At 71.7% G+C, this 40,501-nt stretch carries 41 protein-coding genes and 2 pseudogenes; 33 read left to right on the top strand and 10 right to left on the bottom strand.

Annotated elements, in window-relative coordinates; translation table 11 throughout:
• The first annotated feature begins 432 nt into the window (after positions 1 to 432).
• From AB0B76_RS05085 to AB0B76_RS05145, 13 genes and pseudogenes are all read left to right on the top strand, one after another.
• Positions 433 to 1,083, top strand: coding sequence for a DUF402 domain-containing protein (locus AB0B76_RS05085; protein ID WP_360369519.1), 651 nt, complete (start codon positions 433 to 435; stop codon positions 1,081 to 1,083).
• Positions 1,084 to 1,192: 109 nt separating this feature from the next.
• Positions 1,193 to 1,816, top strand: coding sequence for a DUF402 domain-containing protein (locus AB0B76_RS05090; protein WP_360370219.1), 624 nt, complete (start codon positions 1,193 to 1,195; stop codon positions 1,814 to 1,816).
• 318 nt (positions 1,817 to 2,134) lie between these two features.
• Positions 2,135 to 2,596, top strand: a complete 462-nt coding sequence (gene rpsP, locus AB0B76_RS05095) for a 30S ribosomal protein S16 (protein ID WP_360369522.1) — start codon at positions 2,135 to 2,137, stop codon at positions 2,594 to 2,596.
• Complete coding sequence (locus AB0B76_RS05100) at positions 2,571 to 2,828, top strand: RNA-binding protein (RefSeq protein WP_360369525.1); 258 nt, start codon at positions 2,571 to 2,573, stop codon at positions 2,826 to 2,828. The genes rpsP and AB0B76_RS05100 overlap by 26 nt, the downstream gene beginning before the upstream one ends.
• A 7-nt stretch (positions 2,829 to 2,835) precedes the next feature.
• Entirely contained in the window at positions 2,836 to 3,384 is a 549-nt protein-coding gene (gene rimM, locus AB0B76_RS05105) for a ribosome maturation factor RimM (RefSeq protein WP_360370222.1), read from the top strand.
• A complete protein-coding gene (trmD, locus tag AB0B76_RS05110; RefSeq protein ID WP_360369528.1) occupies positions 3,381 to 4,085 on the top strand; it encodes a tRNA (guanosine(37)-N1)-methyltransferase TrmD in 705 nt (234 codons plus the stop codon). Before rimM ends, trmD begins: the two co-directional genes overlap by 4 nt.
• A 130-nt stretch (positions 4,086 to 4,215) precedes the next feature.
• A complete protein-coding gene (gene rplS, locus AB0B76_RS05115) occupies positions 4,216 to 4,575 on the top strand; it encodes a 50S ribosomal protein L19 (RefSeq protein ID WP_350621052.1) in 360 nt (119 codons plus the stop codon).
• A gap of 831 nt (positions 4,576 to 5,406) precedes the next feature.
• Positions 5,407 to 6,255, top strand: a pseudogene (gene lepB / locus AB0B76_RS05120) (signal peptidase I); the annotation flags it as partial.
• A gap of 21 nt (positions 6,256 to 6,276) precedes the next feature.
• Positions 6,277 to 6,918, top strand: a complete 642-nt coding sequence (gene lepB, locus AB0B76_RS05125; protein WP_360369532.1) for a signal peptidase I — start codon at positions 6,277 to 6,279, stop codon at positions 6,916 to 6,918.
• Between the two features lie 21 nt (positions 6,919 to 6,939).
• Entirely contained in the window at positions 6,940 to 7,398 is a 459-nt protein-coding gene (locus AB0B76_RS05130) for an NUDIX domain-containing protein (RefSeq protein WP_360369535.1), read from the top strand.
• Positions 7,399 to 7,400: 2 nt separating this feature from the next.
• Positions 7,401 to 8,147, top strand: a complete 747-nt coding sequence (locus tag AB0B76_RS05135) for a ribonuclease HII (RefSeq protein WP_360369538.1) — start codon at positions 7,401 to 7,403, stop codon at positions 8,145 to 8,147.
• Entirely contained in the window at positions 8,144 to 8,464 is a 321-nt protein-coding gene (locus AB0B76_RS05140) for a DUF2469 domain-containing protein (RefSeq protein ID WP_033357832.1), read from the top strand. The genes AB0B76_RS05135 and AB0B76_RS05140 overlap by 4 nt, the downstream gene beginning before the upstream one ends.
• 385 nt (positions 8,465 to 8,849) lie before the next feature.
• Positions 8,850 to 9,296, top strand: coding sequence for a M23 family metallopeptidase (locus AB0B76_RS05145; RefSeq protein ID WP_360369541.1), 447 nt, complete (start codon positions 8,850 to 8,852; stop codon positions 9,294 to 9,296).
• Between the two features lie 517 nt (positions 9,297 to 9,813).
• Here the strand turns inward: AB0B76_RS05145 and AB0B76_RS05150 are convergent.
• The 4 genes from AB0B76_RS05150 to AB0B76_RS05165 form a co-directional block, all read right to left on the bottom strand.
• On the bottom strand, positions 9,814 to 10,977 hold the full coding sequence (locus AB0B76_RS05150) for an aminotransferase class V-fold PLP-dependent enzyme (RefSeq protein WP_360369544.1): 1,164 nt from the start codon (positions 10,975 to 10,977) through the stop codon (positions 9,814 to 9,816).
• Positions 10,978 to 11,115: 138 nt separating this feature from the next.
• Positions 11,116 to 12,027, bottom strand: a complete 912-nt coding sequence (locus tag AB0B76_RS05155) for a tyrosine recombinase XerC (RefSeq protein WP_360369547.1) — start codon at positions 12,025 to 12,027, stop codon at positions 11,116 to 11,118.
• 470 nt (positions 12,028 to 12,497) lie between these two features.
• Entirely contained in the window at positions 12,498 to 12,860 is a 363-nt protein-coding gene (locus AB0B76_RS05160) for a hypothetical protein (RefSeq protein ID WP_360369550.1), read from the bottom strand.
• Complete coding sequence (locus tag AB0B76_RS05165; RefSeq protein ID WP_360369553.1) at positions 12,857 to 13,135, bottom strand: ACT domain-containing protein; 279 nt, start codon at positions 13,133 to 13,135, stop codon at positions 12,857 to 12,859. Before AB0B76_RS05165 ends, AB0B76_RS05160 begins: the two co-directional genes overlap by 4 nt.
• 106 nt (positions 13,136 to 13,241) lie before the next feature.
• On the opposite strand from AB0B76_RS05165, the gene AB0B76_RS05170 reads away from it, so the two are divergent.
• The 4 genes from AB0B76_RS05170 (at position 13,242) to dprA (ending at position 17,380) form a co-directional block, all read left to right on the top strand.
• Positions 13,242 to 14,165 carry a helix-turn-helix domain-containing GNAT family N-acetyltransferase gene (locus AB0B76_RS05170; protein WP_360369556.1) on the top strand — a complete coding sequence of 308 codons (924 nt, stop codon included), beginning with the start codon at positions 13,242 to 13,244 and terminating at the stop codon, positions 14,163 to 14,165.
• Positions 14,166 to 14,310: 145 nt separating this feature from the next.
• Positions 14,311 to 14,664 (top strand): YraN family protein, encoded by a 354-nt coding sequence (locus AB0B76_RS05175; RefSeq protein ID WP_360369559.1) that lies wholly within the window; start codon positions 14,311 to 14,313, stop codon positions 14,662 to 14,664.
• Positions 14,664 to 16,178 (top strand): YifB family Mg chelatase-like AAA ATPase, encoded by a 1,515-nt coding sequence (locus AB0B76_RS05180; RefSeq protein WP_360369562.1) that lies wholly within the window; start codon positions 14,664 to 14,666, stop codon positions 16,176 to 16,178. Before AB0B76_RS05175 ends, AB0B76_RS05180 begins: the two co-directional genes overlap by 1 nt.
• Entirely contained in the window at positions 16,175 to 17,380 is a 1,206-nt protein-coding gene (gene dprA, locus AB0B76_RS05185; protein ID WP_360369565.1) for a DNA-processing protein DprA, read from the top strand. The genes AB0B76_RS05180 and dprA overlap by 4 nt, the downstream gene beginning before the upstream one ends.
• 5 nt (positions 17,381 to 17,385) lie before the next feature.
• On the opposite strand, the gene AB0B76_RS05190 is transcribed toward dprA, so the two are convergent.
• Complete coding sequence (locus AB0B76_RS05190; RefSeq protein ID WP_360369568.1) at positions 17,386 to 18,564, bottom strand: pyridoxal phosphate-dependent aminotransferase; 1,179 nt, start codon at positions 18,562 to 18,564, stop codon at positions 17,386 to 17,388.
• A gap of 822 nt (positions 18,565 to 19,386) precedes the next feature.
• Complete coding sequence (locus AB0B76_RS05195) at positions 19,387 to 19,617, bottom strand: hypothetical protein (RefSeq protein ID WP_360369571.1); 231 nt, start codon at positions 19,615 to 19,617, stop codon at positions 19,387 to 19,389.
• Positions 19,618 to 20,074: 457 nt separating this feature from the next.
• Here AB0B76_RS05195 and AB0B76_RS05200 point away from each other — a divergent pair, with 457 nt between their 5' ends.
• The 5 genes from AB0B76_RS05200 (at position 20,075) to frr (ending at position 24,500) form a co-directional block, all read left to right on the top strand.
• Positions 20,075 to 20,371 (top strand): hypothetical protein, encoded by a 297-nt coding sequence (locus AB0B76_RS05200; RefSeq protein WP_360369574.1) that lies wholly within the window; start codon positions 20,075 to 20,077, stop codon positions 20,369 to 20,371.
• Between the two features lie 903 nt (positions 20,372 to 21,274).
• Positions 21,275 to 22,216: a 30S ribosomal protein S2 gene (gene rpsB, locus AB0B76_RS05205; protein WP_360369577.1), complete on the top strand. Its 942-nt coding sequence runs from the start codon at positions 21,275 to 21,277 to the stop codon at positions 22,214 to 22,216.
• Between the two features lie 21 nt (positions 22,217 to 22,237).
• The gene (tsf, locus tag AB0B76_RS05210) at positions 22,238 to 23,065 is read left to right on the top strand and encodes a translation elongation factor Ts (RefSeq protein ID WP_360369580.1); all 828 of its coding nucleotides are present in this window, start codon (positions 22,238 to 22,240) and stop codon (positions 23,063 to 23,065) included.
• Between the two features lie 89 nt (positions 23,066 to 23,154).
• Complete coding sequence (pyrH, locus tag AB0B76_RS05215; protein WP_360369583.1) at positions 23,155 to 23,946, top strand: UMP kinase; 792 nt, start codon at positions 23,155 to 23,157, stop codon at positions 23,944 to 23,946.
• Positions 23,943 to 24,500, top strand: a complete 558-nt coding sequence (gene frr / locus AB0B76_RS05220) for a ribosome recycling factor (RefSeq protein WP_360369586.1) — start codon at positions 23,943 to 23,945, stop codon at positions 24,498 to 24,500. The genes pyrH and frr overlap by 4 nt, the downstream gene beginning before the upstream one ends.
• 121 nt (positions 24,501 to 24,621) lie before the next feature.
• Here the strand turns inward: frr and AB0B76_RS05225 are convergent, their stop codons facing one another.
• Positions 24,622 to 25,215, bottom strand: a complete 594-nt coding sequence (locus AB0B76_RS05225) for a hypothetical protein (RefSeq protein ID WP_360370252.1) — start codon at positions 25,213 to 25,215, stop codon at positions 24,622 to 24,624.
• Here AB0B76_RS05225 and AB0B76_RS05230 point away from each other — a divergent pair.
• From AB0B76_RS05230 to AB0B76_RS05240, 3 genes and pseudogenes are all read left to right on the top strand, one after another.
• A pseudogene (locus tag AB0B76_RS05230) lies at positions 25,136 to 25,984 on the top strand (phosphatidate cytidylyltransferase); the annotation flags it as partial. The gene AB0B76_RS05225 and the pseudogene AB0B76_RS05230 overlap by 80 nt on opposite strands.
• An 81-nt stretch (positions 25,985 to 26,065) precedes the next feature.
• Positions 26,066 to 27,256: a 23S rRNA (adenine(2503)-C(2))-methyltransferase RlmN gene (gene rlmN, locus AB0B76_RS05235; protein WP_360369589.1), complete on the top strand. Its 1,191-nt coding sequence runs from the start codon at positions 26,066 to 26,068 to the stop codon at positions 27,254 to 27,256.
• A complete protein-coding gene (locus AB0B76_RS05240) occupies positions 27,253 to 28,566 on the top strand; it encodes a DivIVA domain-containing protein (RefSeq protein ID WP_360369592.1) in 1,314 nt (437 codons plus the stop codon). The genes rlmN and AB0B76_RS05240 overlap by 4 nt, the downstream gene beginning before the upstream one ends.
• Positions 28,567 to 28,685: 119 nt before the next feature.
• Here the strand turns inward: AB0B76_RS05240 and AB0B76_RS05245 are convergent, their stop codons facing one another.
• Complete coding sequence (locus AB0B76_RS05245) at positions 28,686 to 28,904, bottom strand: DUF2631 domain-containing protein (RefSeq protein WP_360369595.1); 219 nt, start codon at positions 28,902 to 28,904, stop codon at positions 28,686 to 28,688.
• 159 nt (positions 28,905 to 29,063) lie between these two features.
• Here AB0B76_RS05245 and AB0B76_RS05250 point away from each other — a divergent pair, with 159 nt between their 5' ends.
• Together AB0B76_RS05250 and AB0B76_RS05255 are read left to right on the top strand one after the other, a co-directional pair.
• Positions 29,064 to 30,671, top strand: coding sequence for a Rieske 2Fe-2S domain-containing protein (locus AB0B76_RS05250; protein WP_360370225.1), 1,608 nt, complete (start codon positions 29,064 to 29,066; stop codon positions 30,669 to 30,671).
• A gap of 3 nt (positions 30,672 to 30,674) precedes the next feature.
• Positions 30,675 to 31,379 carry a DUF2786 domain-containing protein gene (locus AB0B76_RS05255; RefSeq protein WP_360369598.1) on the top strand — a complete coding sequence of 235 codons (705 nt, stop codon included), beginning with the start codon at positions 30,675 to 30,677 and terminating at the stop codon, positions 31,377 to 31,379.
• Between the two features lie 57 nt (positions 31,380 to 31,436).
• On the opposite strand, the gene AB0B76_RS05260 is transcribed toward AB0B76_RS05255, so the two are convergent.
• Entirely contained in the window at positions 31,437 to 32,456 is a 1,020-nt protein-coding gene (locus AB0B76_RS05260; RefSeq protein WP_360369601.1) for a YihY/virulence factor BrkB family protein, read from the bottom strand.
• A gap of 214 nt (positions 32,457 to 32,670) precedes the next feature.
• On the opposite strand from AB0B76_RS05260, the gene aspS reads away from it, so the two are divergent.
• The 6 genes from aspS (at position 32,671) to AB0B76_RS05290 (ending at position 39,522) form a co-directional block, all read left to right on the top strand.
• Positions 32,671 to 33,900 (top strand): aspartate--tRNA(Asn) ligase, encoded by a 1,230-nt coding sequence (gene aspS, locus AB0B76_RS05265; protein WP_360369604.1) that lies wholly within the window; start codon positions 32,671 to 32,673, stop codon positions 33,898 to 33,900.
• Between the two features lie 305 nt (positions 33,901 to 34,205).
• Positions 34,206 to 35,402, top strand: a complete 1,197-nt coding sequence (gene dxr / locus AB0B76_RS05270) for a 1-deoxy-D-xylulose-5-phosphate reductoisomerase (RefSeq protein WP_360370228.1) — start codon at positions 34,206 to 34,208, stop codon at positions 35,400 to 35,402.
• A complete protein-coding gene (locus AB0B76_RS05275; RefSeq protein ID WP_360369607.1) occupies positions 35,399 to 36,700 on the top strand; it encodes a site-2 protease family protein in 1,302 nt (433 codons plus the stop codon). The genes dxr and AB0B76_RS05275 overlap by 4 nt, the downstream gene beginning before the upstream one ends.
• A 13-nt stretch (positions 36,701 to 36,713) precedes the next feature.
• Entirely contained in the window at positions 36,714 to 37,880 is a 1,167-nt protein-coding gene (ispG, locus tag AB0B76_RS05280) for a flavodoxin-dependent (E)-4-hydroxy-3-methylbut-2-enyl-diphosphate synthase (protein ID WP_360369610.1), read from the top strand.
• Positions 37,881 to 37,955: 75 nt separating this feature from the next.
• On the top strand, positions 37,956 to 38,795 hold the full coding sequence (locus AB0B76_RS05285; RefSeq protein WP_360369613.1) for a GNAT family N-acetyltransferase: 840 nt from the start codon (positions 37,956 to 37,958) through the stop codon (positions 38,793 to 38,795).
• Between the two features lie 43 nt (positions 38,796 to 38,838).
• A complete protein-coding gene (locus AB0B76_RS05290; protein WP_360369616.1) occupies positions 38,839 to 39,522 on the top strand; it encodes a hypothetical protein in 684 nt (227 codons plus the stop codon).
• Here AB0B76_RS05290 and AB0B76_RS05295 read toward each other — a convergent pair.
• Entirely contained in the window at positions 39,472 to 40,287 is an 816-nt protein-coding gene (locus tag AB0B76_RS05295) for a helix-turn-helix transcriptional regulator (protein ID WP_360369619.1), read from the bottom strand. The genes AB0B76_RS05290 and AB0B76_RS05295 overlap by 51 nt on opposite strands.
• Positions 40,288 to 40,501 lie beyond the last annotated feature (214 nt).

Here is a 40,501-nt window from a genome sequence, read left to right on the forward strand (position 1 = left end):
ATCCGCGCGCGGAGGCTGGACGTGGGTCGCCGCGTTCGTGAAAGGCGGGGCGTGGGCCGCCGTGTCCGCGATGGGCTGGTCGTGCGCTGGTGCGTCTGTGTGGCGGGATGCCGAGGCGTCGGCCGCCGCATCCGCGCGCGGAGGCTGGACGTGGGTCGCCGCGTTCGTGAAAGGCGGGGCGTGGGCCGCCGTGTCCGCGATGGGCTGGTCGTGCGCTGGTGCGTCCGCGTGGCGGGATGCCGAGGCGTCGGCCGCCGCATCCGCGCGCGGAAGGCTCGACGTGGACCGGCGTGTCCTCGCGGCGGATGCCGGGGCACCCGTCGGCCGGCGTGTCGGCGCGGCGGGAGGCCGGACGTGCGTCGGCGCGCGCGGTGAGCTGCCACGGCGATGTGCGGAGCGGGGCTCGGGAGCGCGGCCCGATACAATTGGCGCGTGCCGCTGCGTCCCGGAAGACCGATCCTGCACCGGCATTTCACCCGCGACACCCTGGTCTGGGCACCGTTGACGCGCGTGGTCTCCGATAACGAGCAGGGCACCCGCCTCTGGCTCGCCACCGGCAGTCCCGTGATCCGGCAGGTCAGTGAGGACGGCGCGGGGCCGCGCGGGATGCCGTTCGCGCAGTGGCTCGAGGAGCCGAAGAAGATCATCCAGGACGTGTACCGCGGGCCGAGCACGTTGAAGTTTCATCCGCGCGGGGCCGCGTACTCGGTGTGGTGGCTGTTCGATCCCGAGCTGCGCTTCCGCGCGTGGTACGTAAACCTCGAAGAGCCCTCGGTGACGTGGGACGACGGCGCGGTCGCGGGGATCGACCTCACCGACCAGGACCTCGACATGTGGGTCTGGCCCGACCGGCGATGGGGCTGGAAGGACGAGGACGAGCTCGAGGAGCGGCTGGCTTACCCGGACGCGTACTGGGTGAGCGACCCCGACGCCGTGTGGGCCCAAGGCCGCGCGGTCGTGCCCGCGATCGAGGCGGGGGAGTGGCCGTTCGACGGCACGTGGACCGACTTCCGGCCGCCGGACGAGTGGACCGTCCCGGAGCCCGTGACCGAGGGCTGGGACCGGCCCCGGCAGCGCGCGTGATCGCCTCGCCGCACGTCCGTGCGCGGGCAGGTGTCACCGGACCCCGCGCGACGCGCGGCTTATCTAGGGAGCACGGTTGAGCGTCGTCTTCACGCCCGGCCAGGTGGTTATGCATCGCAACGTTCGCCGTGGGCGGATCGGGTGGGTCCGGCCCGCGCGCGTCGTGTCCGACGACGAGCGCGGGCTGCTGCTGTGGGTCGCGCGGCACACGCCGGTCGTCAACGAGGTGTCCGGGGACGGGCGCGGGATGCGGACGATGCCGTTCACCGAGTACGTCACGCTCGGGACGTCGCTGAAGCACGGCACCTGGGGCGGGCCCGGCGTGCTCAAGCTGCACCGCCCCGGCGACCTCGCGCACTCGGTGTGGTGGTTCCGCAACGACGCGGGCGAGTTCACCGGGTGGTACGTCAACCTGGAGCGCCCGGCGATCCGCTGGAGCGACCCGGGCGGCGCGTCCGGGGTCGACGTGACCGACGAGGACCTGGACATCCTCGTCGCGCCCGACCGGAGCTGGGAGTGGAAGGACGAGGAGGAGTTCCTCGAGCGGCTCGCCCTCCCGGAGCACTACTGGGTGGCGGACGAGGCGGCGGTACGCGAGGAAGGCCTCCGCGTCGTCAAGGAGATCAAGGCCGGCGACTTCCCCTTCGACGGCACCTGGACGGACTTCAAGCCGCCGGCCGAGTGGGAGGTGCCCGGCCTCGAACCCGGCTGGGACCGCCCGCCGCTGCGCTGAGCGAGTCGGACCGACGCGTCCGCGCGTGTGGCTGTCCGAGTGCCGGGTGGCGGCGGAGGTGAAAAGCCGACCGCGTGGGTGGTACCGACGAAAAAGCGTGAAAAGGGAAAAAGTCCTCGCGAGGCAGGGGAGGATCGGCATTCACGGGGTCGTTTTTGCGCACGGTAGCGGGTCTGGCACAATGGTCTGCTGGTATCCGGTGTGCGTCGAGCCCTCTAACCCGGCGTAGTGCCAGTCCAACAGAGCAGCCGACGGCACCATCCCCACGGTGTCCGGGCGGTCGCTCGGCTTCCAACAGATCCAGGAGCGAGCAACCAAGTGGCCGTCAAGATCCGGCTCCTGCGGATGGGCAAGATCCGCAACCCGCAGTACCGCATCGTCATCGCCGACTCGCGCACCAAGCGTGATGGTCGGGCGATCGAGTTCGTCGGGCTGTACCACCCGAAGGAGGAGCCCTCGCGCATCGAGGTCAACTCCGACCGTGTCCAGCACTGGCTCTCCGTCGGCGCGCAGCCGAGCGAGGCCGTGCGGGCCATCCTGTCCAAGACCGGCGACTGGCAGAAGTTCAAGGGTCTGCCGGCCCCGGCCGAACCGCTGAAGGTCGCCGCCGCGGCGCCCGACCGCAAGGCCGCCTACGAGGCCGAGGCGCAGGCCGCCGCCGGTCTCGCCGACGCGCCGAAGGCGAAGAAGACCGCCGAACCGAAGAAGAAGGCCGAGGCCGAGGCTCCGGCTGCGCAGGCGGAGGAGCAGTCCGGTGCCGGCGCCGGCGCGGAGGCCTGACGTGCTGCGCCCGGCGCTCGAGCACCTGGTCAAGGGCATCGTCGACAATCCTGACGATGTCCGCGTGCGGATGGTCGACTCCCGTCGCGGTCAGCGGCTGGAGGTCCGGGTCAACCCGGAGGACCTCGGCACGGTGATCGGGCGCGGTGGTCGCACGGCCAAGGCGCTGCGGCAGGTCATCATGTCGATCGGCGGCCGCGGCGTGCGCGTCGAGATCGTCGACGCGTACTGACCGCATGCTGCTCGTCGTCGGTCAGATCTTCCGCGCGCACGGCGTCCGCGGCGAGGTCGTCGTAGACCTGCGCACGGACGCGCCGGCTGAGCGTTTCGCCGTCGGGTCGGTCCTCGCGACCGACTCGACGGCGGTGCGGCATCTGCAGACCGTGCCTCCGGGCGCGTGGCAGCCTCCGCCGACGCTCACCATCGAATCGGTACGCCCGCACCAGGGTCGCCTCCTGGTGGTTTTCGAGGGCATCTACGACCGCAACCTCGCCGAGGACATGCGCGGCGTCCTGCTGTGCGTGGACAGCGCCACGATCCCGGCCAGCGACGACCCGGACGAGTTCAACGACCACGAGCTGATCGGCCTCGACATCGTCGACGCCGCGGGGGAAAGCGTCGGCAAGCTGCTGCGCGTCGACCACGCGCCCGCGCACGACCTGCTCGTCGTGGAGCTCACCGACGGGCGTACCGGCCTCGTGCCGTTCGTGCGCGAGATCGTCCCCGAGGTCGACGTGCCCGGGCGGCGCATCGTGATCACCCCGCCGGAAGGCCTGTTCGACCTATGAGGGTCGACGTCGTCACGATCTTTCCGGAGTACCTCGCGCCGCTCGAGCTGTCCCTGATCGGCAAGGCGCGTGCGAACGGGACGCTGCGGCTGGCGGTACACGATCTGCGGAAATGGACGCATGACGTGCATCGCACCGTGGACGACACGCCGTACGGCGGCGGCCCCGGCATGGTGATGCGGCCCGAGCCGTGGGGCCAGGCCCTGGACGCGCTGGCCGGCCCCGAGACCCACCTGATCGTCCCGAGCCCGGCCGGCGCCCCGTTCACCCAGGCGACCGCGCGTGCTCTTGCGGGCGACGAGCACCTGATGTTCGCGTGCGGCCGGTACGAGGGCATCGACCAGCGCGTCTTCGACCACGCCGCCGCGCGGATGCGGGTGAGCGAGGTCTCCCTCGGCGACTACGTGCTCTTCGGCGGCGAGGTCGCGGTCCTCGTCGTGCTCGAGGCGATCACGCGGCTGCTCCCGGGCGTGCTGGGCAACGCCGACTCGCTGCTGGAGGAGTCGCACGCCGACGGCGTCCTGGAGGCGCCGATGTACACGAAGCCGCCGAGTTGGCGCGGCCTGGACGTGCCCGAGATCCTGCGCTCGGGTGATCACGGTCGCATCGCGCGGTGGCGGCGCGAGCAGGCGATCCAGCGCACCGCCGAGCGCCGCCCGGACCTCATCGCTGCGCTCGAACGGCGTGATCAAGGAGCCTGATTTCAGGTTCGGCACGTCGATGTGGCAAAGTAGTGAGGTTGCCGCGGCCTTACGCGTCCGGCAGCCATGATCACAAACCCTCGCGCGCCGCGGAGATCGGGCGTGCCTTGAGTGACGAGGAACAGCCGCGATGAACACGCTGGACGCGCTGGACGCACAGTCGCAGCGGACCGATATCCCGAGCTTCCGCGCCGGCGACACCGTCAAGGTGCACGCCCGGGTCGTCGAGGGCAACCGGTCCCGGGTCCAGGTCTTCCAGGGCGTCGTGATCCGTCGCCAGGGTGCCGGCCTGCGGGAGACCTTCTCCGTCCGGAAGGTGAGCTTCGGCGTCGGCGTCGAGCGCACCTACCCGGTCAACAGCCCGGCCGTCGACCGGATCGAGGTCGTGACGCGCGGCGACGTGCGCCGCGCGAAGCTCTACTACCTGCGCGACCTGCGGGGCAAGAAGGCCAAGATCAAGGAGAAGCGCGAGACCAAGGTCAGCAGCTGACCTTCTGCGTTTCGCCGGATCACCGACGGGGAGGGGCGCGGTGCGCACCCTCCCTGCGTCGTGTCCGGGATCGGGTCTTTCGGTCATCTGGAGCCGGTCTCCCCAAAGTGGTCTTGTGCATCTAGGCTGACGCCGATGGCAAGTGACCCCTACGGCCGCGATGGTTACGACGATCGTGCCGACGACCAGTACCCGCACGACCGCCGCCTGGACCAGGCGGACGGCCGGCGCGGGCAGCCGCCGCAACCCTTCGGCGGCGTCAGCTACCCAGGTCACGACTACTGGTCGACCCAGGGGCGCCCGGACGCCGAAGAGGGGCCGCGCGCCTATGACGGCGGCTGGAGCCGCGACGACCGCAACGCCTCCGGGCGCGGCGAGGCGCCGCCCGGCCGTGACGTGGTGCCCGGTCGTCGTGACGTGGTGCCCGGTCGCGATCCTGCGCCGGGCCGCGGTGGCTACCAGCGCGACGACGAATGGGGCGCGACCGGCACCGGCCGGGGCGACTGGGGTCGCGAGCCGGAGCGCGGCTGGAGCCGCGACAGTGACCGCGGCGGGAGCCGCGACGACTGGAACCGCGAGCGCTCCTGGGACGACGACCCGTACGGCTCCCGGCGCGGCCAGTGGGACCGCGACGAGCCGCCGATGGTGCGCGACCGCGCGTTCGAGCGCGAGAACGGCTATGACGCGGCCGGATACGACGATTCGCGGGAACGTCGCGAGCGAGAGCGCGCGGATCGGTACGAACGCAGCTATGACCGTGGCGAGCGCTCCACGGGCTCGGGTTCCCGCCCGCGCCGTGAGGCGTCCAGCGAGGACGACTCCGTCTCCACCTGGCGCAGCAAGGTCCGCCGCAAGCGCAAGAATATGCCGTTGTGGCAGGAGCTGCCGCTGCTGCTGATCGTGGCGTTCTGCCTGGCGGTGCTCATCCGCACGTTCCTGGTGCAGGCGTTCTTCATCCCGTCGGGCTCGATGGAGGAGACCCTCCTCGTCGGCGACCGGGTGCTGGTCAACAAGGTGCTGTACGACGTGCGGGAGCCCGAGCGCGGCGAGGTCGTCGTGTTCACCGGGCCCGACACCTGGGCGCCGGAGAACCAGGTCGACAAGGACGCCGGCTTCTTCGCCGAGCTCGGCCGCACCGTCGGGGACCTCGTCGGGTTCTCCCAACCGGGTGAGAAAGACTTCATCAAACGGGTGATCGGCCTGCCCGGCGACACCGTCGCCTGCTGCGACGTCGACGGGCGCGTCACGGTCAACGGCTATCCACTGGATGAGTCGGCGTACCTCTACGACAACTCGCCGCTGGACGCCGCCCCGAACCCGAGGCAGTGCACGGCGCGCCGGTTCGGCCCGATCAAGGTTCAGGCCGGGCAGATGTTCGTGATGGGCGACCACCGCGGCGTCTCCCAGGACTCGCGCTGCCAGGGTCAGGTGCCGATCGACAACGTGATCGGCCGCGCCTTCGTGATCCTCTGGCCGAGCAGCCGATGGGGCTGGCTACCCGTGCCCGATACGTTCAAGAATGTCCCGAAACCGGTGGCTCTTCCCGCGCCTGGACCACATGTGACGCGTGAGCACAATGCGCCGTTGGTCCCGGATATGGTACTTGTGCCGATCGCTGTCTCGGCTTCGCTTTCGACCCGATCGGCGCGTCAGGAGCGGTTGAGGCGTCGCCAATGGTGACGAGCACGTACCCTTCAGGGCGTGATTGACGAGCAAACCAAAAAGCCCAGTAGCTTCTGGCGAGAACTGCCGGTGTTGCTGGGCGTGGCGATCATCGTCGCCGTCGTCGTACGCGCCTTCGTCCTGCAGACGTTCTACATCCCGTCCGAGTCGATGGAGAACACGCTGCTCATCAAGGACCGCGTGCTCGTCAACAAACTGGTGTACGACTTCCGCTCCCCGCATCGCGGCGAGGTCATCGTCTTCACCGCACCCGACTCCTGGCGCAACGACCCGTCCGAAGAGGACTTCATCAAGCGGGTCATCGCCGTCGGCGGCGACCACGTCATGTGCTGCGACGACAAGCAGCGCATCACGGTCAACGGCACGCCGCTGGACGAGACCTACATCTACGCCAACGCCGACGGGCTGCAGGACCTCCCGAGCGAGGAACAGTTCGACGTCACGGTGCCCAAGGACCGCCTGTGGGTGATGGGCGACCACCGGTCCCGATCGGGCGACTCGCGGTACAACTTCATCCGCACGAAAGATCCCAACCAGGCCACGATCCCCGAGGACGCCGTGATCGGCCGCGCCTTCGTGGTCTTCTGGCCCTTCAACCGGGCGAAGTGGCTCAGCGTGCCCGACACCTTCGACAAGGTGCCGGATCCGACGTCCAGATGATTGCGTCGTAGTCTCGTCGGTATGACGGAGGCCGCGGCAGACATCGACCGCCGGGCGGCGCGGGTGCTGTTACTCGACCCGTCCGGGCGTGTCCTGCTGCTGCGCGGATGCGACCCGGCCCGCCCCGAGCACCGCTACTGGTTCACCGTCGGCGGCGGCTTGGAGGCGGGGGAGTCGCTCGCCGAGGCGGCCGTCCGCGAGGTCTACGAGGAGACCGGCCTGCGCATCACCGCGGCGGACCTGGTCGGGCCCGTCCGCACGGATCAGGTCCAGTTTCCTTTCGATGGCCGTTGGTACTCGCAGGAGCAGACGTTCTTCGTGGTGCGCGCGGAGGCCTTCACGGCGGATCTCTCCCACCTCGCCGACTACGAGATCACCAGCGTCGACGACACCCGGTGGTGGTCCGCGGACGAGCTTGCCGCTACGTCGCAGCGTTTCTACCCGCAGGACCTGGCGGCACTGCTGCGGGAGGTGGCCTGAGCATGCTGGCGCCTCCGCGCACCGTCGTACATCGTGCAGCGGGCCTCTGGGCTCTCGAGCGCGCGCTGCAGCGCCGCGGATTCAACCGCGTCGCCGGCGCCGACGAGGCGGGTCGTGGGGCCTGTGCGGGGCCCCTCGTGGTGGCCGCCGTCATCCTGCCCCAGGGACGCCGCGGTGAGATCGAGGATCTCAACGACTCCAAGCTGCTCACCCCGGCCGCGCGGGAGCGCATCTACGAACAGGTCGTGCGGCGCGCGGAGGCGTGGACCGCGATCGTGATCCCGCCCGGCGACATCGACCGCCGCGGGCTGCACGTGTGCAACCTCGCCGGCATGCGTCGCGCCCTCGCGGGCCTGGCGGTGCGGCCGGAGTACGCGCTCACCGACGGCTTCAAGGTCGACGGCCTCGGCATTCCCGGCCTCGCGGTCTGGAAGGGCGACCAGGTCGCCGCGTGCGTCGCGGCCGCCAGCGTCGTGGCGAAGGTCACGCGGGACCGCATCATGGAGCGACTGCACGAGTCGTACCCGCAGTACGGCTTCGACGAGCACAAAGGCTATTCGACTCCGGTGCACGGCGCGGCTCTCGTGGCCCACGGCCCGTGCCCCGAGCACCGTTTCTCCTACGCGAACGTGGCGGCGGTGGGGCGGCCGGGCTCACGGCGCGGTAACGTCGGCGTGGCGCCCGGCGAGGCCGCACGGGTTCCGGCGCAAGTGGGCGACAATGTGGCTATGGAAGGCGGACCGCGATGAGCGCCGAAGATCTCGAGAAGTATGAAACCGAGATGGAGCTCCAGCTCTACCGGGAGTACCGCGACATCGTCCGTCAGTTCTCCTACGTGGTGGAGACCGAGCGCCGGTTCTACCTGGCCAACCAGGTCGACCTCCACGTGCGCAACTCCGACGGCGAGGTCTACTTCGAGGTCGAGATGCACGACGCCTGGGTCTGGGACATGTACCGGCCTGCCCGCTTCGTGAAGAACGTCCGAGTGATGACCTTCAAGGACGTCAACGTCGAGGAGCTCGAGAAGCCTGACATCTCGCTCCCGGACAACGGCTTCGGTGGCTGATCCTCGTCACACCTCGTAACTCGGCCCGTCACCAAGTGTGCGGGCCGGGTTAATTTTTTGCCCGTTTCGTACCGCCTGGTCCGTGATTGATCCACGGGCTTGTCCACAGGTTTCATGATCGCGTTTGCCTCGGCCGCCGGATTGGACAACGCTCGCGGCCATGTTGAAGAACATGGCTCGTTTCGGTCTCCTCGTCCTTGCCGCCACCGCCATCGCAGCGGCCTCGACGGCCATCGCGGCGGTCTCAGCGGCCCGCTCCAAGCCGGAGCCGGCCACGCCCTCACCGTCGGCCGCTGAGGCCCCGCCGGCGGCCGGTGCAGACTCGGGTGGTCCGTTCACTCAGGCGCGTTCCTGGGCTCCCGCCGGCGTCCCGGCCTGGGGTCCCGTGACCGGGCCGTTCGCGTTCGCCCCCGGCGACGGTGTCTTCCAGGCTCCGCTCGACGGCCCGGTCACCGTGACGAGGGGCTTCGAGCCTCCTTCGGACCGTTACGCCGCCGGCCATCGCGGCGTGGACCTGGCGGGCGTCCCCGGCCAGACGGTACGCAGCGCCGGCGAGGGCACCGTCATCTTCGCCGGCCTGGTGGGCGGACGGCCGGTGGTGAGCGTCGAGCATCCGGGCGGCGTGCGCACCACGTACGAGCCGGTCGCGCCGACGGTGGTGCGCGGGCAGGTGGTCTCGCGGGGGACGCCCTTGGGCACCCTGAGACCGGGCCACCCGAACTGCCCGGTGACGGCCTGCCTGCATTGGGGCCTGAGAACCGACGACAACGTGTACCTGGACCCGCTCACCCTGCTCCGCCCAGCCCAGGTCCGCCTGCTGCCGCTGAACTGACTCGCTCTTCTCCTGTCCCGCTCACCTTCTCAGCCCTCTTCTCGTCTCTGCTTCTCGCCGCTGTACCTGCCTGCTGTTCGCCCCCTCGCCAGGGTGTTCGCCGTCCGCCACTGACCTGCCTAGTCGCGCTCCGCCGCATTCGCCGTGCCACGCGCTCGCACTGAGGCCGTCGCAGGACCGCCGTTTTCGCGAATCCACCACCTGATACCCGGGCCGTCGCTTCCATGCTCTGCGCTTTCGTCGGGCTTCCGCCCCGCCGCGTCCGTGCGTCTTGGGGGGTCGTTCGTTCTCGAGCTGCCGCTGCGCAGCGTCCGTGCGGGTCGTTGGTTGGGTCACCGCTGAGCTGGCGCTGCGCCGCTTCCGCGCTGGTCGTTGGTTGCGTCACCGCTGAGCTGGCGCTGCGCCGCTTCCGCGCTGGTCGTTGGCTGGTCACTCCCGAGCCGGCGTTGCGCAGCGTCCGCGCGCGTCAGGTTCGATGCGGCACTGAACTGCTGTTGCCGCGCGTCCGAGCGAACGCTTAAAGGTGTTCGAGGAGCTTCGGCAGCCCCGCCGCCAGCCGCTGGTAGTCCTCGGGCCGGTTGTAGATCTGGCCCGACAGCCGCAGATATCCGCGCCCGCGCCAAGCCGTCATCCCTACCTCGGCCGAGAGCTCATCCGAGATCCTCCGGCGCAGGGCGGTCGCCGACTCCGGGTCGCTCGCCACGCCCGGGCGCAGCGGGATCAGCGTCATCGGCAGCCCGGTCGCGGGCGGCAGGTCAGCCCCGATCGCCTCCGCGACCGCGCGCTGCCCGTACTCGGCCATCGCTGTGTTGTGCCGCCGCACCGCCTCGATCCCCAGCGAGCGCAGCACGTACAGCCCCGTCGGCGCGGCCAGCCAGGGTGTGTAGTCGTGCGACCCGAGCCACTCGAGGCTCGCGGGGAAGCCGGCCTCAGTCGACCACGACAGCACCAGCGGCCGGATTCGCGCCCGGCGCGCGGGCGCGACCGACAGCAGCGCCGTGCCGCGGGGCGCGTATCCCCACTTGTGCAGGTTCCCGACCCAGAAGTCCGCCCCGAGGTCGCTGACCTGCGGGTCGAGGATGCCCGGCACGTGCGCGGCGTCGACGTGCACCGCCGCCTGGTCGCCCCAGCGTCCGCGCACCGCCTCGACGATGCGCCGTACCGGAAACACCCGCGCGGTCGCGGCGGTGATGTGGTCGATGATCACCAGCCGCGTCCGGGACGTGGTCGCTTCCAGCACCGCTGCCGTGACCGTCGCGTCGTCCGCCCCCAGCGGCACCCGCGCGACCCGACGCACCGCGCCGGTGCGCCGGCACGTGGCCGCCACCGCCAGATCCACGGCCCCATAGCCGTGATCGGTCGTCACGATTTCGTCCTCGGTACCGAGATCAAGGCTCCCGAGCACGATCGACGTGCCCGTGGAGGCGTTCTCGACCAGTGCGGTTCCCTCGGGATCGGCACCGACGAAGGTGGCGAGATGCCGCCGCACGTGCGCGATTCGCTCCTCGAGCCCGACGGCGAAGAACCGGTGCGGGTTGGCTTCCATCTCCTCGCGTACCCGCTGCTGCGCCCGCTGCACCGCGATGGGCACCATCCCGAACGCCCCGTGGTTCAGGTGCGCAACGGCTGCGTCGTGCGAGAACAGCAGCCGAGCACCGGCAATCGGCTCGGGAGCGGACACATCCACGATCTTAGGGCTCCGTCCCCGTCCCCGCGCCCACTTGCCGCGCACCACCCCGCTCGATCGCCCCGTACACCGCCCAACGAAAGCTCGAGCCCTAAGGCTGCCAGGCGACGCAGCCTTCGGGAACCTCCGGTGCTACGCGCGCGGATGCGCCTGTTCGTATGCGGTGCGCAGACGCTCGATCGACACGTGGGTGTAGATCTGGGTACTCGACAGCGATGCGTGCCCGAGCAGCTCTTGGACGGACCGCAGATCGGCGCCGCCCTCCAGCAGGTGCGTGGCCGCGGAGTGCCGCAGATCGTGGGGCGACGTGTGCGGCAGCCCGGCCGCCCGCGCGTACGAGTCCACGATCCGCCGTGCCGCGCCTGCCTGAAGCCGGCCACCGCGCGCGCCGAGCAGCAGCGCCGGGCCGCTCTGGGCGTTCTCGAGCGCCGGGCGGCCGTGCCGGAGCCAGGCGGTCAGCGCAGCGTCGGCCGGCAGCCCGTACGGCACCGCGCGCTCCTTGTCGCCCTTGCCCACGACCCGCACGACGCGCCGCATCCGGTCGACGTCGCCGAGGTCGAGGCCACACAGCTCGCTGACCCGGATCCCGGTGCCGTACAGCAGCTCCAGCACCAGCCGGTCGCGCAGCCCGAGCGCGTCCGCGCGGCCCGACGGCGAGGTCATCAGCGTCTCGGCCTGGTCCGCGCGGAGCACCGTCGGAAGGTCTCGGTGCGCCTTCGGGCTGGCCAGGCGCTGACCCGGGTCCGTCTCGAGCAGCCCCTCGCGCCTCGCCCAGGCCGTGAACGTCCGCGCGGCCGCGGCGTGCCGGGCGAGACTCGTCCGAGCGTCCCCGGCGGCGCGCCTCCGCGCGAGCCACCCTCGCAACACGGCGAGCGTCAGCCCGGCGGGTGCGTCCGCGCCTCCGGCCGCGGCATGGTCGAGCAGCGACACGACATCGCCGACGTACGCCCGCACCGTGTGCGCGGACCGGTTTCGCTCGGCCGCGAGGTAGCGCGCGAAGTCGTCGACCGCGTCGCGCATGGCGACCGGCATCCGCTCGTGCATCTCAGCGGTCCCCGGCGCGGGCGTGTCGATCCGCCCACGCGTCCGGCCGCGCCCCGTGCGGGCGATACTGCCGCCGCCGCGCGACGTCGCAGGACCGCCACGTTTCCCGCTCGCCGTGGTGATATCCCGCCCGGTTTCGCCCCGCGCGGGTGCGCCGGCCGGCGTGCCGGCGACTTCGGCCGTCCGTTCCAGCGCGGCTGGGCCGTCTCCCGTGTGGGCCTGGCTGGTCGTGCTGCGCCCGCTTCTGGCCTGCGCGGTGGTGTCCCGTCTCGCCCGGTTTTGCGCGGGCGCGGTCGTGGACTCACCCGCGTCGGCGTCACCCCGCGGGCTGCCTGTGGCGTCGGATTTCGCCGCGCGGGCGCGCCGGGCATCGGCGGCAGCCTGGGCGGTCGCTGCTACGTCGCGGAGACGCGCGGGCGCGCTCCCGCCGCTGCCGGCCTGCGGGCCGTCCGGCGAGGGGTCCTGCGGCTTCAACGGCGTTGCTGCTCTTCGAGGAACCGTTCGATCAGCCCGCGCACCACGGCCGCCATCGTGAAGCCGTGCTCGGTGCACCAGGCGCGCAGCTCGGTGTGCCGCTCCGCCGGCAGACGGAACGTCACGAGCTGGCTCTCCTCGCCGACCGGGAGGGAGCCGCCCAGCACGCCGTGCGAGGCCGTCTCCTGGCCGAGATCGGGTGGACCGAGGAGGTTCCGCCCGCGCAGCGCCGCGGTGGCGAAGAGCGCGCTGCGATCCAGTGGAACGGTGCGTCCGAGCAGCCAGGTGGTGATCTCCTGGCGGGCTGCGGGCGGGAGCGTCTCGAGCAGCTCCACGAGTTTGTCGACCGGAGCAGTCATACGGTCACGATAGCGCCCGATATCCCGCTATCGCTATCGATCCGCGCGACCGATCGAACGCGTACACCTTGGACTTCCTCGAGTAGCTCGGGCAGCGTCCGGTCGATCACCGGCCCCGGCACGCTGACCACGAACTCGTCCGTTGCCACGGTGCCGTCGCGGGTGAGCACCCGCATCTGGCGGATGTCGACACCGAGTCGACCGAGCAGGGTGGTCACCTGGCCGAGCGAGCCGGGCCGGTCGGGGAGTTCGACGATCATGTGGCGCAGCGACATGAGCCAAGCCTGGCGAGGCCGCGTTTCCCGGCAGTTACGACGCCACGTCGCGCCGCTTTCGGGAAGTTCGTTGACAACGTCAAGGAATCTGATGACGATGTCAATTATGACTATCGAGTCGGTCGCCGCGTTCCGGGGGTTCAACCGCTTCTACACAAATCTGATCGGCGTACTGCGGGCCGGCCTGCTCGACTCGCCGTACTCGTTGGCCGAGGCGCGGGTGCTGTACGAGCTCGCCGCCGCGCCCGCGCGCATGCTCGACGTCGCGGAGCTGCGCCAGGGGCTCGACATGGACGCCGGCTACCTGAGCCGCATCCTGGGCCGGTTCGAGGGCGACGGGCTCGTGGTGCGGGAGCGCTCGGACGCGGACGCGCGCAAGCAGCGCATCCGGCTGACCGACGCCGGACGGACGGCTCAGGCCGAGCTCGACCAGCGCTCGGACGCGCAGGCGGCGGCGCTGCTGGGCGCGGTCACGGACATGGACCGGCGCCGCCTCATCGGTGCCATGAGCGCCATCGAGACGATCCTCGGCGGCGGTACCGCATCCGCGCCCACGGTCGTGTTGCGCCCGCCGGGGCCCGGTGACCTCGGCTGGGTCGTCCAGCGCCACGGCGCGCTCTACGCCACGGAGTACGGCTGGAACGGCGACTTCGAAGCGATGGTCGCGCGCATCGTCGCGGACTACGCCGACTCGCACGATCCGCGCTGGGACCGCGCCTGGATCGCCGAGGTCGACGGCGAGCCCGTCGGGTCGATCTTCTGCGTCCGCGCGGGCGGGGACACCGCGAAGCTCCGGCTGCTGTTCGTCGAGCCGAAGGCCCGCGGCCTGGGCGTTGGCGGCCGTCTCGTCGAGGAATGCGTCCGCTTCGCCCGCGGTGCCGGGTATCGCGACATGGTCCTGTTCACCCACGACATCCTGACCGCCGCGCGCCATCTGTATCAGCGGGCCGGATTCGAGCTCGACCACGAGGAGCGCAAGCCGGCGTACGGCCATGATCTCGTGCACCAGAACTGGCGCAAAGTTTTCTGAAGGCGGCCCGGTCGTGGCCCCAAGCCTGCTCAACCTGCGGCGCGCATCTCCCACCCAGCAAGGAGTTATCCACAAGCACCTCGTTGTCCACAGATTGATCTTCGTCGCGGCGCGGTGATCGCCACGATCCGCCAGAGTCGCCGGCATGACGAACCACAACCAGCTCGTCGGCGGCTACGGCGAACGCGTCGCCTGCCGATACCTCGTGTCACAGGGCCTCGTGCTGCTCGACCGCAACTGGCGCAGCCGGGCAGGTGAACTCGACGTGGTCGCCCGCGACGGCGCCGACGTGGTGTTCGTCGAGGTCAAGACCCGCAGGAGCACGCGGTTCGGTCAACCTGTCGAGGCGCTCGTGCCGGCCAAGGTCCGCCGGCTGCGCACGCTCGCCCGGATGTGGCTGTCCGACAACGACGTGCCCTGCGAACGCGTCCGGTTCGACGTGATCAGCGTGCTCATCGGCCGGTCCGTGGCGCTACAGCATCTGCGCGGGGCGTTCTGATGGGGTACGCCCGCGTCTACTCCGTCGCCCTGCACGGCGTGGCCGGCGAGGTTATCGTCGTCGAGGCGGACGTGGCGCCCGGCCTGCCCAGCCTCGTCGTCTCCGGCCTGCCCGACGCGGCGCTGAGCGAGGCCCGCGACCGCGTCCGAGCGGCCGTGCACAACTCCGGCGCCTACTGGCCCCAGGCGCGCATCACCGTCAACCTCCTGCCCGCTCACGTCCGCAAGCACGGCTCCGGCTTCGACACCGCCGTCGCGATCGCGGTGCTCGCCGCCGGTGCGGCCCTGCCCATCGGCCGCCTCGAGCAGGCCGTGGTCCTCGGCGAGCTCGGCCTGGACGGCACCGTCCGTCCGGTCCGCGGGGTGCTGCCCGCGGTCCTGGCCGCCAGCCGCGCCGGGAAAGAGCTGGCCCTGGTACCCCTGGCCAACATCACCGAGGCCCGGCTCGTGCCCAACATCGAGGTCCGCGCCACGGACAGTCTCGGCCGGATCATCGGCTTCCTGCACGGCTCGGAGAACCTGCTGGACCCGGCCCCGGTGCCGCCGACGGCCGAGGCTGCCCCGCTCGACCTCGCCGACGTCCTGGGCCAGGAGCGCGGGCGCCGCGTCATCGAACTCGCCGCGGCAGGGCGGCACCACGTCGCGATGTTCGGCCCGCCGGGCGCCGGAAAGACCATGCTCGCCGCCCGCCTGCCCGGAGTCCTGCCACCGCTCGACGATGAGGAGGCGATCGAGGTGACGGCGCTCCATTCGATCGCCGGCACTCTCGCTCCAAGCGGTGCACTCGTCAGGCGGGCGCCGCTCCAGGCCCCCCATCACACAGCGTCCGTGGCCGCACTGGTCGGCGGCGGATCAGGTCTCGCCAAGCCAGGGGCGATCAGCCTCGCCCACCACGGCGTGCTCTTCCTCGACGAGTGCGCCGAGTTCGCCTCCGGTGTGCTCGACGCCCTTCGGCAACCGCTGGAACAGGGTGAGATCAGGCTCAGGCGTACGTACGGCGAGACCATCTATCCAGCCCGGGCGCAGCTGGTCATGGCGGCCAACCCCTGCCCGTGCGCGAAGCCGGGAGGCCGGCAGACGTGCCAGTGCCCGTCGATCGTCCGCCGGCGGTACCAGGCCCGGCTCTCCGGGCCCTTGATGGACCGGGTGGATCTACAGGTAGATCTTGACCCGGTCCGTTCCGCCGCGCTGCTCGGCACCGAACACGTGGAGCCGTCCCAGATCATCGCCAAGCGGGTTTTCGAGGCCAGGGCCACGGCCGCGTCCCGCTGGGGAGGACAGGCCAGGACGAACGGGGATGTGCCGGCCGCGGTCCTGCGAGAGGGAAAGTTCCGGCTTTCGCGGTTCGTGCTGCACCCGCTGACGATCGAGATGGATCGGGGCCGGCTGTCGGCGAGAGGCTTCGAGCGGTCGGTGCGTGTGGCTTGGACCATCGCCGACCTCGATGGGCGGGAACGGCCTGAGGCGGCTGACGTACGTGAGGCGCTGGAGCTGCGCTCGAGGACCGTTCGATGAGGGCGGCGGAGGAGCGCGAGGCGCGCATGGCGCTCGGGACGCTCGTCGAGCCCGGCTCTCGCGAGCTCGGCTTGCTGGTCCGTTCGGTGGGCGCACCTGAGGCGCTGGCCCGGGCCGTCGGCGGGTTCGGCATCTCGCCCGGGCTGGCTGGTGCGGTACAGGCGAGACTGCGCATCGCCGGCGTGGACGGCTCGGCGGACGTGGGTGCTGAGCTCGCCGAGCAGATGGGAGAGCTGGCGGAGCGGCTCGGTGCGCGGATCATCACCGCGGCCGACGAGGAATGGCCGGCGGTGCTCGACGACCTGGTCCGGGCCAGCCGCGAGGGCAACATGCTGCGCCGGGACACCGACCCGCCGATGTGCGTCTGGCTGCGCGGGCCGTTGCGGCTCGCCGAGACGCTGAAGCGGTCCGTGGCGGTGGTGGGGGCGAGGGCGGTCACCGGGTACGGCGGCTACGTGGCCTCCGAGTTCGGGTACGGGCTCGCGGAGTGCGGGTGGACGGTCGTTTCCGGCGGCGCTCTCGGCGTCGACGTGACCGCACATCGGGGCGCGCTGGCCGGGGGAGGGGCGACGGTCGCGGTGATGGCGTGCGGGATCGACAAGGCGTATCCGGCGGCGAATACCGCGGTGCTGGAACAGATCGGCGACGAGGGTCTGCTGCTGACCGAGTGGCCGCCCGGCACGCAGCCGCACAAGACGCGATTCCTGACCCGCAACCGGGTCATCGCCGCGGCAACCAGGGGCACGGTGATGGTCGAGGCCGGGTCACGCAGCGGGGCGCGCAACACCCTCGGGTACGCCAGGCTGCTGCAACGTTCCGCGATGGTCGTGCCCGGGCCGATCAACTCGCCGATGTCGGTCGGCTGCCACGTGGAGCTGCGGCAGCCGGGCACGGTGCTGGTGACCCGGGTCGAGGAGATCGTCGAGGAGATCGGAAGTGTCGGGGAGCTGGCCACGCCGATCCAGGGTGCGGGGCGGCCCGAGGACGTTCTCGACGCGCTCCAGGCGCGCATCCTCGACGCGGTGCGGCCGCGCAAGGCCACGACGGCGGAGCAGATTGCCGCCGTGGCCGGAGTCAGCGGGCGCGATGCCCGGCGCAACCTGCCGCTGCTGGAGGAGCTGGGGTTCGTGCTGTCGGGACCGGACGGGTACCGGCTCAGCAGCCCGCCGCGGGGTCCGATCGGCGAGGAGGAAGAGAGGTGACCGGGTCAGAGCCGCTGGAGCCGGGCCACGGCCTCGTCGAGGACCTCGTCCCGCTTGCAGAACGCGAACCGCACGAGCCGTCGCCCGGCCTCGACGTCGTCGTAGAAGACCTGGGTCGGTACCGCGACGACGCCGCAGCGCTCCGGCAGCGCCAGGCAGAACTCGACGCCGTCGGTGCCGCCCAGCGGCGTGATGTCCGCGGTGACGAAGTACGTGCCCTCCGGCTGCAGCACCGCGAACCCGGCCTCGGCCAGGCCCTTGCACAGGCGGTCGCGCTTGCGCTGCAGGTCGTCGCGGAACTCCTGGTAGTAGGACGTCGGCGACGCCAGGGCCACCGCGACGGCGGGCTGGAGCGGGCCGGCGTTGACGTACGTCAGGAACTGCTTCACCCGCGTCACGGCCGAGACCAGCGGGCGGGTGCCGCAGACCCAGCCGATCTTCCAGCCGGTGCACGAGAACGTCTTGCCGGCGGAGGAGATCTGCAGCGTCCGGTCCCGCATGCCGGGCAGCCCGGCGAGCGGCACGTGCGGGGCGGCCGCGTCGCTGAAGACCAGGTGCTCGTACACCTCGTCGGTGACGGCCACGACGTCGTACTCGGTGCACAGCTCGGCGATCTGGGCGAGCTCGGCCGCGGTGAAGACCTTGCCGGTCGGGTTGTGCGGGGAGTTGAGCAGCACCAGCCGGGTCCGCGGTCCGAACGCGGCGCGCAGCTCGGCGGGGTCGAAGGAGTACTGGCCGTCGGCGGCCCGCAAGGTCACCGGGCGGCGGACGGCGCCCGCGAGCGCGATGGATGCGGCGTACGAGTCGTAGTAGGGCTCGAAGCAGACGACCTCGTCGCCGGGTTCGCAGAGGGCGAGGATGCTCGCCGCGATCGCCTCGGTCGCGCCGACGGTGACCAGGATCTCGCCGTCGGGGTCGTACTCGAGGCCCCAGAAGGCCCGCTGGTGCGCCGAGATCGCGGTGCGCAGCTCGGGGATGCCGGGGCCGGGCGGGTACTGGTTGCGGCCTCCGTGGATCGCCGCGGCCGCCGCGTCCAGCATCGCGGCCGGTCCGTCGGTGTCGGGAAAGCCCTGCCCGAGGTTGACGGAGCCGGTGCGTACGGCGAGCGCCGACATCTCCGCGAAGATCGTCGTGCCGAACGGGCGCATGCGGGCGATGAGCGGATCACGCGAGGCGTCTGTCACCTCCCGAGTATGCGGCCGAGCTTGCCGGTGCGGTCGGGGCTGTCTGGTGGAAGGCGCGGTTGTCGGTTGGCCGCCGGAGTCGGAGGGGCAGGGGCGGGCCGGGTGCCGCGCGCCGTGTGGGTCGATGGGAGCCTGCGCCGACCGCGGGCCGCCTGGCCTGTGGTCGGTCCGGGTTCGGACGCCCCGTCGGCGAGGCATTGGCAGGCGAGTACGGCCCCGCCTGCGGCCGGCCGAGGGCTGCCGGCCCGTCGGAGGAGCGATTCCGGAGGAGTGCGGCCCTCTCCGTGGCCGGTGCGGGATCGGGCGCCCCGTTGGAGGGGCAGCGGCCGACGAGCGCGGCCTGCGAACAGTCCGGAATCGGGCGACTTGTGCGAGGGACAGGGGCAGAAATGGGGAACGCGTGTGATCCCGACAGGCCTGGTCAGGGCAGCGACGCAGATTACAGGCACCTTTGCCGGGTGGCGAGGATCATGCCGAGGGCCTACCGTGACGGACCGTGGATGGACGCCGGAACTTCCCCTCCGACCCGGACGCGGAATCGCGCTGGTACCCGGATGGCCCTGGATACGACGATCGCGGGTACGACGACCGCCGTGACGATCGCGGGCATGACGCCCGCAGTGACCGGGGCCGGGACGAGCGCTCCCGGGACTCGCACGGCCGGGACGACGCCGACTCCGGGTATGGCGACGAGCGCGGCTACGGCGATGACCGGGGGTACACGCCGACGCGGTATGCGGACGAGCGGGAGTACGACGACGGCGGGTACCGGGTTCCGGAGCCGCGGGGAGGGGGCCGTGGGTACGGTGCCGATCCGCTGAGCTACGGCGACAGTCCCAGTGGGCAGTTCGGTCCGGCGGCCATCGGGCGGGGCGGGGACTCGGGCGAGTACTCCGGGGAGTTCGTGAGCCGGTCGCGGCGCTCGGAGCCGATCGACCGCGGCTCGCTGCAGCGGCCGGTGTCGGGCGGAGGCGCCTCCGATGGGGTGGCCGGGGCCTCGATCCCGGGGCTCAACACCTCCGGGTCGCCGATCCAGGGGCTGCCGACCGTCACGCCGTCCAACACGGGGTCGCTCGGGCACAGCGGGCCAGGCGGATCAGTTGGGCTGGGTGGACCTGCTGGGCCGGGCGGCGCCGGGTCGCTCGGACACGTCGGCGGCGCGGGACTCGCCCCGGGCACGACCAGCCCGCTCGGGGTGGCATCGGCCGGGTCGGGAGTTGCGGCGCCTGGGGTTGCTGCCTCTGGCGGCGGCGGTGCGCCTGGATTTGGGGCGCCCGGGGGCTTCGCGCCAGGCGGTTACGCGCCGGGCGCGGCCGGGCCGGTGTCCGGTGGGCCCGTCTCGGGTGTACCCGGGTCCGGGGCGCCGGTCGGCGGCGAGTTTGCCCAGGCCGGAGGGGGTGCGGCCGGGAGCGCCGGGTCGATGCCCCATGCCTTCGCCGGGCCTACGGCGCTCACCGCGGCCGTGCCTGCGCCGCGGCAGTACGGGGCGGGGCCGGAGGTGGGCGGTGCGGTGTACCAGAGCAAGCGGCCCGGGCTGGCTGTGGCGCTCGTGGTGCTGACCGTGCTGTTCGAGGTACCGGTGCTGCGGCTTTTCATTCAGGCCATGACCGCCAGTGATGTGCCCGCTGGAGCGACGCTTGCTGGAATGTTCATGATTCCGGCGTTGCCGATGTTTTCGCTCGGGCTGTACGGGCTGATCGGTGGGGCGGCCGCTGCGGCGCCCGGGGTTCGGGCCTGGCTGCGTACGCCGCTTGCCTACCTGCCCGTGGCGCTGCTGCTGTTCGTTGCGGCCGGGCTCGCTGCCTAGGGGACGAAGTTCGCAATTTGGTGCCGCGGCGGAAGGCGTAGAGCCATAAGACGCCGCAGGAGAGGCGGCACGGCAGAGGCGTAAACGGCGAAGGTGGCAAGGGCGTAAGCGGCGGAGGCGGCAAGGCGTAGAGCTGCCGACGCCGGCAGGCCTGAGCGGCCGAGAGACGCCGAGGCAGAGGGCGGAGACGCCGCGGCAGTGGGGCCAGATGGCCGTAGGGGGCGCCGCGGCGGAAGCGGCGGAGCGAAGCGGCCGTGGGAGATGCCGCGGCGGAGGCGGCCGCCACGAGACGCCGCGGCGCCGGCGGCCGTAGGGGGCGCCGCGGCGGAAGCGGCGGAGCGAAGCGGCCGTGGGAGATGCCGCGGCGGAGGCGGCCGCCACGAGACGCCGCGACGCCGGCGGCCGTACGAGACGCCGCGGCGGAGGCGGCGGACGTGGCTGAACGAAGCGGCCGTACGGAGACGCCGGGGCAAAGGTGGCACGCCGACAGCAGCCACAGAAGACAGCCACGGCCCACGGCCGCGGTCCGAAGCGGCGTGCAAGACGCCCAGCACCAAGCCCGAAACAGCCGCCGCGCCCCCCACAAACACGACAACCCGCCCACACCAGAAATACCCGTCCAAACTCCACGACAGTGGGGGCATTCGTAGAAGCGCAGACCCGGCGCGTACACTTTCCCCCGGCGACCGCACACCGTGCGGTCGACCTCGCGCGCCCTCCCTAGCCCGCCGCATTTCTTTCCGCGCCGGGTGAGCATTCCAGGGCGGCGGCCGCCCTGGTCCCGAGAGCACACGTGGTGCACCACCGCGCGTGCGACGGGTGAGACGGCCGACGACTGGGCGCCAGGACGGCGGGCCGACCGGTCCACCGTGTGTAACCAGGATCGAAAGGATCCCTGCCGACATGGCTGTAACGATGCGTCAGCTGCTCGAGAGTGGCGTGCACTTCGGGCACCAGACCCGCCGCTGGAACCCGAAGATGAAGCGCTTCATCTTCACCGAGCGCAACGGTATCTACATCATTGACCTGCGCCAGACGCTCGACTACATCGAGAAGGCGTACGACTACATCCGCAACACGGTGGCCGAGGGTGGCTCGGTGCTGTTCGTCGGCACCAAGAAGCAGGCCCAGGAGGCGATCGCCGAGCAGGCGACGCGCGTCGGGCAGCCGTACGTCAACCACCGCTGGCTCGGCGGCATGCTGACGAACTTCCAGACGGTGTACAAGCGCCTGCAGCGGATGAAGGAGCTCGAGAGCCTCGACCTGACGGGTACCGCTCAGGGGTACACCAAGAAGGAGACGCTCCAGCTGTCCCGCGAGCAGACCAAGCTCAGCCGCACGCTGGGTGGTCTCCGTGACATGCAGAAGCTCCCGTCGGCGATCTGGGTCATCGACACCAAGAAGGAGCACATCGCGGTCGACGAGGCTCGCAAGCTGGGCATCCCGGTCATCGCCGTGCTCGACACGAACTGCGACCCCGACGAGGTCGACTTCCCGATCCCGGGCAACGACGACGCCATCCGCTCCGCGGCGCTGCTGACCCGCGTGGTCGCCGACGCCGTCGCCGACGGTCTGATCGCTCGTTCCGGGCGGGCCACCCGCGCCGACCAGAAGCCCGAGCCGGGCGTCGTGGCCGGTGACGAGCCGCTCGCCGAGTGGGAGCGCGAGCTGCTGGAAGGTGGCGCCAAGCCCGCTGCGCCGGCCGCTGAGGCGACCGCCGCCGCGCCGGCCGCCGAGGCGAGCAGCGCCGCCACCGATGCGAGCACCGCCGAGGTGAACAGCGCCCCCGACGCGAGCAACGCCGCCGAGGCGGGCAACGCCGCCGAAGAGAACAACCAGGCGTAACCCACAGAGCGAGAGAGAGTCATGTCCAACTTCACCGCCGCTGACGTCAAGCGGCTCCGCGAACTGACCGGCTCCGGCATGATGGACTGCAAGAAGGCGCTCGAGGAGGCCGAAGGCGACTTCGACAAGGCCGTCGAGCTGCTGCGCATCAAGGGTGCCAAGGACGTCGGCAAGCGTGCCGGCCGCACCACGGCCAACGGCCTCGTCGCGCACTCCGGCTCGGGCCTGGTCGAGATCAACTGCGAGACCGACTTCGTGGCCAAGAACGAGGCGTTCGTCGAGCTCGGGCAGCGCCTCGCGGCCCAGGTCGACGCGATCAAGCCGGCCGACGTGGACGGCCTGCTGGCCTCCAAGCTCGGCGACGCCACCGTGGCCGAGCTGATCCAGGTCGAGTCGGCGCGCATCGGCGAGAAGCTCGTCATCAACCGCATCGCGGTGCTCGGCGAGCCGGTCGCGATCTACATGCACCGCAAGAGCCCCGACCTCCCGCCGCAGGTCGGCGTCGCGGTCGAGTTCAACGGCAAGACCGACGAGGCGGCCGTCGCCGACGCCCGCGCGGTGGCGATGCAGATCGCCGCGATGCGGCCGAAGTACCTCACGCGCGACGAGGTACCCACCGACGTGGTCGAGTCCGAGCGGCGCATCGCCGAGGAGACCGCCCGCGAGGAGGGCAAGCCCGAGCAGGCCCTGCCGAAGATCATCGAGGGTCGGGTCAACGCCTTCTTCAAGGACTTCGTCCTGATCGAGCAGCCCTCGGTCAGCGACAACAAGAAGACGGTCAAGCAGGTGCTGGCGGAGGCCGGTATCGAAGTGACGCGGTTCGTGCGCTTCGAGGTCGGCCAGGCCTGACCGCGGTACAACAGCAGCAGTAAGGGGGTCACGGTCCACCGGATGGAGACCGTGACCCCCTTTCCACAAGCAGACAGAAGGGTGCCCAGATGACGAACACCGCCGTCGAAGCGGCCAGGCAGTCCCTGACCCCCGCCCCGCTGGGGGCGCGGCGTGTCGTGCTGAAGCTCTCCGGTGAGGTGTTCGGAGGCGGCGCCGTCGGCGTCGACCCCAACGTGGTGCGCGGCATGGCGCGCCAGATCGCCGCGGTCGTGCGCCGCGGCGTACAGGTCGCCGTCGTGGTGGGCGGCGGCAACTTCTTCCGCGGCGCCGAGCTCTCCCGGGCCGGGATGGACCGCTCGCGCGCGGACTACATGGGCATGCTCGGCACGGTGATGAACTGCCTGGCGCTGCAGGACTTCCTGGAGAAGGAAGGCATCGACACGCGCGTGCAGAGCGCGATCACCATGGCCCAGGTCGCCGAGCCCTACATCCCCCGGCGGGCGATCCGCCACCTGGAGAAGGGCCGCGTCGTCATCTTCGGCGCGGGCGCCGGCCTGCCGTACTTCTCCACCGACACGGTCGCGGCCCAGCGCGCGCTGGAGATCCACGCGCACACCGTGCTCATGAGCAAGAACGGCGTCGACGGCGTGTACACCGCCGACCCGCGCACCGATCCGACCGCCCGCAAGCTCGACAGCCTCACGTTCGCCGAGGCGCTGCTCAAGGGGCTGCGGGTGGTGGACCAGACGGCGTTCAGCCTCTGCCAGGAGAACGCGCTGCCGATGCTGGTCTTCGGCGCGGAGGGGGAGGACAACGTCGCTCGCGCGCTGAGTGGTGAGAGGATCGGCACGCTCATCACCGCCGAGCCCGTCCCGGATCGAGGAGGACAGACCCCGTGATCGAAGAGACACTCTTCGAGGCCGAAGAGAAGATGGATCGTGCGATCGACCACGCCAAGGAGGAGTTCGCGGTCATTCGCACCGGCCGCGCCACCCCGGCGATGTTCGGCAAGGTGATGGTCGACTACTACGGCACCCCGACCCCGCTGCCGCAGATGTCCTCGATCGCGATTCCCGAGCCGCGCATGGCGATCATCAAGCCCTACGACGCGTCGCAGCTCAACGCGATGGAGAAGGCGATCCGCGACTCCGACCTGGGCGTGAACCCGAACAACGAGGGTACCCAGATCCGCATCATGCTGCCGCAGATGACGGAGGAGCGCCGCCGCGACATGATCAAGGTGGCCCGCAACAAGGCCGAGGACTCCCGCGTGGCGATCCGCAACGTGCGCCGCAAGGCCAAGGAGGAGCTCGACCGCATCGTCAAGGACGGCGAGGCCGGCGAGGACGAGGTCCGCCGCGCGGAGAAGGAGCTCGAGGACCTGACGCACAAGTACGTCGCGCAGGTCGACGAGCTGCTCAAGCACAAGGAAGCCGAGCTACTCGAGGTCTGATGGCCCATCTCGACCGGGCTCAGAAGGCCCCCGGCCCGTCATCGACGCGGGCGCGGCAGGACCATGCCGCGCCCGAGCCGCCCGCGGAAGACCAAAAAGCGGAAGAGCCGGCTTCGGTACCTCAAGAGCCTCCCACCCCCACCACCCCGCCCCCCAACACCGCGCCCGCGCCCGCGACGCCCTCCAACGGCGCGACGCCCACGGACGCCGCGTCCGCGCCCACGAAGGCGGCCGACGACGCGACGTCCAGCGACGCCGCCTCCGCGCGTGTGAGGCCCTCCGACGCCGCGTCCGCGCGTGCCACGTCCGGCGACGCTGCGTCCGCGCCCACGAAGCCCGCCGACGACGCGTCCGCGCATGCCACGTCCAGCGACGCCGCCTCCGCGCGTGTGAGGCCCGCCAACGGCGCGTCCGCGCCCGCAATGGCCGCCGACGACGCGACGCCCTCCGACGACGCGCCCGCGCGTGCCACGTCCGGCGACGCCGCGCCCGCGCGTGCCACGTCCAGCGACGCCGCCTCCGCGCCCACGAAGCCCGCCGACGCCGCGTCCGCGCCTGCGACCTCTGTAAACGCCGCGTCCGCGCCTGCGACCCCCGTAAACGGCGCGTCCGCGCCCGCGATGGCCGCCGACGGCGCGAGTGCCTCCGCGCCCGCGCCGCGTAAGAGTCGTGCCGGGCGTAACCTGCCCGCCGCCATCGGGGTCGGGGCCGGCATGGGCGGCCTCGTCGTCATCTCGCTGTTCGTGTGGAAGTGGCTGTTCCTCGGCCTGGTGATCGCGGCCGTGATGATCGGCGTCTGGGAGATGGTCCGGGCGGTCAGCCTGCAGAAGGCGCGCCCCCCGCTGGTCCCGCTGCTCCTCGGCGCGCCGCTGATGGTCGGGCTGGCCTGGTTCGGCGGGGCCGAGCGGCTGCCGCTCGGGCTGATCGCCACGCTGCTGCTCGTCTTCGTCTGGCGGTTCGCCGACGGGGTTCCGCATTATCAGCGCGACGTGACCGCCGGCGCGCTCATCGCCGTGTACGTGCCCTTCCTCGGCTCGTTCGCGGCCCTCCTGGCCTATCCGGCCCACGACGGCAGCGTGCGGGTCCTGGTGACCATTCTCGCCGTGGTGTTGTCGGACACCGGCGGGTACGCCACCGGTGTTTTTCTCGGTAAGCACCCCATGGCCCCGTCGGTCAGCCCGGCCAAGTCGTGGGAGGGGTTCGCCGGGTCGGTCGTCTGGACCGGGGCCGGCAGCGCGATCGCCCTGCCGCTGCTGCTCGACGACGCCGTCTGGTGGCACGGCGCGATCTTCGGCGTCGCGGTGTCGATCGCCTCGGTTCTGGGCGATCTCGGGGAGTCGCTGATCAAGCGGGACCTCGGCGTGAAGGACATGAGCAACCTGCTGCCGGGGCACGGCGGGCTGATGGACCGGCTCGACTCGGTACTGCTGGCGCTGCCCACCGCTTATGCCGTGCTGGCCTTCCTCGTCCCCTGGAGCAGGTAGAACGGGCGCCCGGAGTCGCCCGGCCGTGCTGGCCAGCGGTCTTACAGATCATGAGGCCGGGCATGGGACACTGGAACGGCCATGACGCAGCTTCCCGTACTTAACCTGTCCTCCAGCGCGGCCGGCACCACCCCGGACGGCCGCCGCGCCGCGCTGCCCCCGCGCCACCTCGCCGACCTCGATCTCGCGGGCCGCAAGGCCGCCGTCACCGAGCTGGGCGAGCCGGGCTTCCGCGCCCAGCAGGTCTCCGCGCACTACTTCGGCCGCCTGGTGCGCGAGCCGGAGGAGATGACCGACCTGCCGGCCCGCACCCGTGAGGCGATCACCGGGACGCTGCTGCCCCGGCTGCTGCACCCCATGCGCGAGCTCGCCACGGACAACGGCACCACCCGCAAGACGCTCTGGCGGCTGCACGACGGCTCGCTGGTGGAGAGCGTGCTGATGGGGTACCCCGACCGGGTCACCGTGTGCGTGTCGAGCCAGGCCGGCTGCGGCATGGCGTGCCCCTTCTGCGCCACCGGCCAGGCCGGCCTGACCCGCAACCTGTCCACGGCGGAGATCGTCGACCAGGTCGTGTGGTTCGCGGGGCTGGCCGCGCGCGGCGCGCTGCCCGGCTGCCCGGACCGGCTCTCCCGGGTCGTGTTCATGGGCATGGGCGAGCCGCTGGCCAACTACAACCGGGTCGTGGCGGCGGTCCGTCGCCTGACCGAGCCCGCTCCGGAGGGCCTGGGGCTGTCCCAGCGGCACATCACGGTGTCGACCGTCGGGCTGGTCCCCGCAATGCGCCGGTTGACGCAGGAGGGGCTGTCGGTGACGCTTGCGCTGTCGCTGCACGCGCCCGATGATGATCTGCGCGACACGCTTGTACCGGTCAACCAACGTTGGAAGGTCGCCGAAGTGCTTGATGCCGCGTTCGAGTATGCGGCTCGCACCGGTCGGCGCGTGTCCATTGAGTACGCAATGATCCGGGATGTGAACGACCATCCATGGCGGGCGGATCTGCTCGGTCGGCTCTTGTCCGGGCGTCTCGCGCATGTCAATCTCATCCCGCTCAATCCGACACCGGGGAGCCAATGGGACGCGAGCCCCAAGCCGGTCGAGCGGGAGTTCGTCCGGCGCCTCCGGGCCGCTGGTGTTTCCACTACTGTGCGTGACACCCGTGGTCGGGAGATTGACGGAGCCTGCGGGCAGCTTGCGGCCTCCGGAGGTGGCAAGGTGGGAGAGCGTGAGGACGGCTTGCTAGCACGGCGAGCGAACGAGGAGACACAGTGAGCCAGGGTCAGCGGTTCCGGCGCCGTGCGATGCGTCGGGGATACAAGGTCGACGAGGTCGACTCGTTCCTCGACCGGGTGGAGGCAACCCTCTCCGGAGACGCCATGGGTGCGCCCGTGAGCGCGCAGGAGGTCCACGACGTGGTCTTCCGCGTGCGCTTCGGCGGCTACGACGAGTGGCAGGTCGACCTGCACCTCGACCGCGTCGAGCGCCAGCTGGCCGAGCACGAGGAGCGCGGCAGCGGCGGTGGCGGCTTCGGCCGGGCCCTGGACTCCCGCAGCGGCGAGCTGCGGATGGCGCCGGAGCGCATGGACCAGCAGCGCATGCCCGACCGCATGGAGCAGCAGCGGATGCCGGAGCGGATGGAGCCGCAGCGCATGCCCGACCGCGTCGGCATGGCGCCTCCGCCGCCCGACCGCATGGGCCCGCCCCCGGGCCCCGACCGGATGGGCCCGCCCGGGCCCGACCGGATGGGCCCGCCCGGGCCCGACCGCATGGGTCCCCCCGGGCCGGACCGTATGGGGCCGCCCGGCATGGACCGCATGGGTCCCCCCGGTATGGACCGCATGGGCCCGCCCGGACCCGACCGCATGGGTCCCCCCGGACCCGACCGCATGGGCCCGCCCGGCATGGACCGCATGGGTCCGCCGCCGATGGAGCGGCCCGCGGACCGCACCATGGGCATGGACCGGCCGGTCGACCGCACGATGGAGCGCCCCGCGCCGCCACCGCCCGGCGCGCCGCTGCCGACCCGGCCCACGCAGCCCCCGGCCGGCCCGCCCGGCGGCCCGGGTGGCCCCGGCTACGGCCGCTACGACGAGCCCACCTACGGCGGTGCCTTCGACGACGACCGCGGCTACGACCAGGGCCCGCGCGCCCCTCGGGCCGACATGACGGCCGAGATCCGCATGGATCGGCCCGAGCCGTCCACCTACGGCGGCGGCCCTGGCCCGGACCGTGACCCCTACGGCGCCCCGCCCGAGCGCGACCCGTACGGCGCGCCGCAGGGCGACCCGTACGGCGGCGGCGGCCCCCAGGGCGGCCCGCCGCAGCACCAGTCGACCGAGGTGGCTCGCATCGACCAGCTGCGCCGCACGTTCCAGCTGCGCCGCTTCGGCAGCGGCTACGACCGGGCGCAGGTCGACCGGCTCTTCGAGGGCGTCATGGCCTCGCTGACCGGCCGCGGCGGCCCGCTGACCGACGGCGACCTCGACCCGTCGCACTTCAACCTGGTGCCCGGCGGCTACTTCGAGGCCGAGGTCGACGCGGCGCTGAAGGAGGTCCGCGACATCGTCACACGGCGTCGCTGACTCGTGGCCCAAAGCTGAAGAGGGCGCGTCCGGCTCGGCCGGACGCGCCCTCAATCATTTGCACAGTTCGAAATACGACAGATACTCGTCATTACCCAGCGTGACGAATTGCGATCACATCAGCGCAGGCCGTTGCGGCGCAGGACCCAGTCGCCGACGAGGGCGAGGATCAGCAGGCCGGCGCCCGCGATGAGGAAGATGTCCTCGACGCGGCCGCGGTGGTTGCCGACGAGCATGGTGAGCAGGATCAGCGCCGAAATGGCGGCACCGGCGCGGGCCGCGCGCGGGTGACCCGGCTTGAGCTGGTCGGGTGAGGTCACTGGCTCGTGCTCGGACACGGCTCGTCCTTTCGGGCTGCGACAAACAGGGTGCCGCGCTGGGCGGCCGGAACTTCCGTACTGAGTCTGGCATGCGGCACCGGCCCGGACGGTTGCGGGTCGGTCGGGTAGCGTCGATCGCGCAATCTGCGGTACCGATCGAGGAGGACAGCGGTGCGGATCACCGGGACCGGCCACGCCAGCCTGCGCATCGACACGCCGGCCGGGAGCATCCTGTGCGACCCGTGGGTCAACCCCGCCTACTTCGCGTCGTGGTTCCCCTTCCCGGACAACTCGCTGCTGGACTGGGAAGCGCTCGGCGACTGCGACTACCTCTACGTCTCCCACCTGCACCGGGACCACTTCGACGCCGAGCACCTCAAGCGGTTCGTGTCGAAGCGGGCGACCGTGCTGCTGCCGGAGTTCCCGACCAGCGAGATGCGCGACGAGCTGGAGGCGCTGGGCTTCACGCGGTTCCTGGAGACGAAGTCGGAGCAGGTGCACGAGCTCGACGGCGGCCTCAAGATCATGGTCCAGGCCCTGACCTCCCCGACCGACGGGCCGATCGGCGACTCGGCGCTCTGGGTGGAGTACGACGGCGTCCGGATTCTCAACCAGAACGACGCGCGCCCGACGGACCTGACCGTCTTCAACGCGCTCGGGCCGGTCCACGCGCACCTGCTGCAGTTCTCCGGCGCGATCTGGTACCCGATGGTGTACGAGCTGCCCGAGGCGGCCAAGCGCGCGTTCGGCAAGCAGAAGCGCGACAGGCAGTTCGACCGGACCTTCCGCTACATCGACGACCTGAGGGCCGCGAACGTCGTGCCGATCGCCGGGCCGCCGTGCTTCCTCGACGACGAGCTCTGGCAGTTCAACGACATCTTCGGTGACGAGGGCAACATTTTCCCGGACCAGTGGGTGTTCCAGCAGGAGTACGCCAAGGCCGGCGGCACGAACTCGACGGTGCTGCTGCCCGGCTCCGTGATGGAGCTCACCGCGGACTCGGCGGTCACCACCCACCCGACCGACGTCGAGGAGTTCTTCGCGCACAAGCGCGAGCACCTCGAGGAGATGCGCGAGCGCAAGAAGCCGGTGATCGAGGCGGCCAAGGCGAGCTGGCGCCACCCCGAGGTCGACGTGCTCAAGGAGATGCAGCGGCGCATCGAGCCGCTGCTGGACGAGTCGATCTACCTGGCCAACGGCGTCGGCGGCCCGGTGCGCTTCGACCTGGTCGGCTACGACGGCGAGTCGGTCGAGTCGATCGTGGTGGACTTCCCCGGCAAGCAGGTGCGGGCCTACGCCGACGAGAAGGTGCGGTACCGCTTCCGCACCGATCGCGCGCTGGTCGAGCACCTGCTGTTCATCGGGGAGGTCGACTGGGTCAACTCGCTGTTCCTGTCCTGCCGGTTCTCGGCCGCGCGCATCGGGCAGTACAACGAGTTCGTCTACGCGTTCTTCAAGTGCCTGTCCGAGGAGCGGCTGCAGTACGCGGAGGGCTGGTACGCCGAGCAGAAGCCCGACGCCGAGGACATCAAGCTCGGCGACTGGATCGTCCAGCGCCGCTGCCCGCACCTCAAGGCCGACCTCACCCGCTTCGGCATCGTCGACGGCAACACCCTGACCTGCCAGCTGCACGGCTGGAAGTTCGACCTGGCCAGCGGCCGCTGCCTCACCAGCGTGGGCCACGAGCTGCGGTCCCGGCCGGCCGGCACCCCGGCGCCGAGCGCGGCCGACGGGAGCGCCGCGGACGCGAGCATCGCCGCGGCCGCGCCGGTCGCGAGCGAGTAAGGGTTGCTCGACAAGGTTCGCAAGCTGCTGGCCAAGGCGGAGGACCCGGCCTGCACGCCGGAGGAGGCCGAGGCGCTCACCGCCAAGGCCCTGGCGCTCATCGCGAAGTACGGCATCGACCAGGCCCTGCTCGACGCCCGCGCCGAGCGCGCGCCGGTGGTCGGCAACCGGCTCGTCGAGCTGTCCGCGCCCTACCTGCGGGAGAAGGCGTACCTGCTGCACATCGTGGCGGCCGCGCTGCGCTGCCGGTCGATCCGGCTCGAGCGGCGTACCGCCGACGGCCTGCGGGTGTCGGTGCACCTCTTCGGCTTCGAGTCCGACGTCGCCGGCGTCGAGCTGCTGTTCGCCTCGCTGCTGGTGCAGGCGGCGCGCGGGCTGCTGCGGGAGGCCGTCCCGGACGGGCAGCAGGCGGCCGCGTGGCGGCGCTCGTGGCTTGTCGGGTTCGGCTCGGCGGTGCAGCAGCGCTTCGCCGCGGAGGCGGCCCGGGCCGAGGAGCCGCCGGCGCCGGGCACCGCGCTGGTCCTGGCCGACCGCGACCGCGCGGTGGACCTGGCCGTCGAGGCGGAGTACCCGAACGTCCGGGCCGGTCGCCGGCGACGGCTGAGCGGCGGGGGCTTCGAGGCGGGCAGCGCGGCCGGGCGGCGGGCCGACCTGGGGGCGGTACGGGTGGAGACGACCAAGCGGGCCGAGGTCACCGCCCGGAGCTGACCGGCCCGGGCGCCGATGGGGCCTCCTCGACGCCCGGGGGCGCCCAGCGGTGGGGCATCACCGGGGCTGGGACGCCGCCCCGGCGGGCTTCGGCCCGGGCGCCGATGGGGCCTCCTCGACGCCCGGGGGCGCCCAGCGGTCGGGCATCACCGGGCCGGGCACGCCGACGCGGCGGGCCTCGAGCTGGGCGCCGAAGGCGATGCCGAAGAAGAGCACGACGCCCGTCGCGTTCGCCCACAGGAGTAGGGCCATGATGCCGGTCAGCGAGCCGTAGGTGGCGCCGAACGCCCCGCTGCCCTGCACGTAGAGGGCCAGCATGGCGCTGATGCCCCACCACAGCGCCGTGGACAGCGCGGCGCCCAGCAGCAGCCACGAGAAGGCCGGCTGGCGGCGCCGGGGCGCGAACCGGAAGATGGCCGCGACCGCGCACACGACCAGCAGGACGCTCGCCGGCCAGCGGACCACCAGCCACACCGCCGCGACCGGGCCGCCCCAGCCGGGGTACCGCATCCGCAGCGACGAACCGAGGGCGTCCCCGGCGACGAGCATCAGGAATCCGGCCAGGGCGGGCAGCCCGGCGACCGCGGCGAGCACGGCGGCGCGGGCGTACTTCAGGTGCGCCGGCCGGTCCCGCTCCACCCCGTAGATCCGGTTGGCGCCCCGCTCGATCTGCGCCATCGCGGTGGTGAGCGCGAGGAGGCCCGTGAGCAGGCCCAGCAGCAGCGCGACCTCGCCCGCCTTCTCCGAGCCGCCGGGCGTGAGGAGGTCGTGGACGACCTGCTCGCTGGCGCCGGGGGTGAGCGCGAGCACGGTGTCGGCCACCACTGCCCCGCCCTGACCGACGCCGAGCTTGCCGGCCAGGCCGGACAGGGCGATCAGGAACGGCACGATCGCGAGGCACAGCTGCAGGCCGAGCGCGCGGGAGTGGCTGAACCCGTCGCCGTACCGGAAGCGCAGGAACGCCTCGCGGAAGAGCCGCCAGCCGCCGTGGTGGCGCAGCGCCTGCCACGCGTCGTCGGCGGACAGCTCGTCCCGCGCCATCGTGCGGGTCTCCGGCACCTGCCGAGTGCTGCTCACTCGTCCGGAAATTCCCGTCGCGGCGAAATCACAAACCCGCCACACTCCTAGATGCGGGGCGGGCGGGTGACGACCGCCGTGGATGCCCCGCCGCGTGGCCCGGCGCACGGGCGAGAGGCCGCGGCAAGCCGCCGCGGTGAAGGTGTGGTGGCACCGCGACCGGCCCCATCGCCCACACCTCCGGGGAGCGTCCCTTCCCAGGAGGTGTTTTTCCATGTCGTACCGCGTGCTGTCCACCGAGATCGCCGAGCACACGGGGGAGTCGATCCGGCTCGCCGGGTGGGTCCATCGCCGCCGGGTGCTGGCCCGCGTCACGTTCCTCATCGTGCGCGACCGCGCGGGCCTGGCCCAGGTCGTGGTCCCCGCCGGCGTGCCCGTGCCCCCCGAGGAGTCCGTGGTCGAGGTCACCGGCACCGTCGTGGCCAACGCGGCCGCGCCGGGCGGTCACGAGGTCGCGTACGGCGCGCTCGAGGTGCTCTCGGAGGCCGAGCCGCCGCCGGTCGAGCTGTTCCGCCCCGAGCTCGAGGCGGGCCTGCCGGCGCTGCTCGACCACGCCGCCGTCACCCTGCGCCACCCCGCCCGCCGGGCCGTGTTCGCCGCGGGCGCGGCCGCGGTCGGAGCCTTCCGGGCCACGCTCGACGGGCTCGGCTTCACCGAGATCTTCACCCCGAAGATCGTCGGGACCGCCACCGAGAGTGGCGCGAACGTGTTCGCCCTCGACTACTTCGGGCGCCCGGCGTACCTGGCCCAGTCCCCGCAGTTCTACAAGCAGGCGATGGTCGGGGTGTTCGAGCGCGTCTACGAGGTCGCGCCGGTCTTCCGGGCCGAGCCGCACGACACGTCGCGCCATCTCGCCCAGTACCTGTCGCTCGACGCCGAGCTCGGGTTCGTCCGCGACCACCGCGACGTGATGGCGGTCCTGACCCGGGTCGTGCGGGCCATGACGGAGGCGGCCGGGCTCAGCGAGGTACAAATGCCGCAGGAAATTCCCGTCGTGCACTTCGCCGAGGCCCTCCGGCTCGCGGGCGCCGACCCGGACGAGCCCGACCTCGCCCCCGAGCACGAGCGCGCGCTCGGCGCGTGGGCGCTGCGGGAGCACGGCTCGGACTTCGTGTACGTCGAGGGCTACCCCATGGCCAAGCGCCCGTTCTACACGCACCCGCAGCCCTCCGAGCCCCGCTGGTCCAACTCCTTCGACCTGCTCTTCCGGGGCCTGGAGCTGGTCACCGGCGGGCAGCGGCGGCATCGGTACTCCGACTATGTCGCCGTGCTCGGCGAGCAGGCCGCGGGGCTGGAGGGCTACCTGGAGGCGTTCCGGCACGGGATGCCTCCGCACGGCGGGTTCGCGATCGGCCTGGAGCGGTTCCTGGCCCGCCTCTGCGGGGCCGCGAACGTGCGCGAGACCACGCTGTTCCCGCGCGATCTGCACCGCCTGACGCCCTAGTAAATCGTTTGCCCCGCACTTAATGATGATCTATAATTAATACATGCGTACGAACGGGGACGGCATCTGGGATTCACCGCGCTGACTCATGGGGGCACGCTCGGCGTGCGTCGTACAGGCCCAGCTCAGACCGCTGTTGAGGATGTCCGGCGGGAGCAGTCGAGGCCCTGATGGAGAGCGGCCGGCGGGGGGAGACTGCCGGCCGCTCCTCCGCGTAGATCCACAAAGGACGGACGTCTCGGTACGGCCTCGGGCGCCGCCCGGCCCCGGCCTGACACAATGGGGGTGTGACCCCCCGCGAGATCGTGCTGCTGGGATCGACCGGATCCATCGGTACGCAGGCCATCGACATCGTCAAACGCAACCCGGACCGCTTCCGGGTCGTGGCGATCGGCGCCGGCGGCGGCAACGTCGCCCTGCTCGCCGCCCAGGCGCTCGAGCTCGGCGTGGAGGCCGTCGGGGTCGCCCGGGCCAGCGTCGCCCAGGATCTCCAGCTCGCCTTCTACGCCGAGGCCCAGCGCCGCGGCTGGGCCACCGGCGACTTCAAGCTCCCGAAGATCCTCGCCGGCCCCGACGCGATGGCCGAGCTCGCCCAGTGGCCGGGCGACACCGTGCTCAACGGCGTCGTGGGCTCCCTGGGCCTCGCGCCCACCCTCGCCGCCCTGCGCGCCGGGCGCACCCTCGCGCTGGCCAACAAGGAGTCGCTTGTCGCCGGCGGCCCCCTGGTGCGCGCGGCCGCGAAGCCGGGGCAGATCGTCCCGGTCGACTCCGAGCACTCGGCGCTCGCCCAGTGCCTGCGCGGCGGTGCCCGCGGCGAGGTACGCCGGCTGGTGCTCACCGCCTCCGGCGGGGCGTTCCGCGGCCGGACCCGCGACCAGCTGCGCGACGTGACCGTCGCCGAAGCGCTCGCCCACCCCACCTGGAACATGGGCCCCGTCGTCACCATCAACACCGCCACCCTGGTGAACAAGGGGCTCGAGGTGATCGAGGCGCACGAGCTGTTCGCCGTGCCCTACGCCGACATCAGCGTCATGGTCCATCCGCAGTCGGTGATCCACTCGATGGTCGAGTTCGCCGACGGCTCCACGCTCGCCCAGTGCAGCCCGCCCGACATGCGCATCCCGATCGCCCTCGCGCTCGGCTGGCCCGACCGGGTCGCCGACGCCGCGCCGGCGGTCGACTGGACCCAGGCCCACACCTGGGAGCTGCGGCCCCTCGACGAGGAGGCGTTCCCCGCGGTCGCCCTGGCCAAGGCGGCCGGCGCGGCCGGGCGCTGCCGCCCCGCGATCTACAACGCCGCCAACGAGGAGTGTGTGGCCGCGTTCACAGCCGGTGATCTGCCCTTCCTCGGCATCGTGGAGACGCTGGAGCGGACCCTGGCCGAGGCACCGGATTTCGCGGAACCAGGTACCGTCGATGACGTGCTCGCCGCCGAGTCCTGGGCGCGGGCCCACGCCCGTGCGCTCATCGCCGCGGGCGCCGACCGGAGAGGGGCCGAATGACCTTCGTGCTGGGGATCGTCCTGTTCGCACTGGGCATCCTGATCGCCGTCGCGATCCACGAGGCCGGACACTTCTGGTCCGCCCGCTGGTTCGGCATGAAGGCGACCCGCTACTTCATCGGCTTCGGCCCGACGATCTTCGCGTTCAAGCGTAACGGGGTCGAGTACGGGCTCAAGGCGCTCCCGTTCGGCGCGTTCGTCAAGATCGTCGGGATGACGCCGCAGGAAGAGGACATCGACCCCGAGACCGGCAAGTCCGGGGCCGACGACCCGAAGGCCATGTGGCGGTTCCCCGTGTGGAAGCGCACGATCGTCATGGCCGCCGGCTCGATCACGCATTTCGCGCTGGCCCTGATCACGCTGTGGATCCTGTTCTCGTTCGTCGGCATCCCGGACGGGAGCAAGGCCAACCAGGTGCCCGTGCGCGTCGGCTCGATCAGCCAGTGCGTCAGCCCGACGTTCCAGTACGACCCGAGCACGAAGAGCCAGAAGGCCTGCGACCCGAACAGCGACCCGCAGAGCCCGGCCGCCCAGCTCGGCCTGCAGCCCGGCGACATCATCCTGGCCATCGACGGCCGGTCCATCGGCGGCAACCAGGCGCTGCGCGACGAGCTCAAGTCCGACGTGGGCAAGACCGTGACGGTGCAGTACAAGCGGGGCGAGCAGACCCTCAGCGGGACCGCCGCGATCCCCGAGGCCCAGCGGGTCAAGTCGACAATCGACCCCAACAAGACCGCCGACCAGATCACGCCGGACGACCTCGAGCGCGGCGGCATGCTCGGCATCACGGTCGACATCCGCAGCAGCGACCTGCCGACCCTGCGCTACGGCCCGGTCGACGGGGTGAGCCAGACCGCGTCGGCCACCGCGACGCTCGTCGAGCGTACGTTCGCGTCGTTCAAGCAGATCCCCGAGCGCATCCCCAACCTGTTCAAGGCGATCCTCGGCGAGAAGCGCGACCCGAACACCCCGGTCAGCGTCGTCGGCGCCAGCCGCATCGGCGGGGAGCTGTTCGAGCTCGGGGACTGGGCGTCACTGCTGTCGCTGTTCGCCACCCTGAACCTGTTCTTCGGCATCTTCAACCTGTTCCCGCTGCTGCCCATGGACGGCGGGCACATCGCGATCGCCTGGTTCGAACGAGTCCGCTCGTGGATCGCCGCCCGCCTGGGCAAGCCCGATCCCGGTCGGGTCGACTACTACAAGCTGGCGCCTATCACCCTGGCCGTGATAGGTGTCCTCGGCGTCTTCGTCCTGCTGACGGTGACCGCCGACTTCGTCAACCCGATCACGCTGAAGTAAGGGCGCCTCTTTCATGACCGCTGTCAGCCTTGGCCTGCCCGCTGTGCCCCCGCCCCCGCTGGCACCCCGGCGCAGGTCCCGTCAGATCATGGTCGGCTCCGTCCCCGTGGGCGGCGGTGCCCCGGTCTCGGTGCAGTCCATGTGCACCACGCTCACCGCGGACGTCAACTCAACGCTGCAGCAGATCGCCGAGCTGACCGCGTCCGGCTGCCAGATCGTCCGGGTCGCGGTGCCGAGCCAGGACGACGTCGAGGCGCTGCCCGCGATCGCGAAGAAGTCGCAGATCCCGGTGATCGCCGACATCCACTTCCAGCCGAAGTACGTCTTCGCCGCCATCGACGCCGGCTGCGCCGCGGTCCGCGTCAACCCGGGCAACATCCGCCAGTTCGACGACAAGGTCAAGGAGATCGCGAAGGCGGCCTCCGGCGCCGGGGTGCCGATCCGCATCGGCGTGAACGCGGGCTCCCTCGACAAGCGGCTGCTGGAGAAGCACGGCAAGGCGACCGCCGAGGCCCTTGTCGAGTCGGCGCTCTGGGAGTGCTCGCTGTTCGAGGAGCACGGCTTCCGCGACATCAAGATCTCCGTGAAGCACAACGACCCGGTCGTGATGATCCGGGCGTACCGGCAGCTGGCCGAGCAGTGCGAGTACCCGCTGCACCTCGGCGTCACCGAGGCCGGCCCGGCGTTCCAGGGCACCATCAAGTCCTCCGTCGCCTTCGGCGCGCTGCTCGCCGAGGGCATCGGCGACACCATCCGGGTCTCGCTCTCCGCCCCGCCGGTCGAGGAGATCAAGGTCGGCCAGGCGATCCTCGAGTCCCTCGGCCTGCGCGAGCGCGGCCTGGAGATCGTCTCGTGCCCCTCCTGCGGGCGGGCCCAGGTCGACGTGTACACCCTCGCCGACCAGGTCAGTGCCGCGCTCGACGGCTTCCCGGCGCCGCTGCGGGTCGCCGTGATGGGCTGCGTCGTCAACGGCCCCGGCGAGGCCCGCGAGGCCGACCTGGGCGTCGCCTCCGGCAACGGCAAGGGCCAGATCTTCGTCAAGGGCCAGGTCATCAAGACGGTGCCCGAGTCGCAGATCGTGGAGACCCTCGTCGAGGAGGCGCTGCGGCTGGCCGAGGAGATGGGCGTGGAGATGCCCGAGGAGCTGCAGGGTCTCGGCCCTTCGGTGACCGTGCACTGACGTTCGTCTCCGCCGCTTCACCGGGGCGTGGGGTATGTGCAGCCATCTTCGGCTGGATCTGGCAGGCTGGTAGACATGCTGACGGTGGCTGCGCGGCTGCTCGGCGACGCCGAGCGGGGATCGGTCGAACGCCTGCTCGATCGGGACCCGTTCGGGGGTGCCCAGGTGACCGAGCGGGTCTCCATGGCCGGGCTCGCCTGGTGGCGGCAGGACGCGCGGATCTTCGGGTACGGCTCCCGCCGCAACCTCGAGTCGCTGTGCTGGGTCGGGGCGAACCTGATCCCCGTGCACGCCACGTCCGCCGCCGTCGCCGCCTTCGCCGAGATGGTCGCCGGCGAGCCGCGCGGCTGCTCGTCGATCGTGGGCGCGGCCGACGCGGTCCTCGGGCTCTGGTCGCACCTCGCGCCCACCTGGGGCCCGGCCCGCGACGTGCGCCCCAACCAGCCGCTCATGGCGATCAGCAACCCGTCGCCGATCGCGCCCGACCCGAACGTCCGCCTCGTGCGCCCCGACGAGATCGACATGCTCTTCCCCGCGGCCGTCGCCATGTACACCGAGGAGGTCGGGGTCTCTCCGACCGCCGACGGCGGGGAGCGCTCCTACCGCGAGCGGATCGGGGAGCTGGTGCGGGCCCGGCGGGCGTACGCGCGCTTCCACCACGGCAAGGTCGTGTTCAAGGCCGAGCTCGCCGTCGTAACCCGGCACACCGCCCAGATCCAGGGCGTCTGGACCGACCCGGAGCTGCGCGGGAACGGCCTCGCGACGGCCGGGATCGCGGCCGTGGTGCGCGATGCGTTGCGCCGCGTGGCACCATCGGTCAGCCTGTATGTGAACGACTACAACCTGCCTGCCCGCCGTGTGTACGAACGCTGCGGATTCGAGCAGGTTGGCACGTTCGCGACGGTACTGTTCTGATTATCCTTTTCCGGGTTCACGTGGGGGCGGTCGCATGGGTCAGATGATCCGGCAGATCGGGCCGAACACGACTCGCTACTACTGGTACCCCGGCGACAAGAAGGAGTGGCTGCGCGCCCTCGTCGCCGTGGTCTCCGGCGGGGCCGTGCTGGGGCTGGGGTACTTCTTCACCCGCAGCTGGCTCGCCGCCACCGTGCTCGGGCTCTCCGTCGCGGCCGGGGTCGCCGGCTTCAACTTCGGCCGCCGCGACCTCGCCGCCGCCGACGAGCTCAACGCCCGTACCCCGCGCCGCGAGGTCGCCTCGGCCGCGGGCCGTGCCGCGTGGCGGGGCCTCGTGCAGGGCGGCGTGGTCGGGTTCGCGGCCCTGGTCATCGTGCACCTCCCGGCGACCGGGGTGGTCGCGGACTGGCTGCTGCCGCTGGTCCCGGGGGTCGCCTTCGGGCTGGCCCGGCAGGCGGCGCTGGTGGCGCGACGGCTCAGCCACGAGTCGACGAAGGCCACGCAGCTCGTGGGGCCGGACGCTACTCGGCGCCTCTCGGAGGACGGGGCCGACCCCGTCACCCCGCTCGATCGCCAGCCGTCCGGGGTTCGCGCCGACGCGGGCCCCGGCGACCGGCACGGGTCCGGGGTCCGCGCCGACGATGCCACGCGGCGGATTGATCCGGACGAGACGCTGTCACACTCCGGCCCGCTCTCGCAGCCCACAGAGGACGTCCGCCGTTCGTGAGCCGGGCGCGGCCGTGTAGAAGACCACGCGCTGCCCGCTGTCGTCGGCGTGGAGCACCTGGCATTCGAGCTCGAGCTCGCCGTACTGCGGATGGGTCAACGTCTTGACCGTGGTCCGCCGCACACAGACGTGGTGCTGGTTCCAGCGCCGGGTGAACTCGGGGCTGGCCGCGTGGAGCCGTTCGATCAGCGCGCGGATGCCCTCGTCGTCCGGGTACCGCACGGACGCGGCCCGCAGATCGGCCACCGACTCGTCGGCGAACGACCGGAACTCGGCACTGGCGCCCGGGCCGATCGGCATCGGCCCGCAGAACGCGTTCCAGATCATGTTCCGCTCGGCCGGAGGCTCGCCCATGAGCCGGATCGCCATCTGATTCCACGCGAGCAGGTCGTACTTCGCATCGATGACGAACGCGGGCGTGTCGTCGAGGCGCTCGAGCAGGTGCATGATCCCGGCGGGCACGACGCGACTGGCCCCGGCGGGCGGCCCCGGCTGCTCGCCGGCGAGCCGGAAGAGGTAAGCCCGCTCGTCCTCGAAGAGCCGCAGCGCGCGGCCGAGCGCGGAGAGCACCTGGCGCGACGGGTGGGGCCCGCGGCCTTGCTCGAGCCGCGCGTAGTAGTCCACCGAGATCCCGGCGAGCTGGGCGACTTCTTCGCGGCGAAGCCCGGGCGTGCGGCGCCGTACGCCGACGGGGAGGCCGGCCTCGGCTGGGCCCACTCGTGCGCGCCGGTCCTTGAGAAACTCGGCCAGCTGTACCCGGTTCATGCCTTTCATCGTGCGCGACCGAGCGGCGCCGAACCAGGGACCACCAGTCCGATGTTGGGCTGCGTCTCTGCGGTCTGAGCGGGGCCGACCTGGCTCGACCTGCACCGACGGTGCGCCGACGCCGCGTCTGCGTCCAGGTTTGCGAGGCTCGGCCGCGTCCGCCGATCCGCGGCTGGGCGCCCGTGCCCTCTTGCCGCGTCCGCGTCTGCGCGTT

The organism is Dactylosporangium sp. NPDC049140 (assembly GCF_040648435.1).

Bases quoted from the DNA above. Each gene is read 5' to 3' on its own strand.
- rpsB (WP_360369577.1), top strand. From the start codon at position 21,275: ATGGCTGTAACGATGCGTCAGCTGCTCGAGAGTGGCGTGCACTTCGGG.
- pyrH (WP_360369583.1), top strand. From the start codon at position 23,155: ATGACGAACACCGCCGTCGAAGCGGCCAGGCAGTCCCTGACCCCCGCC.
- AB0B76_RS05225 (WP_360370252.1), bottom strand. From the start codon at position 25,215: ATGCCGGCCCCGACCCCGATGGCGGCGGGCAGGTTACGCCCGGCACGA.
- AB0B76_RS05140 (WP_033357832.1), top strand. From the start codon at position 8,144: ATGAGCGCCGAAGATCTCGAGAAGTATGAAACCGAGATGGAGCTCCAG.
- tsf (WP_360369580.1), top strand. From the start codon at position 22,238: ATGTCCAACTTCACCGCCGCTGACGTCAAGCGGCTCCGCGAACTGACC.
- AB0B76_RS05155 (WP_360369547.1), bottom strand. From the start codon at position 12,027: ATGCACGAGCGGATGCCGGTCGCCATGCGCGACGCGGTCGACGACTTC.
- dprA (WP_360369565.1), top strand. From the start codon at position 16,175: ATGAGGGCGGCGGAGGAGCGCGAGGCGCGCATGGCGCTCGGGACGCTC.
- AB0B76_RS05135 (WP_360369538.1), top strand. From the start codon at position 7,401: ATGCTGGCGCCTCCGCGCACCGTCGTACATCGTGCAGCGGGCCTCTGG.
- AB0B76_RS05180 (WP_360369562.1), top strand. From the start codon at position 14,664: ATGGGGTACGCCCGCGTCTACTCCGTCGCCCTGCACGGCGTGGCCGGC.
- rplS (WP_350621052.1), top strand. From the start codon at position 4,216: ATGAACACGCTGGACGCGCTGGACGCACAGTCGCAGCGGACCGATATC.
- AB0B76_RS05170 (WP_360369556.1), top strand. From the start codon at position 13,242: ATGACTATCGAGTCGGTCGCCGCGTTCCGGGGGTTCAACCGCTTCTAC.
- rlmN (WP_360369589.1), top strand. From the start codon at position 26,066: ATGACGCAGCTTCCCGTACTTAACCTGTCCTCCAGCGCGGCCGGCACC.
- AB0B76_RS05175 (WP_360369559.1), top strand. From the start codon at position 14,311: ATGACGAACCACAACCAGCTCGTCGGCGGCTACGGCGAACGCGTCGCC.
- AB0B76_RS05295 (WP_360369619.1), bottom strand. From the start codon at position 40,287: ATGAACCGGGTACAGCTGGCCGAGTTTCTCAAGGACCGGCGCGCACGA.
- AB0B76_RS05090 (WP_360370219.1), top strand. From the start codon at position 1,193: ATGCATCGCAACGTTCGCCGTGGGCGGATCGGGTGGGTCCGGCCCGCG.
- ispG (WP_360369610.1), top strand. From the start codon at position 36,714: ATGACCGCTGTCAGCCTTGGCCTGCCCGCTGTGCCCCCGCCCCCGCTG.
- AB0B76_RS05165 (WP_360369553.1), bottom strand. From the start codon at position 13,135: ATGTCGCTGCGCCACATGATCGTCGAACTCCCCGACCGGCCCGGCTCG.
- aspS (WP_360369604.1), top strand. From the start codon at position 32,671: ATGTCGTACCGCGTGCTGTCCACCGAGATCGCCGAGCACACGGGGGAG.
- AB0B76_RS05160 (WP_360369550.1), bottom strand. From the start codon at position 12,860: ATGACTGCTCCGGTCGACAAACTCGTGGAGCTGCTCGAGACGCTCCCG.
- AB0B76_RS05130 (WP_360369535.1), top strand. From the start codon at position 6,940: ATGACGGAGGCCGCGGCAGACATCGACCGCCGGGCGGCGCGGGTGCTG.
- AB0B76_RS05290 (WP_360369616.1), top strand. From the start codon at position 38,839: ATGATCCGGCAGATCGGGCCGAACACGACTCGCTACTACTGGTACCCC.
- trmD (WP_360369528.1), top strand. From the start codon at position 3,381: ATGAGGGTCGACGTCGTCACGATCTTTCCGGAGTACCTCGCGCCGCTC.
- AB0B76_RS05275 (WP_360369607.1), top strand. From the start codon at position 35,399: ATGACCTTCGTGCTGGGGATCGTCCTGTTCGCACTGGGCATCCTGATC.
- AB0B76_RS05285 (WP_360369613.1), top strand. From the start codon at position 37,956: ATGCTGACGGTGGCTGCGCGGCTGCTCGGCGACGCCGAGCGGGGATCG.